General features: G+C 70.1%; 64 protein-coding genes, 1 tRNA gene and 1 pseudogene (1 of these 66 only partly in view). 8 read left to right on the top strand and 58 right to left on the bottom strand.

What is annotated here, in order from left to right; all coding sequences use genetic code 11:
• Window positions 1–86: 86 nt before the first annotated feature.
• Window positions 87–554 (bottom strand): GatB/YqeY domain-containing protein, encoded by a 468-nt coding sequence (locus ACWD3C_RS11440; protein ID WP_451142542.1) that lies wholly within the window; start codon window positions 552–554, stop codon window positions 87–89.
• 233 nt (window positions 555–787) lie between these two features.
• Here ACWD3C_RS11440 and ACWD3C_RS11435 point away from each other — a divergent pair, with 233 nt between their 5' ends.
• The 3 genes from ACWD3C_RS11435 to ACWD3C_RS11425 all read left to right on the top strand — a co-directional run bounded on the left by ACWD3C_RS11435 (window position 788) and on the right by ACWD3C_RS11425 (window position 2,723).
• Window positions 788–1,714 carry a metallophosphoesterase gene (locus ACWD3C_RS11435; RefSeq protein ID WP_451142540.1) on the top strand — a complete coding sequence of 309 codons (927 nt, stop codon included), beginning with the start codon at window positions 788–790 and terminating at the stop codon, window positions 1,712–1,714.
• Between the two features lie 75 nt (window positions 1,715–1,789).
• Window positions 1,790–2,620, top strand: a complete 831-nt coding sequence (locus ACWD3C_RS11430) for a Pr6Pr family membrane protein (RefSeq protein ID WP_451142538.1) — start codon at window positions 1,790–1,792, stop codon at window positions 2,618–2,620.
• Window positions 2,621–2,649: 29 nt separating this feature from the next.
• Window positions 2,650–2,723 (top strand) — tRNA-Pro (locus ACWD3C_RS11425).
• Between the two features lie 176 nt (window positions 2,724–2,899).
• Here ACWD3C_RS11425 and ACWD3C_RS11420 read toward each other — a convergent pair.
• A complete protein-coding gene (locus ACWD3C_RS11420; protein WP_451142536.1) occupies window positions 2,900–3,124 on the bottom strand; it encodes a hypothetical protein in 225 nt (74 codons plus the stop codon).
• 245 nt (window positions 3,125–3,369) lie between these two features.
• Here ACWD3C_RS11420 and ACWD3C_RS11415 point away from each other — a divergent pair, with 245 nt between their 5' ends.
• A complete protein-coding gene (locus tag ACWD3C_RS11415) occupies window positions 3,370–3,618 on the top strand; it encodes a helix-turn-helix domain-containing protein (RefSeq protein ID WP_451142534.1) in 249 nt (82 codons plus the stop codon).
• A 90-nt stretch (window positions 3,619–3,708) separates the two neighbouring features.
• Here the strand turns inward: ACWD3C_RS11415 and ACWD3C_RS11410 are convergent, their stop codons facing one another.
• The 5 genes from ACWD3C_RS11410 to ACWD3C_RS11390 form a co-directional block, all read right to left on the bottom strand.
• The gene (locus ACWD3C_RS11410; RefSeq protein WP_451142532.1) at window positions 3,709–3,933 is read right to left on the bottom strand and encodes a hypothetical protein; all 225 of its coding nucleotides are present in this window, start codon (window positions 3,931–3,933) and stop codon (window positions 3,709–3,711) included.
• A gap of 13 nt (window positions 3,934–3,946) precedes the next feature.
• Window positions 3,947–4,351, bottom strand: a complete 405-nt coding sequence (locus tag ACWD3C_RS11405; protein ID WP_451142530.1) for a hypothetical protein — start codon at window positions 4,349–4,351, stop codon at window positions 3,947–3,949.
• On the bottom strand, window positions 4,348–4,815 hold the full coding sequence (locus ACWD3C_RS11400; protein WP_451142528.1) for a hypothetical protein: 468 nt from the start codon (window positions 4,813–4,815) through the stop codon (window positions 4,348–4,350). Before ACWD3C_RS11400 ends, ACWD3C_RS11405 begins: the two co-directional genes overlap by 4 nt.
• Window positions 4,816–4,901: 86 nt before the next feature.
• Window positions 4,902–5,750: a helix-turn-helix domain-containing protein gene (locus ACWD3C_RS11395; protein WP_451142527.1), complete on the bottom strand. Its 849-nt coding sequence runs from the start codon at window positions 5,748–5,750 to the stop codon at window positions 4,902–4,904.
• Window positions 5,747–6,487: a DUF6879 family protein gene (locus tag ACWD3C_RS11390; protein ID WP_451142525.1), complete on the bottom strand. Its 741-nt coding sequence runs from the start codon at window positions 6,485–6,487 to the stop codon at window positions 5,747–5,749. The genes ACWD3C_RS11395 and ACWD3C_RS11390 overlap by 4 nt, the downstream gene beginning before the upstream one ends.
• 152 nt (window positions 6,488–6,639) lie before the next feature.
• On the opposite strand from ACWD3C_RS11390, the gene ACWD3C_RS11385 reads away from it, so the two are divergent.
• A complete protein-coding gene (locus ACWD3C_RS11385; protein WP_451142523.1) occupies window positions 6,640–6,822 on the top strand; it encodes a hypothetical protein in 183 nt (60 codons plus the stop codon).
• 813 nt (window positions 6,823–7,635) lie between these two features.
• Window positions 7,636–8,424, top strand: coding sequence for a hypothetical protein (locus ACWD3C_RS11380; protein WP_451142521.1), 789 nt, complete (start codon window positions 7,636–7,638; stop codon window positions 8,422–8,424).
• Window positions 8,425–9,055: 631 nt separating this feature from the next.
• On the opposite strand, the gene ACWD3C_RS11375 is transcribed toward ACWD3C_RS11380, so the two are convergent.
• From ACWD3C_RS11375 to ACWD3C_RS11220, 32 genes and pseudogenes are all read right to left on the bottom strand, one after another.
• Window positions 9,056–9,343, bottom strand: coding sequence for a hypothetical protein (locus ACWD3C_RS11375; RefSeq protein WP_451142519.1), 288 nt, complete (start codon window positions 9,341–9,343; stop codon window positions 9,056–9,058).
• Window positions 9,340–9,672, bottom strand: a complete 333-nt coding sequence (locus ACWD3C_RS11370) for a hypothetical protein (protein WP_451142517.1) — start codon at window positions 9,670–9,672, stop codon at window positions 9,340–9,342. The genes ACWD3C_RS11375 and ACWD3C_RS11370 overlap by 4 nt, the downstream gene beginning before the upstream one ends.
• Before the next feature lie 357 nt (window positions 9,673–10,029).
• Window positions 10,030–10,614: pseudogene (locus ACWD3C_RS11365) on the bottom strand (N-acetylmuramoyl-L-alanine amidase); the annotation flags it as partial.
• Window positions 10,614–10,856 carry a hypothetical protein gene (locus ACWD3C_RS11360; RefSeq protein WP_451142515.1) on the bottom strand — a complete coding sequence of 81 codons (243 nt, stop codon included), beginning with the start codon at window positions 10,854–10,856 and terminating at the stop codon, window positions 10,614–10,616. The pseudogene ACWD3C_RS11365 and the gene ACWD3C_RS11360, both read right to left, overlap by 1 nt.
• Window positions 10,853–11,131 carry a hypothetical protein gene (locus ACWD3C_RS11355; RefSeq protein WP_451142513.1) on the bottom strand — a complete coding sequence of 93 codons (279 nt, stop codon included), beginning with the start codon at window positions 11,129–11,131 and terminating at the stop codon, window positions 10,853–10,855. Before ACWD3C_RS11355 ends, ACWD3C_RS11360 begins: the two co-directional genes overlap by 4 nt.
• Window positions 11,132–11,197: 66 nt before the next feature.
• Window positions 11,198–12,823: an SGNH/GDSL hydrolase family protein gene (locus ACWD3C_RS11350; RefSeq protein WP_451142511.1), complete on the bottom strand. Its 1,626-nt coding sequence runs from the start codon at window positions 12,821–12,823 to the stop codon at window positions 11,198–11,200.
• 15 nt (window positions 12,824–12,838) lie between these two features.
• The gene (locus tag ACWD3C_RS11345; RefSeq protein WP_451142509.1) at window positions 12,839–13,756 is read right to left on the bottom strand and encodes a hypothetical protein; all 918 of its coding nucleotides are present in this window, start codon (window positions 13,754–13,756) and stop codon (window positions 12,839–12,841) included.
• Window positions 13,757–13,763: 7 nt separating this feature from the next.
• Window positions 13,764–14,918, bottom strand: coding sequence for a siphovirus ReqiPepy6 Gp37-like family protein (locus ACWD3C_RS11340; RefSeq protein ID WP_451142507.1), 1,155 nt, complete (start codon window positions 14,916–14,918; stop codon window positions 13,764–13,766).
• Window positions 14,919–14,939: 21 nt separating this feature from the next.
• Complete coding sequence (locus ACWD3C_RS11335) at window positions 14,940–16,196, bottom strand: phage tail protein (protein ID WP_451142505.1); 1,257 nt, start codon at window positions 16,194–16,196, stop codon at window positions 14,940–14,942.
• Complete coding sequence (locus ACWD3C_RS11330; protein ID WP_451142503.1) at window positions 16,197–18,911, bottom strand: hypothetical protein; 2,715 nt, start codon at window positions 18,909–18,911, stop codon at window positions 16,197–16,199.
• 149 nt (window positions 18,912–19,060) lie between these two features.
• Window positions 19,061–19,507, bottom strand: a complete 447-nt coding sequence (locus ACWD3C_RS11325; protein ID WP_451142501.1) for a hypothetical protein — start codon at window positions 19,505–19,507, stop codon at window positions 19,061–19,063.
• A 13-nt stretch (window positions 19,508–19,520) separates the two neighbouring features.
• Window positions 19,521–20,027, bottom strand: coding sequence for a hypothetical protein (locus tag ACWD3C_RS11320; protein ID WP_451142499.1), 507 nt, complete (start codon window positions 20,025–20,027; stop codon window positions 19,521–19,523).
• Window positions 20,028–20,048: 21 nt separating this feature from the next.
• Window positions 20,049–20,528, bottom strand: a complete 480-nt coding sequence (locus ACWD3C_RS11315; RefSeq protein ID WP_451142497.1) for a phage tail tube protein — start codon at window positions 20,526–20,528, stop codon at window positions 20,049–20,051.
• Window positions 20,528–20,722, bottom strand: a complete 195-nt coding sequence (locus tag ACWD3C_RS11310) for a hypothetical protein (RefSeq protein WP_451142495.1) — start codon at window positions 20,720–20,722, stop codon at window positions 20,528–20,530. The genes ACWD3C_RS11315 and ACWD3C_RS11310 overlap by 1 nt, the downstream gene beginning before the upstream one ends.
• Window positions 20,719–21,051 (bottom strand): hypothetical protein, encoded by a 333-nt coding sequence (locus ACWD3C_RS11305; RefSeq protein WP_451142493.1) that lies wholly within the window; start codon window positions 21,049–21,051, stop codon window positions 20,719–20,721. Before ACWD3C_RS11305 ends, ACWD3C_RS11310 begins: the two co-directional genes overlap by 4 nt.
• An 11-nt stretch (window positions 21,052–21,062) precedes the next feature.
• A complete protein-coding gene (locus tag ACWD3C_RS11300) occupies window positions 21,063–21,515 on the bottom strand; it encodes a hypothetical protein (RefSeq protein WP_451142491.1) in 453 nt (150 codons plus the stop codon).
• Entirely contained in the window at window positions 21,516–22,334 is an 819-nt protein-coding gene (locus tag ACWD3C_RS11295; RefSeq protein ID WP_451142489.1) for a hypothetical protein, read from the bottom strand. It abuts the gene before it with no gap.
• 13 nt (window positions 22,335–22,347) lie between these two features.
• On the bottom strand, window positions 22,348–22,761 hold the full coding sequence (locus ACWD3C_RS11290) for a hypothetical protein (protein ID WP_451142487.1): 414 nt from the start codon (window positions 22,759–22,761) through the stop codon (window positions 22,348–22,350).
• Entirely contained in the window at window positions 22,758–23,126 is a 369-nt protein-coding gene (locus ACWD3C_RS11285; protein WP_451142485.1) for a hypothetical protein, read from the bottom strand. Before ACWD3C_RS11285 ends, ACWD3C_RS11290 begins: the two co-directional genes overlap by 4 nt.
• Window positions 23,127–23,193: 67 nt before the next feature.
• Window positions 23,194–24,681 carry a phage major capsid protein gene (locus ACWD3C_RS11280; RefSeq protein ID WP_451142483.1) on the bottom strand — a complete coding sequence of 496 codons (1,488 nt, stop codon included), beginning with the start codon at window positions 24,679–24,681 and terminating at the stop codon, window positions 23,194–23,196.
• Window positions 24,681–25,736: an HK97 family phage prohead protease gene (locus ACWD3C_RS11275; RefSeq protein ID WP_451142481.1), complete on the bottom strand. Its 1,056-nt coding sequence runs from the start codon at window positions 25,734–25,736 to the stop codon at window positions 24,681–24,683. Before ACWD3C_RS11275 ends, ACWD3C_RS11280 begins: the two co-directional genes overlap by 1 nt.
• Window positions 25,736–27,121, bottom strand: coding sequence for a phage portal protein (locus tag ACWD3C_RS11270; RefSeq protein ID WP_451142479.1), 1,386 nt, complete (start codon window positions 27,119–27,121; stop codon window positions 25,736–25,738). Before ACWD3C_RS11270 ends, ACWD3C_RS11275 begins: the two co-directional genes overlap by 1 nt.
• The gene (locus ACWD3C_RS11265) at window positions 27,118–27,306 is read right to left on the bottom strand and encodes a hypothetical protein (protein ID WP_451142477.1); all 189 of its coding nucleotides are present in this window, start codon (window positions 27,304–27,306) and stop codon (window positions 27,118–27,120) included. Before ACWD3C_RS11265 ends, ACWD3C_RS11270 begins: the two co-directional genes overlap by 4 nt.
• Window positions 27,288–28,883, bottom strand: a complete 1,596-nt coding sequence (locus tag ACWD3C_RS11260; protein ID WP_451142475.1) for a terminase — start codon at window positions 28,881–28,883, stop codon at window positions 27,288–27,290. The genes ACWD3C_RS11265 and ACWD3C_RS11260 overlap by 19 nt, the downstream gene beginning before the upstream one ends.
• Window positions 28,852–29,121 carry a hypothetical protein gene (locus tag ACWD3C_RS11255; protein WP_451142473.1) on the bottom strand — a complete coding sequence of 90 codons (270 nt, stop codon included), beginning with the start codon at window positions 29,119–29,121 and terminating at the stop codon, window positions 28,852–28,854. Before ACWD3C_RS11255 ends, ACWD3C_RS11260 begins: the two co-directional genes overlap by 32 nt.
• Window positions 29,122–29,471: 350 nt before the next feature.
• Window positions 29,472–29,915, bottom strand: a complete 444-nt coding sequence (locus tag ACWD3C_RS11250) for a hypothetical protein (RefSeq protein ID WP_451142471.1) — start codon at window positions 29,913–29,915, stop codon at window positions 29,472–29,474.
• A gap of 37 nt (window positions 29,916–29,952) precedes the next feature.
• Window positions 29,953–30,204, bottom strand: a complete 252-nt coding sequence (locus tag ACWD3C_RS11245; protein WP_451142469.1) for a hypothetical protein — start codon at window positions 30,202–30,204, stop codon at window positions 29,953–29,955.
• 130 nt (window positions 30,205–30,334) lie between these two features.
• Window positions 30,335–30,529 carry a hypothetical protein gene (locus tag ACWD3C_RS11240; protein ID WP_451142467.1) on the bottom strand — a complete coding sequence of 65 codons (195 nt, stop codon included), beginning with the start codon at window positions 30,527–30,529 and terminating at the stop codon, window positions 30,335–30,337.
• A gap of 4 nt (window positions 30,530–30,533) precedes the next feature.
• Window positions 30,534–30,788, bottom strand: a complete 255-nt coding sequence (locus tag ACWD3C_RS11235) for a hypothetical protein (RefSeq protein ID WP_451142465.1) — start codon at window positions 30,786–30,788, stop codon at window positions 30,534–30,536.
• A 15-nt stretch (window positions 30,789–30,803) separates the two neighbouring features.
• Window positions 30,804–31,343, bottom strand: coding sequence for a hypothetical protein (locus tag ACWD3C_RS11230; protein ID WP_451142463.1), 540 nt, complete (start codon window positions 31,341–31,343; stop codon window positions 30,804–30,806).
• 1 nt (window position 31,344) lies between these two features.
• Window positions 31,345–31,635: an HNH endonuclease gene (locus tag ACWD3C_RS11225; protein ID WP_451142461.1), complete on the bottom strand. Its 291-nt coding sequence runs from the start codon at window positions 31,633–31,635 to the stop codon at window positions 31,345–31,347.
• 191 nt (window positions 31,636–31,826) lie between these two features.
• A complete protein-coding gene (locus ACWD3C_RS11220) occupies window positions 31,827–32,081 on the bottom strand; it encodes a hypothetical protein (protein ID WP_451142459.1) in 255 nt (84 codons plus the stop codon).
• Window positions 32,082–32,238: 157 nt separating this feature from the next.
• On the opposite strand from ACWD3C_RS11220, the gene ACWD3C_RS11215 reads away from it, so the two are divergent.
• Window positions 32,239–32,712 (top strand): hypothetical protein, encoded by a 474-nt coding sequence (locus tag ACWD3C_RS11215; RefSeq protein WP_451142457.1) that lies wholly within the window; start codon window positions 32,239–32,241, stop codon window positions 32,710–32,712.
• A gap of 248 nt (window positions 32,713–32,960) precedes the next feature.
• Here ACWD3C_RS11215 and ACWD3C_RS11210 read toward each other — a convergent pair whose 3' ends face one another.
• The 7 genes from ACWD3C_RS11210 to ACWD3C_RS11180 all read right to left on the bottom strand — a co-directional run bounded on the left by ACWD3C_RS11210 (window position 32,961) and on the right by ACWD3C_RS11180 (window position 37,462).
• Complete coding sequence (locus ACWD3C_RS11210; RefSeq protein ID WP_451142455.1) at window positions 32,961–35,084, bottom strand: cell division protein FtsK; 2,124 nt, start codon at window positions 35,082–35,084, stop codon at window positions 32,961–32,963.
• An 86-nt stretch (window positions 35,085–35,170) separates the two neighbouring features.
• Window positions 35,171–35,347: a DUF6257 family protein gene (locus ACWD3C_RS11205; protein ID WP_451142453.1), complete on the bottom strand. Its 177-nt coding sequence runs from the start codon at window positions 35,345–35,347 to the stop codon at window positions 35,171–35,173.
• 3 nt (window positions 35,348–35,350) lie between these two features.
• Entirely contained in the window at window positions 35,351–35,644 is a 294-nt protein-coding gene (locus tag ACWD3C_RS11200) for a hypothetical protein (RefSeq protein WP_451142451.1), read from the bottom strand.
• A gap of 87 nt (window positions 35,645–35,731) precedes the next feature.
• Window positions 35,732–36,049, bottom strand: coding sequence for a hypothetical protein (locus ACWD3C_RS11195; RefSeq protein WP_451142449.1), 318 nt, complete (start codon window positions 36,047–36,049; stop codon window positions 35,732–35,734).
• Window positions 36,046–36,219 carry a hypothetical protein gene (locus tag ACWD3C_RS11190; protein WP_451142447.1) on the bottom strand — a complete coding sequence of 58 codons (174 nt, stop codon included), beginning with the start codon at window positions 36,217–36,219 and terminating at the stop codon, window positions 36,046–36,048. Before ACWD3C_RS11190 ends, ACWD3C_RS11195 begins: the two co-directional genes overlap by 4 nt.
• Window positions 36,216–37,043 (bottom strand): hypothetical protein, encoded by an 828-nt coding sequence (locus ACWD3C_RS11185; RefSeq protein ID WP_451142445.1) that lies wholly within the window; start codon window positions 37,041–37,043, stop codon window positions 36,216–36,218. The genes ACWD3C_RS11190 and ACWD3C_RS11185 overlap by 4 nt, the downstream gene beginning before the upstream one ends.
• A complete protein-coding gene (locus ACWD3C_RS11180) occupies window positions 37,040–37,462 on the bottom strand; it encodes a hypothetical protein (RefSeq protein ID WP_451142443.1) in 423 nt (140 codons plus the stop codon). Before ACWD3C_RS11180 ends, ACWD3C_RS11185 begins: the two co-directional genes overlap by 4 nt.
• A gap of 254 nt (window positions 37,463–37,716) precedes the next feature.
• Here ACWD3C_RS11180 and ACWD3C_RS11175 point away from each other — a divergent pair, with 254 nt between their 5' ends.
• Window positions 37,717–38,001, top strand: coding sequence for a hypothetical protein (locus tag ACWD3C_RS11175; protein WP_451142441.1), 285 nt, complete (start codon window positions 37,717–37,719; stop codon window positions 37,999–38,001).
• A 67-nt stretch (window positions 38,002–38,068) separates the two neighbouring features.
• Here the strand turns inward: ACWD3C_RS11175 and ACWD3C_RS11170 are convergent, their stop codons facing one another.
• The 12 genes from ACWD3C_RS11170 to ACWD3C_RS11115 form a co-directional block, all read right to left on the bottom strand.
• Window positions 38,069–38,731 (bottom strand): hypothetical protein, encoded by a 663-nt coding sequence (locus ACWD3C_RS11170; protein ID WP_451142439.1) that lies wholly within the window; start codon window positions 38,729–38,731, stop codon window positions 38,069–38,071.
• A complete protein-coding gene (locus tag ACWD3C_RS11165; RefSeq protein WP_451142437.1) occupies window positions 38,728–38,958 on the bottom strand; it encodes a hypothetical protein in 231 nt (76 codons plus the stop codon). The genes ACWD3C_RS11170 and ACWD3C_RS11165 overlap by 4 nt, the downstream gene beginning before the upstream one ends.
• Window positions 38,959–38,962: 4 nt before the next feature.
• Window positions 38,963–40,036 (bottom strand): hypothetical protein, encoded by a 1,074-nt coding sequence (locus tag ACWD3C_RS11160; RefSeq protein WP_451142435.1) that lies wholly within the window; start codon window positions 40,034–40,036, stop codon window positions 38,963–38,965.
• Window positions 40,037–40,039: 3 nt separating this feature from the next.
• The gene (locus ACWD3C_RS11155) at window positions 40,040–40,402 is read right to left on the bottom strand and encodes a hypothetical protein (protein ID WP_451142433.1); all 363 of its coding nucleotides are present in this window, start codon (window positions 40,400–40,402) and stop codon (window positions 40,040–40,042) included.
• Window positions 40,399–41,100: a hypothetical protein gene (locus ACWD3C_RS11150; RefSeq protein WP_451142431.1), complete on the bottom strand. Its 702-nt coding sequence runs from the start codon at window positions 41,098–41,100 to the stop codon at window positions 40,399–40,401. Before ACWD3C_RS11150 ends, ACWD3C_RS11155 begins: the two co-directional genes overlap by 4 nt.
• A 2-nt stretch (window positions 41,101–41,102) precedes the next feature.
• Window positions 41,103–41,594 (bottom strand): hypothetical protein, encoded by a 492-nt coding sequence (locus ACWD3C_RS11145; RefSeq protein ID WP_451142429.1) that lies wholly within the window; start codon window positions 41,592–41,594, stop codon window positions 41,103–41,105.
• Window positions 41,591–42,001 (bottom strand): hypothetical protein, encoded by a 411-nt coding sequence (locus tag ACWD3C_RS11140; RefSeq protein ID WP_451142427.1) that lies wholly within the window; start codon window positions 41,999–42,001, stop codon window positions 41,591–41,593. The genes ACWD3C_RS11145 and ACWD3C_RS11140 overlap by 4 nt, the downstream gene beginning before the upstream one ends.
• Window positions 41,998–42,210, bottom strand: a complete 213-nt coding sequence (locus tag ACWD3C_RS11135; protein WP_451142425.1) for a hypothetical protein — start codon at window positions 42,208–42,210, stop codon at window positions 41,998–42,000. Before ACWD3C_RS11135 ends, ACWD3C_RS11140 begins: the two co-directional genes overlap by 4 nt.
• A complete protein-coding gene (locus ACWD3C_RS11130) occupies window positions 42,207–42,572 on the bottom strand; it encodes a hypothetical protein (RefSeq protein WP_451142423.1) in 366 nt (121 codons plus the stop codon). The genes ACWD3C_RS11135 and ACWD3C_RS11130 overlap by 4 nt, the downstream gene beginning before the upstream one ends.
• Window positions 42,569–42,769: a hypothetical protein gene (locus ACWD3C_RS11125; protein WP_451142421.1), complete on the bottom strand. Its 201-nt coding sequence runs from the start codon at window positions 42,767–42,769 to the stop codon at window positions 42,569–42,571. Before ACWD3C_RS11125 ends, ACWD3C_RS11130 begins: the two co-directional genes overlap by 4 nt.
• Window positions 42,766–43,191, bottom strand: coding sequence for a hypothetical protein (locus tag ACWD3C_RS11120; RefSeq protein ID WP_451142419.1), 426 nt, complete (start codon window positions 43,189–43,191; stop codon window positions 42,766–42,768). The genes ACWD3C_RS11125 and ACWD3C_RS11120 overlap by 4 nt, the downstream gene beginning before the upstream one ends.
• 88 nt (window positions 43,192–43,279) lie before the next feature.
• On the bottom strand, window positions 43,280–44,247 hold the 3' portion of the coding sequence (locus ACWD3C_RS11115; protein ID WP_451142417.1) for a hypothetical protein. 106 nt of this gene lie beyond the right edge of the window; the window shows 968 of its 1,074 coding nt (coding positions 107–1,074); its start codon lies off the right edge, out of view; the stop codon is at window positions 43,280–43,282.

The following is a 44,247-nucleotide window of genomic DNA, read 5'->3' as shown; positions in this document are numbered from 1 at the left end:
GGGGGGGGGGGGGGGGGGGGGGGGCGCCCGGGGGGCCCCCGGCCCCCCCCCCACCGCCGTACCGCGTGAAGGGTGCTCGGGGTTGTTCAGCCGCCCGCGAGGAGCTGCTTGACCACGGCGGCGACACGGCCGCCCTCGGCCTGACCGGCCACCTTCGGGTTGACGATCTTCATGACCTGGCCCATGGCACGCGGCCCCTCGGCCCCGGCCGCCCTGGCCTCTTCCACCGCCTGGGCGACGATCTGCTGGAGCTCCTCGTCGGACAGCTGCTTGGGCAGGTACGCGGCGAGGACCTCGCCCTCCGCCTTCTCCCGCTCGGCCTGCTCGGGACGGCCGCCCTGCGCGAAGGCGTCCGCGGCCTCACGCCGCTTCTTGGCCTCCTTGGCGATCACCTTCTGGACCTCGTCGTCGGAGAGGTCGCGCTTCTGCTTGCCCGAGACCTCCTCCTTGGTGATCGCGGCGAGCGTCAGCCGGAGCGTCGAGGAGCGGAGCTCGTCACGCTCCTTGATCGCGGCGTTGAGGTCTTCCTGCAGCTTCGACTTGAGCGTGGTCATGGGGTCGATTGTCGCAGGTGTGGCGCGGCGACCGCCCGTCGATTTCGCCGGGTGGGGGCGGAGGTGAGGGCGGCGGGGCGGGGTGAGCGGGACAGGGTGAGCGGGACAGGGTTGTCCACAGGAGAGCTGTTGTCCACAGGAGGACTTGGCAGTCGTACGCGTTGCGCCCATGGTTGTCCACGGTTGTCCACAGGCGGGGACGCGGGGGTGGCGAGGTCTGACACGATGGGCGTATGCGAGCGCGATACGGAGTACCTCTGGGGATGGCGGCGGCCGGCGCCGCCGGGCTGGTGTACGCGGCGGGGTTCGAGGCCCGTTCGTTCCGTCTGCGGCGGGTGACGGTGCCGGTGCTGCCACCGGGTATGCGGCCCCTGCGCATACTCCAGGTCTCCGACATCCACCTGGTCGGCGGGCAGCGCAAGAAGCAGCGGTGGCTGCGCTCGCTGGCCGGGCTGCGCCCCGACCTCGTCCTCAACACCGGGGACAACCTCTCCGACCCCGAGGGCGTCCCCGAGGTGCTGGACGCGTTGGGCCCGCTGATGGAGTTCCCGGGGGCGTACGTCTTCGGCTCGAACGACTACTACGGCCCACGCCCGCGCAACCCTGCCCGCTACCTGATGGAGAAGGCCCAGGGCCGCCACGGCCTGAACGGCAACGCCCCCGTGGTCGGCGCGGTCCACAACCCCTGGGAGGACCTGCGCGACGGCTTCGACGCGGCGGGCTGGCTCAACCTGACGAACACGCGCGGGACGCTCAAGGTCGACGGCGTGGAGGTGGAGCTGACCGGCCTGGACGACCCGCACATCAAACGCGACCGGTACGCGCACGTGGCCGGCGGCCCGTCGGAGTCGGCCGACTTCTCGATGGGCGTGGTGCACGCCCCGTACCTGCGGGTGCTGGACGCCTTCACGGCGGACGCCTACCCCTTGATCCTGGCCGGCCACACCCACGGCGGCCAGCTCTGCATCCCCTTCTACGGCGCCCTCGTCACCAACTGCGACTTGGACACGGACCGGGTGAAGGGCCTGTCCACCCACACGGCGGAGGGCCGGACCGCGTACCTCCACGTCTCGGCGGGCTGCGGCACCAACCGATACACGCCGGTACGGTTCGCCTGCCCGCCGGAGGCTTCTCTGCTGACGCTGGTGGCGCGGGAGTAGGGCTGGACTCGGCGGGGTAACCCGCACGGATCATCCCACCAAGCCCGTTTTGTCCCGGCGGCTTAGCGTGAGCGCATGACCGCACCGATACCCAGGGACATACCCGACCTGCCCGCGATCCCCGGCATCCCCGCGCTGATGCCGTCGGCCGTACCCGCGACAGCGGTGGTGGCACCGGCACGGCGCCCGGCAACGGCCGTCTTCCGCGCCCTGGTGGCACTGACGGCGGCCGCGGGCGTGGGCATCGACCTGCTCCTCGGCAGCCCGCTCCAGGTCCTGAGCCACTTCACGGCCCAGAGCAGCGTGCTGGTGGCGCTCGTCTTCACGTTCTCCGCCGCCCGGGCCTGGACGGCACGCCGCCCCCTGCCGCCCCTCGTGACGGGCGGCACCCTGCTCTACACCTCGATCGCGGCCCTGGTGTACCACGCGCTACTGGCCAACGCATCAACCCCGTTCTCCGCAACCGAAGCCACCGCCGCCCTCACCGGCTGGCACGCGGTGACGAACCAACTCCTGCAAACGGCGGTCCCCATCGCGGTCGCCCTGGACTGGCTGCTCCTGACCCGCCCGGGCCCCCTACGCCTGGCATACGCACCCACGTGGCTCCTCTACCCCCTCGCGTACCTGGCGTTCACCCTGACCCGCGCCGCCCTCCTGACCCCGGACTGGCCGACCCCGTACCTCTACCCCTTCCTCGACGTCGCCCGACACGGCTACAAGAGCGTCCTCGGCAACGCCCTCCTCCTCGGCCTCTCCATCTACGCCCTCACCCTCCTCCTCACCGCCCTCGACCACCTCCGCCCCGACCCGGTACGCCCCCACCACCACCGCCGAGACCGCCGCGACCGCCGCAGCCGCCTCCCCGAAAACCGGATTTCGTCTCCGGCCACCGGTGGGCTAAAGTAAACGACGTCGCCGCGACAAGCAGCGGCAATCGGGGTGTAGCGCAGCTTGGCAGCGCGCTTCGTTCGGGACGAAGAGGTCGTGGGTTCAAATCCCGCCACCCCGACAGAAAAGAAGAAAGAGAGAGGCCGTTTCCCCAGGTGGGAAGCGGCCTCTCTCTTCTTCGTCCTATCGCGAGGCATGGCTCTGCATGGCTCTTCCTGGGGCAGCATGGGGGCTCGTGCCCCAGATCTGCCCCAGCCCTGCCCCAGGCCCGGGGCGGCTACCCCGCAGCTCACCGCGTCACTCAGGCTGCCCGATGCCGCCGGGTACATACGGGCGATCGCGCCGGATCATGCGCGCCCGGCGCTGCTCCTCCTGCGCCAGGACGCAGCTGCCGCACAGGGTGAGGGCGATCACGCCCTCCTCGGCCTCATCGCCGCGGTACCCGACGACTGTGACGAAACGGTTCGGCGACTCGCACATGAAACAGTTCCCGACTTGCCAGTCATAGAAGGCGAGGATCACGGGCGGAGTGAGCCTGTAGGTGGCGGAGCGCGAGGCCTGGGTTTCGGGTAGCCAGTCAGGACGCTCGGGCGGCACAGGGGCGCCCGGGGCCGGCTTGCTGTCACTCACTACACACTCGCCTCTTTGTTCGATCCCCCCGGAGCTTAGGTGTACTGCCCACGCTGCTTCGGCCAATATCCATCATGCGGGAAATGCAGGCGAATTCGCCTACAGACTTCTGATCATGGAGTTAACAGCGTGGCAGGGTGCCATTGCCCTCCCCGCCTCCGGACCAGGACCAGTTACTCGCGCGGCGTATCGCCTTCGGCGCACGGCTTCGCGCGGCCCGGCGTGCGGCAGGCCTCACCCAGGAGCAGCTGGTGGAACGCGCGGGGATAGACCGGGCTGCCTACTCGGAAATCGAACGCGGGCAACGAGATGCGCGACTGTCCACACTGCTGCGACTCGAGAGCGTGCTCGGCGCGCGCTTGGACCTACTGCCCGAGGAGCGATAGGACCGTTCCGAACGAGCGGCCGCCTCCGGCGGGGAACCAGAGACGGCCGCTCCTTCCCGGTGCCGGCGCGAACGCGCCGGGGACCGGGGCCTATAAGGGCTCGGGGAACCTGACGGTCTGGTACGCCTCCCAGAGCAGGGCTCCCGGCGAGCACCGCTCGTCTCCCAGCCAGCAGCGCTCGCACGCTGAGGCGTGGTCGATCCAGGCACCATGCGCCCTCAGGATCTGGACGTACCGCCCGCTGTCGGCCACGAGTTGCCGGTGGCCGAAGGCACCGCTGAAGGTGTCGCGCAACTCCCACCGAACCGAGTTCACCCCGGTCTCCACGTCAGAGCCGGACGCCGATAGCGACCCGGTCGTTACCCGTGAGGGCCAGGATGGCGCGTTGAACGATCAGCATGCGGCGCTCGTCGAGGTCCGGCACCGCGGCAAGAGTGACCTGGCCGATGCCCACGATGGACAGCACCAGCCCCAGGAACGCGCGCTGGTGTTCGTCGAGGCCGAGCGTGTAGACGCGCCCCGACAGCCTCTCCCAGAGCGCCGTCACGCGACCGTCCTGCTCGACGACCAGCGTGCTCCGGACGTTGTCGCGGGCCAGGATCGACGCCTCGTCGACCAAGGCCTGCATCGCGATACGGTCCCGGCCCTCCCTCGCAGACTTCACCAGCTCGGCGCCGAGTCGCTGAAGGCCGTGGCCGGCCTCGTCGGACGGTGTGATCGGTGTCGTCGTCATGCTGGTATCTCCGGGGTCGGTCGATAGCCGCCGGGGCCGAACACGGCAGCGAGCAGAGTGGGATCGGTCAGGTGGCCGGAGCCGTCGGGACGCCAGAGCCAGAACCGGTTGTCGACGAACACGTCCATCGGCGGGCAGTCCAGGACCCAGCCCGCTGGCTGCACCTCCAGCTGCCGGACGTCCGCCAGTTCCTCGGCGGCATCAAGGGGCACCAGCCACCACGCCTGCCCCTGCTCTCCCTCGACGAGTACGGGACCGCGCTGCTTCTCGGGGATGCGCGAGGCCACGCTCATGGCGATGGTGAGGCCGCACTCGGCGACGAGCCAGTGCTCGCCTGAGGTGATCGGAGCGAGAGCGTGGTTGTTCCAGGCTTTGCGTACGAGGTCCGGGTGCGCGGAGCAGTCGGCGAGCCACGCGTTCCCAGCCTCGTACTTCTCAGCGAAATACGTCTCCGGTTGCGCCATGTCCGGCACGCTACGCAGCACGATTGCGCAGCCGCACAGCGATTGCGCGCGATTGCGCGAGGAGGCTCGGGAGTTGCCGTGATTGCTTAGGGAAGGTCCAGCGAAGCCCTCGCCCGGCCGATCAGACGACGCGCCGGCGCTCCGTACTCCGCGGACTCGGCCAGCCAGTCCCACGCCCGCTCGTACAGAGCGATGTCCTCCTCACCGGTGAGCCAGAGTTCCTCGCTGATCGTCTCGACGATGACCAACCGCTGGTCGTAGATCCAGAAGGCGTGCGGTGCCGTACGGCGCAACTGCGCGCCGAACGGGATGACGCCGAGCTCCACCCGGCGCTGGCCTACCAGGCCGTACAGGCGGTCCAGTTGCTCGGCCATCACATCCACCGGACACGACCGGTGGTACAGAGCCGCCTCACACACGAGGAACCGGAACAACTTGCCCGGCTCGTACAACGCCGCCTGACGGCGCATCCGCGTCTCCACCGCGGCCTCCGTGGTCGGCGCGATGCCACGGAACTCCGCGTTGGAATCGAAGATGACCCGGGCGTACTCCGGCGTCTGGAACAACCCCGGGATGCGCGACACCTCCAGACCGCGGATCGTCCTCGTGGCATCCGTCTGCCGGACGGCGATCTCCTGGCGGCCGCGGTGACCGCCGACCAGCTGCCGCCGCCACGAGCGATGGCGCTGCTTCATCTCCAGCCCGGCACGCAGGCCCTGCAGCTCGGCCTCGACGTCCGGCCGGCCGACGGCCCGCGCCCACGCGGTGAGGTCGGCGGCGCTGGGGGTCTGCTTGCCGTTCTGGAGCCGGGACACCTTCGACGTCTGCCAGTCCAGCCTGGCGGCCAAGTCCTTGCCTTCCAGGCCAGCCTCGGCGCGCAGCTCACGCAGCCGCGCGCCGAGTGCCTCTCTGGCGGTCTGGAAGTCTGTGCTCACACAGTGGAACGTACCCGCCTGGCGAACTCTTCGGTACGTACAGCGTGGTGCCAGGCGGCGTCACGGGCCTGGCATACTGCGAGTACCTCGGCCGGATCCTCGGTGACGTACACACCGAGGGTGGTGTCGTCCTCATCGAAGGCGAAGCGGGCCACGATCCTGGAGTCGATGAGCCAGAAGTCGTACTCCGGCAGCCGTAGTTCCTGCGCCCGGGTGCGGGCCAGGTTGCGGATGTCCTCCCCCGCGGCGACGTTGCTGGGTGCGCTGGCGAGGAGGAACTCCTGTCCCTGGGTGGGCGGCTCGTCGACGATGCGTACACGCTCGAACCGCTTCCCCATAGCGGTCTGCTCGGCGACGTTCTCCCGCCAGGCGTTGGCGGCCTCGGTGGCGATGTCCTCTCCGTCCAGCCAGCGCTGCCACTTGGGACTGTTGCGGTCGGAGGCGTAGCCGCGGCGGGTCTCCAGCCGCCAAGCGGTGTGCTTGAACTCGCGGAAGAGGTGGGAGACCGAGGAGAACGGCTGGAGCTCGGGTGCCTCGTTCCTGGGGGCGAAGCGGGTGAGCAGGCTGCGCGGTATGCGGACGAAGGTCTCTGACTCCTTCACGTCCCGCAGCTGCGCGAGGTGTTCCGGGGTGGTCTCGCGCTCGCCCTGGACGAGGATCTCGTCCGTGCCCTCGATCTCGTACAGGGTGGGGCAGTCGCCGTCGTCGCTGGTCGTGCCGAGGAACCTGAGCGTCATGTCGCCCTCCGTCTGCGCTGGTTGGAGATCCAGGATGCATAGAGTTGGCCGGATCTTCCTGCGGGTTGCAGCAGATTGCTTCGTCTGAGGAGAAGTCCAGGATTGCGCGCAACGGACCCGGCTTCGTCAGCCGCTGACCGTACGCTTCTTCCATGTCCCCACACCCCAGCTCTGGCTCCGTGCGGTCTGCTGCGGCCGTGAACGAGGAGATCCGTGCCCTGTGGCTACGCGCGGGCGGCCGGCTGACGGCCGAGCAGACAGCCGTGTACCGGCGACTGGTCGTGGAGTGGGCAGACGCCGTACGCGCCGAGGCCGGAGCCGTCGAGGCCGCGTAACGCCGAAGCCCCGCCACGGTGGCGGGGCCTCGGATGGCTCGAGCCGGTACGCCTTCCCGGTACTGCCGGCGCCAGACGCTCGAGCATTTATAGGGCGGGGCGGCAGGGTCCGCGTTCAGGCCATAGTGCGGCAGCCTCGCCGGATACCGCCCCGTAGGGCCGGACCGGCTCCCATCCCTGGACGCCCCTGTCATTTTCATGTGGGAGTCCTGCGGCGCGTACGCCTACGACGATCGTAGCCGAGCGCAGGGGAAGCCGAACGGACGACTCTCAGCAGAAGCCTCAGCACGGATATCAACAGTGCGGCATAGTGTGTGCACATCGTGGAGGGGGGCACGTTGTCACGACAGTCTTCGCCACTACTGACACAGCAGTCAGTAGGCCTACTGCTTTCGAAGACCTCCAAAGCAACCACAGTCGGGACGATCGCCTGGAAGTCCCAGCGATCTGTGACTGTGGGATGCGTCCAGGTCCGGACAGCTCTTCCGGACCTGGAGGAGGGGATCATCCGCATCCATATCCGCTGGCCAGCGCCTTCACAACCGCGCTATCAGTACATCATCGGTGGAGCCTCAGTACGCCGCCTGTGCGTCAACGATCCGCATCCCCCGTATGACGGAACCCACAAGCACATGATCAACCCGTTGGGCACTGAGGAAGACGCTTACCAGCCCACCGACATTCCCGCAGTGCCACTCGCACCCCGAGTCGCACCCGGAACCTACCGTGCCATCCTGGAAGCATTCGCGAGCGAGTGCGAAGTGAGCCTCGGTGAAGATTTCGTCTGGACTGAGCCGAGAAGGAGGCCGTGACATGGACCCGAACAGTGTCGTTGCAGCGCTCCTGAGCTCCATCAATGACAGGATCTTGATCCACGAATACGGTGACGGCCTCCTCGTGGACCTCCCCCTCACCTACAGCGACGGCGACAGTGTCCGCCTGCTCCTGGAGCCCTTGGGCACAGGCGTGCGGGTATCCGACCAAGCCTCCGCCTACGAACGACTGCTCCTCGCGGACGTCAACACGGAGACCGGGCGCGTCGCTGAGGCCATCGCGACCACAGTCCGAGTGGCCGGCCTCGCTAACGTGGGCAGTGAGGACGATGAAATCGCGACCTTCGGTCCGCTCGAAGACCTGGGCACGATGATGCTCGCCGTCGCACAGGCCAGCATCCGGGTTGAGCAGCTCCGCTGGCTCGCCGTCCGACGCTCTCCTGTCCGTTTCGCGGACAGGGTCGTCGAGCGCGTGCAGTCGGTAGCGAAGCGCGACTGGAGGGTCGAGCGAAACGCGTCCGTACGGTTGCGGTCCGGCCGGGAGCGGGCCGTGACCGTCGCTGTCGAGACAGCGACCGCTGCCGCGTATGTGCAGGCTCTCAGCGTCAAGGACAAGGACCAAGCGGCCGAGCACTGCTACTACCTGTTCAGCTGGGCTGACGTACCGACGCGAAGCCGGGTCGCCGCTCTGGACGGTAAGCGGTCAGATTGGCCGAGCGAGATCCTGAGCGAGCTTGGCAGCGTCGCCGATGTCGAGTTCTTCGGAAAGCAGGGTGCCGTGGAGTCGGCAATCCGAAGGGCGCTCCACGAAACTGCACCTACGCACTGAGTTTTGCGTTTAGTGCCGCTTCGGCTGACTCCCAGCACGGCGAAAGCGAAGGCCCCCGCCGCCGCCCCGAAGGGCAGCAGCGGGGGCCTTCGTTCAGGCGTTCCTCCAGCGCGGCTCACCGCGCCCCGTCCACGCGTCCGCGCCACGACAGCCCTCACACGTCCATGCCTCATGCGGAACCCGGCCGATCACCTGGTGGTCGCGCTTCACCACCGTCGCCGGAGCCCCACACGGGCAACCCGCCGCCCGGCTCCGGGCGTTCTCCCGCCGGAAACGAGCCTCCGCCGTACGGGCGCGAGGCAACCAGTGACTCATGGATGTGCGGTCCAGCCTCAGCAGCACTCGGTCAAGAAGCATGGCCCCATCGTGACACGACGAACGGCCCCCTCCCGACCCCCACGAAGGGGCCGAGAGGGGACCGTTCGTCACCCACCCAGGATGTGCACGAGGAACCAGGCCGCGAACGAGCACCACACCACACCGAACACGGCTGCACCCGCACGCGTACGCACCCGGAACCACACCCGCGTCCGCTCGCTGAGCGTGTCCCCGCCGCGGGCGTTGCGCAGCGCTTACACCTCGAATGCGGCGCCCGCCGCCAGCAGCCCGCCCCACACCCAGTCAGCGGCGCTCATTGGCCCACCGCCTGCCACACCGCCACCCCGAGCGCGCCGGCCGCTGTCACCGCGGTGACAGCCTGCACCGGCCAGCGGTTCCGCTTCAGCTCCTCCACCTCGCCACGCAGGTCCGCGATGTCCTGGTCGTGATCCTCGCGCAGCTGCTTGACGTCTTCCTCCGCCCGGTCCGTGCGCTGCAGCAGCACGTCGAGGCGTCCGTCCAGCCGCGCGAACCCGGCCTCCATCGTGCCGTTCAGCCGCTCCAGCCCCAGCGCCACGTCGTGCTGCTCCGGCGGCGTCACACGGCACCTCTGGCCGGGGACACCTGCCCGCGCGTCAGCAGCCCGAGCACAGCGAGGACTACCGCGTTCGTCGCACCCACCGTCTCCGGGCTGACCTGGAACCCGTACGCGGCCAGCAGCGCCGCACCCGCAGCGACCACGCCCGTGAACGCCGACGGCGCGATCGGCCTGGTCGCCACCGCCGCGATCGCCGCGAACACCGCGGAGATGACGGCGACGATGCCGCCCGCCTGCTCCGTGCTGAGGCCGACGTTGAACGTGACGACGAGGGACAGGGCCGCGCTGACAGCGGCGACAATGAGAGCCGGTTCTCTGTCGAGGATCTTCATGGGTCAGGACTCCTTCGTGAGTGCGGTGGCGAGCCGGTCGAGGGCGGCCTGTGCGCCGGCCTCGGCTGCGGCCTGGAGTTCGGCGGCGTCGAGTCCGCCGCCCTCGGCGAGGCGGGCGAGGACCGCGTCACGCGCGGCACCCCGCGCGGCCACCTCCTTCAGCGCGGCCTCCACGCGGGCCAGGCGCGCGGTGTTCCCCCAGCTGCGGCGCTCCATCGGGAGCTTGGCGGGGTCGTCGCTCAGGACGTTGTCAGCCATGTGCCCCCACACAGCCTTCGCGACCTTCTTCGCGTCCTCGTCGGTCAGAGCCATGTCGTCGTTCTCCTCACTGGTCTGGCCCCCACTCGGGGTGCCGGTAAGCCGGTCGGCGATCCGGGCCCGCATCGACTCCATGGCGAAACCGCGCGGGTCGACCTTCCCGGGCTGCCACTCCAGGTGGCCGATCACCGACCGCGCCGACCAGCCGTGGTGACGGCAGATCGCCGCCGACACTCGCTCGATCGCCTCCAACTGCGCGGGCGGCCACGGGTCGTTGCCGTCGCCGAGGTTCTCGCACTCGAAGCCGTAGAAGTGCCGGTTCCCGTCGGTCGTGGCCTCGTTGTCGGCGGGCAGGGCCCGCTCGGCGATGACGGCCTGGAGGACGTCGGGGTCGCCCGAGCCTGCATGGTTGGCGCGGCCGTAGCCGACGAGGTGGACACGGCCGTCCTTGGTGATGACGCCGTGGCACAACGGACCGGGCAGACCCGCGTATCCCTCGGTGCAGATCCTGACCGTGGCGGCGCTGCCCTTGGTGACGGTGTGGTGGATCATCACGCCGTGGACGGGACCCCACGGGCCCTTGTGGTTGCGGTTGTGGGTGGGCCAGTTGCCGACCTCGACAACGGTGACGCCCTCGGCGCGCAGCAGCTCGGCGAACGTCGCCGGGGTGGGTGGTGTGGCCATCACACACGCTCCGGTTCGTCGTTGCCGTCGTGGAACTGACGCGCAGCCCAGAAGCTCTCGCTGGTCTCGCCCCCGCGGCTCACGAAGGCGACGACAGACGCCCACGTGTCCGCATCCAGCGTCACGGTCTGGTGAGCGCCTGGCCCCAGGCTGTCCGGCGCGAGGATGCGCACCGAACCGTCGTCTTCTCGGCGGAAGTACCAGCCGTCGCGCGCATGGAAGCCGTTGGTGTCGAGGCTCATGACCTCACCGGCCAGGCCCACGTGCCGGGCTCGTCGCCCTCGTGGCGGGACGTTGCCCAGTGCGCGTCCGGGCCGTCGAGAAGCACCTTGAGGTTGCAGACGCCGTCGGGGTTGCCGGGGAAGGTGCGGACGATGACGGCCGGGTAGGCCTGCCCGGCGTCCACGAAGTTGCCGTGCACGCCGTCGTGGGCGCGCTGTTGGGTGATGTGTCGGGCGTCGTCCTCCGACAACTTGTAGAGGACGATCCGCCCGACGGACGGTTGCGGTTGCGACATGAGCCCTCCCAGGGCATGAAGAAAGCCCCGGCCAGCAGGCTCAGGGCGTACAAGAGTTGAGGCAGGTCAGGCGGGCATGAGGACCTTGAAGGCCTCGACGAACCGCCTCGCCAAGTAGGCGTGCCCCACATCGTTCGGGTGCACGTTGTCCGCGCCGATGTACACCGACTCGTTGGCGTCGGTGATCCACGCCCCTTGCGTGTCCAGCACCGTCCCCGCACCATCGCGGACCTCGCCGGTGATGGTGGAGATGAAGGGCAAGCCCGCAGTCAGCGCGGCGGCCTGGAGCGTGGCGTCGGTGTTCGTGAGCGTCGCGGTGGGAGAGCCGGTCGGTGACCAGCAGCCCATGACGTACACCTCACCACCCGGGATGACCTCGGCCTTCAGCGTGGCGAACAGGTCCTCGGCGGCGGTCTGGATCGTCGGCTGACTGCCGCCTGAGTCGTTGTAGCCGCCCCACACGATCAGCCGGTCGAACGAGTACGGCGTGATGTCCCCGGCCACCCGGTTCTCGAACGTGGTGTACGAGCCGGGGGTGATGTAGCCGGTGCCGCCGCGGCTCTGGTTCCACGCGTCCGTGCATCCGAGCATCCGGGCCGCCCGGTACACCCACGTACCGATGCCCGCGCCCGTGTTCTCGCTGCTGCCGTCCGAGATGCTGTCGCCGAGGATGCCGAGCCTGCCGCCGCGCGAGGTGACCTTCCAGGCGGTCGCGCCAGGCTCCAGGAAGACACCGCCGAACGGCATCGTCGTGAAGTCGAAGCGGATCCGCCTGGGGACGGCGCTGGCGAAGGTGAACTTCAGGACGTGCCGGGAGCCGGCCGAGCTGGCGCCGGTGAGCTGAGCAAGGTCGGTGAGCTTGCGGCCGTCGATGGTGAGCCGGTACTTCGTCGCCGACGAGATGTACTTGAAGAGGATCTCGAACTCGGCCGCGTCAGTCCCGAACTCGACGCTCCAGTTGGACTGCCCGCTGGAGTAGGTGTTGGGATAACGGCTGGTCGGCAGGTACAGCTCTGTGTCGGGAAAGACCGCGCCGAACTGGAACGACCCCGCGCCGAGGTAGAGGAACGGGCCCGTGTCCGGCTCCAGCAGCGCCTGCGCGCTGGGGATGCTCGATGTCGACTGCGGTCCGGACAGGGTGATCGTCGGCGACTCGTCTGACACCGCGTCCGCGTCCACGACGTCCGGGATGTCGCGGCGCCGCCACCCGGCACCCCACCGCATCTTCGTGGTCTGGAGCGAGTCTCCGATCAGCGTCATGCCGTCGCTGGCTACCCCGACCCGGTCGACCGTGGCGACCCCGGTCCCGGCGAGCAGGTCCCCGGCGGCACTGACCGCGTCCGTGGTCAACGCCGATGCCTCCAGGGCGTCGAGGTCCATCTCCACCGTGGACAGGTCCTCGCCCACATCGGTGGCCACCGTCCGCCGCCTCGGCCCTGCGCCGCCGTTGGCATCCAGGTACATCGACCGCACCCCGTCGGGGCCGAAGAACTCCGGCAGGGCGCCCTCGGTGTTGCTGGTCAGGGTGGTGATGGGCGTGGTCCCGTCGATCTCCACGAGATCGGTGTACTCGGAGCCGCCGTCCGCCTGGTTCCATGCGGTCACGGTCGTGCTGGGCTCCAGCGTGGCGGCGTCGTCGACGCCCACGCTGATGACGTAGTCGGCGACGCCGCCGAATCGATGCCTGGCCACAAGTACTCAGTCCCTTCAGAACCGCAGGTAGGTCATGGTGAGGCTGAGGGTGTGGCCGGGGCTGACGGTGTCAGACGCCTTCGATACCCACATCTGCCCGTCGGTCCGGACCTCCACGCGGCAGGTCTCGCGGGTCGTGAAGACACCAGTGAAGTAGTGGATGCGCGTCAGCGGGCGCAGCGTTGACGGGACGACGGCCAGCAGCGATTCGGAGGCCGAGAACAGCGGGGTCAAGATCCGCTTCTTGGAGATCCGCAACGTCACCACGTTGCCCATCCGGCGCCCCACCGCGCCGCCCAGGTTCTCCCACTGGTTGTGCCCCGCGGACAGCGCGATGTCGCCGGTGTCCTCCCACAGCAGCTCCCACGCACTGCCCGTCCACAGCCGGAGAATCCCGGTGTTCGTCTCCAGGATCTGGTCCCCACGCCTCGGGCTCAGCGGGCGGGTCGACGACGTGCACGGCCGGATGCGGCCGCCGACGTACTGCTCCTCGCGGGTCACCGTCACGGACGTAGCGGAGTCGACGACGGTGACCCGGGCGAGGGGGATCTCCCACACACCGGTGGTGCCCGCGTCCTTTGTCAGGGACGGGGCGCCGGCGCCGGGGGTGCCCTCGATGACGACGGCGCGTACGTCCCACGTGGACCGGTCGAGCTGGAGCACCACCCGGTCGGTACGCGTCGACCCGCTGGAGTTGGAGGTGATGGTGAGGGTGTCGGCGACCGCGCCCGAGTGCCAGGCGTGCCCGCGCACCGACGCGTAGACGTCGGAGCGTACGGTCACCTGCAGGCCGGTTCCTGCCGAGCAGACCGCGGTGTCCGCCGGGGAGCCGTCCACCCCGTCATCCGAGAACCGGGCGGCGATCTTCTCGTATTCGGCGTCGGTGACGTTCCTGCTGTTGTGGTTTGGTGACGGCCAGGAGTCCTGAGCCATGAGCTGTCTACCTCGCTTCCAGTCGGCCGAGCCTGCGGCCTAGTTCGCGGACCAGCCGCACCATCTGCGGATCGGATGTGGCCTCCGGCGACCCGACCAGCGAAGTGACGTACTCACCCGCAGTGGGGGTGGCCTGCAAGTGGATCGAGCGCACGACGTCGGCGACCTCCACCCCCGTGGGCAGGGCGATGGTCACGCGGTCGCCGAGGCCAAAGTCGACGCCGGCGCGCAGGCCTTCGGTGTCGACGGTGACCGTGGCCAGCTCGACCGGGGCCGCGCCGCCCGCGAGGGCCTCGTTGCCGTCCTGCGTCAGCTCCCCGTTGGTGTCGTCGTCGGCGGTGCCGTTGACGAGCTGCTCCACCCGCCACCACGCGGACGCCGCTGCGGTGTCGGCGACCTCGACGTAAGCGCGCGGCGTGGCCTGGTCGGAGCCGGTGACCAGGGCGTGCGTGACCGTCGGCGCGGACTGCTTGTAGGTGACCGCGCGCAAGTTCCCCAAGCCCTCGCTGAAGCGCGCGGTGCTGGTGAGGTCGGCGGGCTGGTACACCTCGAACTCGATCTGCGTCGCGGTCTGTCGTGTGCGGAAGCCGAGGCCGCCGCCATCGATGGCCACCCTGCGGCACGTGGCCAGCAGGCCTTCGAAGCGGGTGTTCACCGACGTGGTGGTGCCCACCCCGGCCACGCCCCCGAGGGCGAAGTTCGGGATGCGGCGGGCCGCGATTGCGGCGGGCCCGCAGTTGAGGTTGACCAGCGTGCGGAGGATCGTCTCCGCGTTCGTGGAGGTGAGCTGGTAGGCGGTGTCCGGCTGCGCCGACCATGCCGCCGCCGGGTCGGGCCAGGTGACGTATCCGGCCGGCCTCGCCAAGTCGTCGCTGATGTTCACCGTGACCTTGCCTGGCGGGCGTTCGCCCTCGCTGCTGACACCCCAGGAGAAATCCTGAGGGATCTCCAGAGGGCCGGCCATCCAGATGGCGCCGTCGCGGATGACCACGAGGCGGTTGCCGGGCTGGAGCTGGTCCATGACGTACGGGTGCGCGACCAACTCGACGGACCCGCTACCGGGTTCGTTGAAGCGGATCGTGACGTCGAGGCTGGTCCAGTCGGCGAGGGGACGGCCCTGCACGGTCAGGGCCTGGTCGGTGACGAGGAGCTGGATCGCCAACGCCCCACCCCCTTCCGGTTGTCAGGCGGTTTCGTAGCGCGGGTTGAACGTCAGGTCGACCGCGCTGCCCGCGGCGGCGCCGTCGAGCTGGAACGTGACCTCGTTGTCGCCGGGGTCCAGGGGCCACAGGACTGCGCCGGGCCAGTCGACGGCACCGATCCAGTTGGTGGTTGACCCCTGCGTGGTGGTGTTGATGGTGACGGTGCCGCCGGTCAGCCCGGTCGGGGTGACCGTGACCTCGGGCACGTCCACCCCGAGGTACTGCCCCGCGAAGGACAGCGTGATCGTGCCGGGCAGGGGCCCGCCGGTCACCGTGACCTCGCCCGCCTCGACGTTCGACATCGCCTCCAGCGCGGCCTGCACGGTGGCTGCGTCCGCGTCGTAGGCGATGGACGCCGTGGTCTGCCCGTCGAACGTGATCGTGATCGTGCCCGCGCTCGCCGCGCCGAGGTCGATGGTCTGCACCTCGGCCGTGAGCTTCCGTACCTGGGGCGGGTCGGTAGACACGATGACCTGCTCGGTCGCCAGCAGCGACCCCGACACCTCCGACGGATCGATCACGAACGCGTCGCCCGTGTCGGTCCGGGTGAACGTGATCAGACTCGCGGGGCCCGTGATCGTCCACGTCGGCCACACCAGCACATCCCCGGGGTTGTCGACCGTGGTCGCCCCGAGGACCTGCCCCGACGACACCGACGGGTACGGCTCCAGGTAGTCCTCCCCCACCCCCTGCTCCCGGTGCACCACCACCGCCTTGGCGTCCTGCCAGTACGGGTCCTCACACCACAGGGTCACGACCGCGCTGTCCCAGGTGATACCGCTCGCCACCTGCCCGCGCCCGTCCCACCCGTCCTCGTAGTACACGGCGATCGTGCGCCTGCCGCCGTCCGGCCGCGCCACCTCCAACGTCCCCGGAACCCGCACCCCGCCCGGCCCACGTCGCAGGGTGCGAGTGAACGCCTTCGCCAGCGCCCGCCAGTTCGCCGTGAACGTCGTGTGATCAGTCCCCTTGACCAGGACCGGCCACACGATCGTGCGGGGCTCCGGCTGCACATGCCTGAGCCGGGCCCCACCCCGCGGATGCGGATCGGACGTCAGCGTGTACGGCGCCGCCCCCAGCCCGGACACGCCCTCGGCGAGCGCGTACCACTCGCCTGCGAGATCGGTCATCGGCCACCGCGTGCCGGACGGGTCGATGTACGTGATGCTCGCGTAGCCGATCTCCGGCACCTCGACAGCAGGCGGGGTACCTTCCTGCGCCGGTGTGATCAGGGGCATCTACCGGGGCCTCCCCACACGCTGCCGCGCCTCTTCCTGCCGCTGCAACAGCCGCAGGTCCTCCACGCTGATCACCGACTGGCGGGGATACACGTTGTACGTCACCCGCTGCCGCTCACCGGTGGCCGCCGAGGATGCTGCCGGTGCGGCGGGCATGCCGGCCGACGGAGCCGCCCGGCCCGTGGGCAGGCGCCCCTCGTTGAGCGCGGACAGGAACTCCAGCCCGTACCGCCGCACGGCGGCCGCGCGGACCACGAACTCGTTGTGAGACGCCATGATCAAGTTCGAATCCGACGTCTCCGTACCGGCGCCCTGGATCAGGCCGCCCGCCGCCTTGCGCTGCAGCGGGCCGGGAATGTGCGACCGCTCGTACTGCGTCCTCACGTAGGTGGTGGCCGTCGTGCCGTCGATGTTGGCCAGGCGGCGGCGTGCCTCGGCGATCGCGTCCTTCAGCTGCTGGATCTCACCGCGAATGTGCGTCTTCTTCTCGTCCGGCGCGTTCCGCAGCCGCTCCTTGGCGTCGGCCAACTTCCCTTTCAGGTCCTGCAGGTCGCCCTTGAGATAGGCGGTCTTGTCCGGCGTGTCGAGGATCTGATCGGCAAGGGCCTTGGCCTGCTTCTCGTTGAGGCCCATCTGCCTGGCGTTCCTGATGAGCTGCTTCCGGCCCCGCTCATAGGTCCCGCGGACCTCGTCCCACGAGGCCCCCGACTCCCGCGCGGCCGCCGTCGCCGCATCGGTCCTCGCCGCCAGGTCCCGCAGCGCGGACTCCGCGTCACGTCCCTTCTGCGTGGTCAGATCGAGCTTGCCGCCGCTCGCCTCCCACACGTCGGCGTACTCCTTCGCCGCCTCAGCCGTGTCGTCGACGGCCTGCTCGAAGGCGTTCTGCGCCCCCAGCGCAGCACGGTTGACGTCGTTGAGCGCCTGGATGGACTGGCGTAGTCCGTCGGCGGACTGCTTCTGCTCGTCCAGCTTCTCCTGGACCTCCTGGGCCTGCTGCCCGAACAGGCCCATCGACTCAGCCGCGAGCTGCTGTTCGAACCGCTGAGCGGCAAGGGCGTCGTCGTAGTCGTTGGTGAACTTCTTCAGCCGGTCCAGGTCGCCGCCGCCGGCGATCCACGCCTTGCGCAGGATCTCGTACTGCGCTGCCGCCTGTTCCGGCTTGCCGCCCTTGACCAGGTTCGCCATGGACTTGTCCCAGGCGTCGACGTTCTCCCGCGCCGTGGAGATACCGGGCCCGGTCGCGATGCCGACCCACGTGCCGAAGTCGGAGGTGAGCTGGGCGAGCTTGTTGTCCGAGGCGCCCTTCGACACGATCGCGATCGACTTCGACATCTCGTCGAGGTTCGTCTTCAGCACGCCGGTCAACTCACCGGTCTGCACCAGCGTGTTCAGTGACGTCGACAGCGCGTCGATCTCGACGGCGGGCTTGTTGTCGGACAGCTCGTGCAGGACCAGGACGAGGGCACCGATCCCGGCGACCGCGGCTCCGATCCGGGCCTGCGCGGGCAGCGTGGCGATCGCAGCCCGCACCCTGGCCAGCCCGCTACCGGCCCCGGTGGACGCGGCCCTCACGGCGGCAACCTGGGTACTCAGGGCACCGAGCGCGGCCCCGGCCGCGCCGATGCCCACCGTGGCCAGGCGTACCGCCTTGATAGCGATGGCCAGTTGCAGCAGCGTCGCGATCGCATCCGGGGGAACGGCAGCGACGATGCCGGACAGGACGTTGATGACGTCGAGCATGCTGACGCCGATCTCGGAACCGGCCTCCAGCACGTGCAGGAGCGCGTCAGCGACGTTCTCCAGCGTGTCCCACACCACGGGCCCGTTCTCGCGGGCGTAGTCCATGAACCGCTCGAAACCGCTGTCGTCGAGCTCGCCGGAATCGAGCTTGGCCAGGAACACCGTCAGCTCGTCGACCGCGTGATCCAGCGTACGGTCGGCGAAGTCGGTGACCTTGTCATTCAGCCGGTCGAAGCCCGGCGTCTGGATACCGCCGCCGACCAGGGTGATCAGCCGGTCGAACTGCGCCGACGCGCCCTCGACCAGGCCGGTCGTCTCCGGCAGCAGAGCATTCGCGACAGCGACGCCCTTATTGAACGGGCCCATCACATCGTCGGCGAGGCTGTCGGACCACTCCTGGTAGTTGTCCTTCAGCAGCCCGACAGCGACCGCGGCCTCCCGCGTGGGCGGCGGCAGCTTCTCCAGCTGCCGCTGGTACTCCAGCTGCGCCTTGACCGCTTCCTGCGAGGCCGCACCGGAGGCGTCGACGGCGTCCTCGTACTTCTGCTGCGCCTCGACGGCCTCACTGATCGCGCTGATCTGCGGGCCGAGCGCCAGCGCGTAGGCGCCCGCGGCCAGGGTCACCGCACCGAACTGAGCCGCCAGCGTCGCCGCGGTCCCGGCAAGGGCAGCCGTCACCGGGATCGCCGCCGGAGCCAGCGAGATCAGGTTCGCCTTCAGGGACTCGCCCAGCTTGCGCCCCGAGTCCGACAGCGCGTTGAACCGGGTGCGGACCTGAGCCGTCCGGTCGTCGAGGCGCCTCTGCGCGTCGGCCGTCGTCAGGAGCTGGCCCTGCAGGTCGCGCAGCTGTCCGTCGGCGTCCGCAGTGATGCCGGACATCCGCAGCCGCAGCCGGTCCGCACTGTCGGCCGTGCCGTTCATGACGCGGGACAGCTCATCGCGACCGGCGAGGGTGAACGTCAGACGCTCGGTCACCAGCTCACCCCCCTCTACTACTTCTCACCGCGTGGCGATGTGCCGGTTGATCCATGCGACCGCGGATTCAAGTTCGCCGGCGGACAGGTAGCGGATCTCCCAGGGGCGGATGTGCAGGTAGTGCGCGAGCAGCCACCGGTACTCGACGATCAGGCCGCGGAGTCCTGGCGGCCCGGAGCCAAGTGGCCTTTTCCCAGCGCGTCGAGCGCAGCGTCGATGTCGCCCGCAGCATCGGCGAGCCTACGCAGATGCGGCAGCATCGCGTCGATCGCGGAGTCCTGATTCTTCGCCAGGGCCTCGGTCATGATGCTGGTCAGCACATCGTCGATCTCGGCCCGCTCGATACTCGCCTTCAGCCGGCGCCGCCACCCGGGCACATCGAACGAGCCGAACTCCAACTCCGGCTTGTCCCTCTTACGGAACGCCCACAACACCGCGCGCATCGCGGTGGGGTCCTGGCCGCGCAGCCGGTCCTCGATAGCCCGCCACGGCACATCGCCCATGGCCTCCTCGATGGCGGCCGACTCGATCGCCGACAGGTCCTCGGTCGACACCCGCTCCACGGTGCCGCCATCCTGCGTGTACGAAATGATCATCCGTTGTCTCTTCTCATTGAAGGTCCCGGCGCACGTCGTCCAGGACCCGCTCGACTTCAGCCCGCATCCGCGGCATACCGGCCTGGACGGTGCGTGACCACCAGCCGGTCGGCCGCGCCCACTGGGTCACCCACCGGCGCCGGTTACCGAACACCGGATGCCGCACCCGCCCGTTCTCGATCACCCACGGCATGTTCCGCAGATCCACCGGGAGCCGGGAGCGGTCCATCCACACCCGCGCGCCCGGGCTGCCGCCCTGACGGACACTGATCCGTACGCCCCCGGCGAGGGTGGCCCGCAGCGGCCGTGTCGTCGGCGACGGGCCGCCGCGCGTCGTGCGGCCAGGACCGGGCAGCTGCACGCCGCGGATCGCCTGCTGCAGGTCCTTCTGCAGGGGCTCGGCCGCGCGCCGCAGGCGGCGGGATGTGTTCTGGCGTAGCCTCGGGCCGCCCGCGCGCCGTAGCCGACGGGAGAGTTCCACCAGCTGGCCGGTGCCCAGGATCTGTACCGAACTCGGCATAACCAGCCCCTCCTTCAGATTTCAGGCGGGGATGGTGACGTTCTCGGCGGGCTCGGACGTGATGGCGAACTGGGCCATGATCTGCGCCGCCGTGTCGAGTTCCCTCACTTTGGCCTGTGAGGTGACCGTCACCGGGAACACATCCATCGTCTGCCCGGACACGTCGCCCTCGTCCATCCACACGATGAACCCCGCAGCGTCCCGCGTGAGCAGGGTCCGCACATCGTTGCCGTCCTTCGACGCCCAGAACGTCAGCGACGAGTCCGCCGCGGTGATCTCACCGCCCACGACCGGCGTGAACCGCGAGCCGAGCGCCGGGGTGGGCACCGTCCCGGACGTGGTCTGCCAGCCAGCCATGGCGCCGGTCTCGCCCTCCAGCGCCGTGCCCGCGTCCAGCTCACCGCGCAACGGCGCGGACTTGTCCGCAATGCTCGGCACCCACAGCACCTTCGTCGTACCGCGCCGGTAGTAGCGGGTGGACGCGTTGATCGGAGTCGCCATCAGCTCTCATCTCCCTTCGGGGACTGCCGACGGCGCCTCGCCGCGGCCTTCATCGTCTTCGTCTGCGACGTGGTGTGCGGCTGGTCCTCGACGATCTGCCAGCCCGCCGCCTGGTGGTGAGGCACCGACACCTCATCGACCTCGATCCGCTGGTCGGCGGGCAGGCTCGGGTGCGTCATCGTCACGCGGGTCACGAGACGGGCACCCGGAGAACCGCCACGGTCACCGACGTGACCGCGTCGTAGGTGATCGAGGCCCGGCCCGTGGACGCATTGCGGTAGTCGCTGGTGACGCGGATCGCCTCCTCCGCGCCCGCGGCCACCACCACGTCCCGGTCGTCGATCCCCAGACCGTTCACGGTGCCGGGCGTCACCAGCGTCACCGTGTGCGGGCTGGCGTCGTCGTTGCGGACCATCAGCAGCACACCGGGCCCGGTCTCGCAGTCGTCGCCGCCGCCCGCCGCCGCGGTGTACGGCACAGCGGCGCCGGCCAGTGGCACCACCGTCGTCGTCAGTGCAGCCATATCCGTTCTCCTTAGGTGAAGGCGTGGCCGGCCACCGTGAGCAACAGCACCGCCTGTACGCCCTGGTCGGTCTGTTCCTGTGTGAGCTGGCTCGCTTCGATCGCGGCCTCGAGCTCCGGCAGGCCGAGGTTCGGCGCCGTGCGCAGCCAGGTCTCTACGACGCGGCCGATCTCATAGGCGCGCGCACGGGCGGCCCGTACGTCGGTGTCCCCGCGTGACGCGATCGCCGCCACGGTGATCTGGAACTGTTCCTCGCGGCGGGTGCCCAGTCCGGCCCAGCCGCCCACGGTCTGCGCCGCCTGGAAGTCCCCGGCCGGGTCGCCGTCGAAGCCGATGATCAGCCAGTCCTGTGCGCTGTCCTCGGTCACCTCCGGGCCGTCCGACACGGCCACGCCGTCCAGGTCGCCATCGGCTTGTCCCAGCGCCACCAGGGCGTCGATCACTTCGGGTACACGCGATCCCATCTATGCCACTCCTGGGGGAAGTCGGTCCGGCGCCAGCAGTTCCACGGCCCGGTTGGGGACGGCATAGCCGAGGCCGGGGATCGGCTCGGTCACGCTGTAGTCGTCGCCGCCTCCGGCCAGTCCGCCACGGCGGCCGGCGCGCTGCGTGCGCCAGAGGTGTTCGAGGATGATCCGCGCCCCGGCGGTGATGTTCTCCCGGATACTCGCGCGCCCGGCCGTGTAGGTGGCGCGCAGAGGACCGCACAGCCAGCCGCCGTCCTTACGGCGGACGATGCCGGTATCGCCGTCCAGATCGAGGTCGGCGACCGCGTACGAGGTACCGCTGTCCAGGACGGCCGCCACCGTGGTCAGCGACAGGGCCGGGACCTGGCGCAGCGCGAGCACCCTGGTACGGCCGACGTCGTGGTCCTCGGTCACGGACCGGGCGATGACCGGGCCGGTGTAGAACTCCACCGCCCGCGTCGTTGCGTTGTTCCAGAACCGGAGCTCGTCGTCATCCCGCGTGCCGGTGATGTTGACGTGCTTCTTGGCGTCGGCCAGCGACAGGATCGCCGGGGGCGCCGCCTCCTGGACGTCGAAGACGTCCGTGTACGCGTGCGCCGGGCTGGTCCACCCCCAGCGCACCGTGTGACGGCCGGGCATGGTCGTGACGTAGTCCGCCTGGTAGAGGCCCGTCGAAGTCTCCGTGACGGCCGGTGTAGCGGTCGTATCGTCCGGCAGCGTGACCGTCACGACGGCCGTCGCCGCGGTGGCCAGCGTGCCGCCCGGGTCCCGGCACTCTGCGGTCAGGCGCGCGGTCGCGCCGAGGTCGAACGGCACCAGTCACCGCCGGTCATGCGCGGGCCGGAGGCATGTGCCTCGGCCAGCCCAGCAGGATCACCGCGTCGTAGAAGCCACCGGTGACCGGGGAGCCGGTGACGTTGACGACCGCACGCAGGTACCGCTGGTGCCCGGTGTAGCCGATGTCGTACGACTGCGCGTCGTTCGCCGAGGTGATGGCGGGCTCGCTGCCCTGGAGGAACTCGTCCGTGACCGGCGTCCAGTTGGAGTCGTCCGGGGAGTCCTCCACGACGACGGTGTGCGTGCCGTCCGTGACCACACCGACGTTGACGACGACCATCGCGGAGCGGAAGCCGCCCTCGTCCGTCATCCGGTCCACCGTCGTACCGGTCACGGTCGCGGTCCGCTCGGCGGCCGGAGCGATCGTCGGCACGGCCAGGGCCGTGTTGTACAGGCTGCGCCTCATGCTGCGCCCGTCCCTTCCGTGCTGCCTGGCTCCGTCGTCTGCGGGCCGGACTGACCGTCCTGCCCCTGTCCGCCGGGGGCGCGTTCTGTCTTCTGCGTGGGGGGCTTCCCGGCACTGGTCTTGGCGGCCGGCTTGCCCTTGGGGGTCCGCTTGACCGTTCGGGTCAGCGACCGGCGGGCGCCTGGCTCCGCCGTCGCCTCCTCCACCCGCGTGCGGTCCTGCACGTAGGTTTCCACGTCCTCGAACAGGTGCTCGCGGCCCTTCAGGACCGGGTCGTCGTCGTTGACGAGCGCGCCCGCCCTCATCACCCGGGGCACTCCGCCCACGGTCGCCGCGAACGACGACCTGCACCGCTTGATCGCCACAGCGCAACTCCTCTCTCGTACGGGAGGCCCGGAAGCAGGTTGCTTCCGGGCCTCACCAGTGGTCGTATCAGGCGGCCGTCGCGATGTTGAGGAGCCGCATGCCGGCGTCGTTCACGCTGTCGGCGCCCACCCGGTAGTACGCGTACCAGCCGCGCTGGCCGGTCGGCCTGCGGTTGGTGCCGACGAGGTGCGGGATGAACTCGACGGTCATCCCGATCCGGTCGGCGATCACGTAGTTGCTGAGGTCGCCGTAGACGAGGACGTAGTTGTCGGCGGTGGCGGACGGGTCGAACGTGCCGTCCATGTCCTCCGACTCCAGCGCCGGGTAGCCGAGCAGCTCGTTGGGCTGCCCGTTGCCGATGCGCTCCCACAGATCCGCGCCGCCCTGCGTGTCGAACTGGCGCACCAGGTTGTAGATGCGCTTGTTCGCCACCCACGACGCCATACGCCGGTACCGGGCAGGGAGGGACTCCTCCATCTTGTAGATGTCGGCCGACGCGAACGTCTCCGCCGTGGTCGGCGATACCTCGCTGGCGGTGCCGGCCAGTGCGGTGATGAGGCCGGTCGGCTGGCCGGAGCCGGAGCCCGTCGCGAACGCGGCGGCCTCCAGGATGTCCTTGCCCTCCGCCAGGAGCCGGCCGACCTCGGTGGTGACGTTGGCCTCGTCCATCAGGGCCTCGATGCTGATCGGCACGAAGCCGTCCGCCTTGTGCACCGGCACGGTCGGCTGGTCGAAGGCGGGGGCGTTGTCCCCGGCCTCCGAGCCTTCCGCCGCCCACCGCCACGAGACCGCACCAGCGGACACGCCGTTCCAGACGTCGCCGGTCGCGACGACCGTGCGTGCGGCCATGCGGATGTCGGACTTCGAGCCGTCCGACGTCAGGATGATCGTCGGGTCCAGCTGGAACGGCACCAGGTAGCCGCCCTGGGTGTCCGTCAGGGACATGGCCCGCTCCAGGGCCCGCTGCTCCTCCACCGAGATCAGGTGGGAGTGGCCGCGCGCCATCTTCGACCACGCCCGCAGGTACTCCGGCGAGGACGTCGCCAGGCACAGCTTGGCGATCGTCCCCTGTTCGTCGTCCCAGCGCTCCAGGATGTCCGTCGCGGTGGAGCGGATGGCGTCGTTGCAGCCCCGCATCTTCTCGATCGCGGACCGGGCGCGGGCACCCAGCTCGGCCGCGATGTCCTCCTTGGACCGGCCGAACGTGCGCACCTCGGACAGGTCCCACGGGTTGCGGAACCGGGCGTCCTCCACGCTGTCAGGGTGCAGGATCGGGTCGGTGTCGTAGCCGTCCCGCGAAGTCGTGGGCGTTCCGCCTTCGATGCCCACGGCGGTCGGGCGGCGTTCGGTGGTCTTGGTCGCCGAACGCACCCGCTCCAGAGCCGACTTGCGCTCCAGCTGCTTGCGGTGGGAGTCGACCTCGGCGAACTCGCGGGTGAGCTCGTCGAAGCTCTGCTCGTCCTCGCCGGTCAGTTCCGGCTTCTCGCCGAGCCGCTCCAGCTCGGCCTGGATGTCCCTGAGACGGATCACCGCCTGAGAGTGGGAAAGTTCCATCAGTCCTCGTCCTTGTCGATGGGCAGGCGGTCCTTCATCAGCGCCGCGATCTCACGGATGCTGCTTCGAAGCCGCTCTGAACTGGGGGTTTCCGGTGTGGACGGGTGCCCATCGGCGGGCGGCGCGTCAGTGCTGCTCGGGGTCGGCGGGTGCCCTGGGGCGGGCGGCGCGCCGGTCGTACGGGTCGGGGCCGGGTGCCCTGCGGCGGGCGGCGCGGCCTGGTGGTCGGCGAGCTTCTCGCGCGCCGTGGCGACGATCTGCTCAAGGCTCATGCCGGGCGTGACGGGCAGCACCAAGTGCCGCTCGTCCTGCCCGGGTTCCTGCCGCTCGTACAGCAGGGCGATGGCGACCTCGCGGCGAAGCTGCGGGTCCTCGGGGACCTGCGGTGCGAGCGAGGCGGCGTCACGTGCCAGGGAGGCCCGCAGACGCTGCGTCATGTCGTCGTCGTGCGCGAGGTCGTTGGCGACGTCGCGGGCCCGTACGGACACGCTGGTGCCCGCGTAGGCGGGGAAGACGACCGGGCCGAGCTCGCGGCATTTCAGCTCGATCAGCTCGCGCTTGAGCGGGCCGCGGTCGCCGGGCCGCCACAGCAGCTCGAGGACTTCCTCCTGCTTGACCAGCTTGCCCTGGGCGTCGCGCCACTCCTCGCGCACGACTTCGAACCGGAAGGACATGCCGTTGATCGACTTCTCGGCGATCGCGTCGCGGATCGGCTGCATCAGCCAGTTGTCCGTGATGCGGGCCTCGACGTAGAGGCCCTGGTCGTCCTCGCGCAGGTCGCTGAACGCACCGATCGGGATCGACCCGATCAGGGGGTGCCGGCCGTGGTCGAACTGAAGGACCGGCGTCTGCTCGCGCAGCGTCTTACGGAAGGCGCCCTTGCGGATCGTCTCCGTGAAGTGCCCCTCCCACGAGTTGATCTCAGTCTCCTGGCCGAACACCGCGGCGTACCCGGCCAGCGTCCGGCCGTCGCCTTCGGTATCGCCGTCGGCGCGCAGAAGCTGGAACGGCGCCGACCGCTGTAGGTCGCGGGCGACGGATTGCATGACGGGCATCAGGCCCCTCCCTCGATGGGTCGAAGTGCGTTCTCCAGCTCGGCGACCAGGGCGCGCACGCGGTCCTGCGTCGGTGGCCCGCTGCCGGCGGGCTGCAGCTGCACGGAGAACAAGCCGGTGTGGACCAGCAGGGACCAGTCCTGGGACGTCACGGCTGCCATGACGGACGCCGGGGTGTACCCGGCGTCGACGAGCGTGCGGATCGTGCGGGACTGCACACCCTGGATCTCGGCGGCATCCCGGGCGTCCTCGCGCAGGAACGGGACGTCACGGGCGTCGTACCAGAGCCGTACCGCCCCCGACGCCCCGCCGCCAGGCGGCCGCACGAGGGTGCTGAAGCTGCCGGCGGCGTTCTGCCACAGCGGGTGGATCGTGCCGTCCGCGAACCGCCTTCGGGCCTGCCCGTAGTTGGAGTAGGTGGCGGCCTTCAGTCCCTCGGACAGACCGACGATGACCGGAGGCACCCCGGCCGCCGCGGCGATACGGGTCTCACCGGCGCCCTGTACGGCACTGAAGTCGATCTCCTTGAAGTCCTTGCCCACCACGGTGACGTCCGCGCCGCCGCCCAGGTACAGCGTCTTGTACGCGTTGTCGACGCCCTTGTGGCTGGCCTCCATCTTCGCCTTGAACTTCGCGAACGCGTCCGGGCTCACCTCACGGGCCAGCCGTACGACGAGGTTCGGTGTCGCGGCGTTCTCGAAGAACCTGCGCTTGTGCCGGGCCATCAGGTTGTCGTTCTGTGACTCTCTGATCACCGGCGTGAGCCAGGACATGCCCCGGTAGTTCGCCAGCGGGTCGGGGATCGGAGCGAAGTGGGCGACCTCGTCCGCCAGCAGCGGCACCGGCTCCTCGCCAGGCTCCTGGTAGATGTAGCCGAGCTTGCGCCAGCCCAGCAGCCCGCCCCGGTGCTCGCGCCGCTCGAGGACGATGTACACCCAGTCCGGACGCATCCGCACCATCTCGTCCCCGACTCGCGTCCAGTACGCGTTCCCGGCCAGGTCGGCGTCCTGGATGTCTCTGGAGAGCAGGTCCTGCGTCGTCCCGCCCGGCCACGGCGCCTCGAGGATCCGCAGATCCTCCGTCCCGAACATCTCGCTGGGGGTGCCGTTGTTCAGGCGCTGCCACGTGAACCGCGGCGCCGAGAACACCATCTGACGGGCCACCATGCACGCCCAGATCACCGGATTCGTCGCGAACAACTGCGCATACCCGGGAAGATCCGACGGCGCTTTCTCCGCGGCCTGCCCGGGCTGCGTCTGGGTGATCCCCAGCTGGCTCCAGCCGCTGTATCCGAAAACCTCCTGCAGCGCCATCGCGTAGTCGTCGATCGTGCTGATCGCCCGCGTCTCCGTACGGCCTCGAGCGGCCCGCCACAGACTCGTCACGGCCCACCCCCCTCACCCCGGTCGACGTCCGTCAACAGCAGGCAGTACACCGCCAGCAGCACCCCGCCCACGACCAGGCCCACGGCGAGCCCGAGACCGAGACCAGCGCCCGCGGACACCATCACCCCGCCCGCCAGCACACCCGCCCGCGCCCGGCGTGCCGGCGTCATCCGTACTCGGCCCACGGCTCCACTTCCTCCTCCGGCTCCTCGATCTCCGCGAACAGCCCCCACCTCGCCTCCGTGACCCCCACCAGCGGGGTGATATCGACCCCGACGCCCCGCCTGGCCCACGCCCACGCCTCGCCGAGATCCCGCTTCTTGGCGCCGGCCAGCGCGGTGGCCAACGGCGCCTGGTTCAGGTGCACGATCCGCCCGGCCACCACCGCGTCGTAGAACTGGCCGGTGGCCTGCACGACGTCCCGGGTCCTCATCTGCACCACCGGAACGACCAGGCCGTCTTCCTCGCCCCAGGAGGCCTCCTCGCCCCCGCCGGCGCCCTCCTGGCGCCCCTCCTCGTCCTCGTCTTCGTCCCGCTCGCTGAGCGCGTCCTCAAGGTCTCCGATGAGCGAACCGGCCGGGCTGCCCGGGTCCATCACGATGCACCGCGGCGACCACTTCCTGGTCAGCTCCTTGGCGCGCGGCACGACCCAGTCCGTGCCAGGCCGGTTGTCGACCACCTCCACGTGGACGGCGCCGCCCCCAGCCCGGCCCGCCACGCAGATCGACGCGTGCGACCGCTCCGGCGTCACATCGATCGCGAACGCCACCGGGTCCTCCGGCTGACTGTCGCCGTCCGTGAGGGCCTCCCACACCTCCCGGCCGATGACCGACCAGGACTCGCCCTCCTCCACCGGGTACTCACCCACACCCAGCCGCTCCCGCGCATACCCGGCCACGCTCAGCGTCGTCCGCTCGTTACGGACCTTCGGCAGCGACAGCCGGTAGCCGATACCAGGGTTCGACTTCAGCGCCGCCTCATCGCTCGCCGCGTCGTCGTGGTCCGTACAGCCCTGCCGGCACTCCTTCACGTGCGGGTTGATCGACCACTCCATGTACGCCAGCGACGCATCCGGCACACCGCTCTCCAGCGCCGCCTCGGCCCGGCGGCGCAGACGGCCCAGCTGCACGCTCGGCGCGCCGATGCCGGCCGAACCGAGGTACCAGATCTGCGGGTCCTCCACGGCCGCCATCGTCGGCAGCAGCGCGTCCATCGCCTCGTCGCCGAGGATCATCGCCTCGTCGAGGATGTTGCAGTCGCCGGTGAAGCCGCGGCCGGAGCCCTTGGAGCGGGCGATGAACCGCAGCATCCGCCCGTCGTGCAGCTCGACGGCTTCCTCACCGACCGTCTGCCGGAACGTCTTGACGCGTTTGAGCAGGTCAGGGCATCGGCGGATCAGGCGCTCGATCCGTTTGAACGCGGACTTCGCGGTCTTGAACTCGTGCGCCGAGTGGAGGATCAGTTCCTCTTCGCCGACGAACAGGCCCCACAGTTCCCGGGCCTCGATGATCGCGCCCTTGCCGTTCTGCCGGGGGACGTTGACGCACACCTCGAAGGCGGCCCACCCGCCTTCGTCGTCCTCGGCCATCGCCTGGTTGAGGACGAACTGCTGCCACGGGTCCAGCTTCAGCCCGGCTTTGCGGGCCAGGTCGATGGCCTCCTGCCCGGCCGTCGACAGCACGGTGTCCGGCACGGTGAAGATCCGCGGCTCCTGGGCGCCGTACACCGGCTCATCCGGACCGGCGCTTACGCGCCTCCTCACGGCGCTTGCTTCGCTGACGAGTGATGTCATCGACGACGTCCCCCTCCTCCCCGACCGGGGCCATCACCCGCAGCTCGCGCATCACGGCGCGCAGTTCACGGGCCGCGACCGCCTTCGCGGTGGGAGCTTTGGCCGAGGCGTCGACCGCGCGGGCGAGGCTGAGGGCGAGGGCGGTCATACCGGGGGCGAGGTCTTCGACCTTGAGCTGAGCGATCTCGGTCTTGATCGCTGCGGACACGGCACCCAAGATCACCACCGCCCGTCACACACAGTCATGTCACGCAGAGTGACATTCGCTATTTCGCTGAAGCGCGCTTCGCGTGAAAAACCGGCCGCGCAAAAAATCGGGCGACAAGGGCTTTTGGGTCGCCCGCCTCTCACCCGTCACGATGGCCCAAGGCCCCCCTCCCCCAGGCACAAGGAAGGGGCATCGCCGCAGCTCAGCGTGAAGTTCGCGATGAGTGACCGACGCGATCACCTTGGGTGCTCACGCCGTGCGTTCGCCGTGGTGCTGGCCGTGCCGACCGGCCGGGGGACCGGGGCGGGCCGGCACCCTGGCCTGCCACCCGGAGTGGGGTGCACGCTGGGTCACCAGGGGCGGGAGGCCTGGCGTCCTGCTGGCCGGCCGTGCTGGCGTCTGGCGTGCTGGCGGTACCAGCGGGTGGCGACCGCGGTCATGGCCGGGTCCCGCATGTCCCGTACGCGCTGCATGACGATGTCCTGGCCTGGGTCGACGGTGACGACCTCGGCGTCCAGGCGCTGGTAGCGGGCGCGTGCTTTGGGGCTGGGCATGGTGTGGATGAGGTAGACGTCCACGGTGTCGCGGTGCTTGACGGCCTCGTCGATGGCGGCGAAGCGGGCGCGGTGGGCGACTTTCAGGAGGGTGGGGTCGTGTTGCCAGCTGGGGGCGCCGGGGCCTGCGAGGGCGACGGCGATGCGGTCGAGGTCGATGACGATGTCGGTGGGCCGGGCGCGGGCGTTGATCCAGCTGGACTTGCCCGCGGCCGGCGGGCCGGTGACGACATACAGCACGGCGCGTCACCACCTCTACGGCCGCGGGCGCAGTTGCTCAGTTGCCGAAGGGAGGCCGGCCGCTGCCCTGGATGGTCATGTCGGGGGAGCCGCCCTTCGCGATGAAGTCTCCGTCGCGATCGCCGATGCGCAGCTTGGTGTCGTCGGCCTCGAAGATGGCCCACGCTGCCGCTCCGTCGGGTACGTCGAGGGAGCCGTACCACTCCCTGGAAGTATCGGTGAGCTGGGCTGTTACCTCGTACTCGGTGCCGTCTGCGATGACCGTGGCCGGTCCGTCATATGTCGTCATGTGCCCATGGTGGCTGATGGGACTGACAGTGTGAGGCATGGCTTACTCACAGTTGCCAGCCCTCTTCGTAGCCGGGGTGCATGGCGTACGGCTGGGCGATGCCGCGCAGTAGGTTGTCCAGCATGATCGGTCACGCGACCAGTGGTTCGTGTGTGAGTAGCTGGTGGCCGCGCTGTTGGTACCACTCGGTGAGCGCGGCGCTCACCACGTCCTGCATCTCCCCGATCACGTCGTCGGCGTACATCTGCTCGCCGTCCTTCAGGGGCAGGTTGTCGGGGCTGTGAACGGTGCACGCGATCTCGATGTGGCGGGCCTCTTTGGACACTGGGTCACCACCTTCGGGGGTGTGGTGCGGGGCGTCCGACGCAGGTGGGGTTGTGCTCGCCGAGGAGGCGGCAGGCGATGCGCCGTGGCGCTGTGTAGGCGAACTCGCGGGGTTCGTGGAGTGCGTAGCCGATCCACCAGGCGAGGCCGGTGCGCGCCATCCAGGCGGAGTTCCGCGGGGTGAGGACGCGGAGGCGGCCGCGTGCCGTGGCGGTCTTGAAGCGCTCGGCGATCCTGGCCTGATCCCGTTCGTACGTCATGGTTGCCAGCTCCTCTCAGCGGGGTTCCTTGACGTAGGTGTAGGGGGCTGACACGCCTGCGCTGTGGTGGTCGGCTGCGTGGAGTGCGGCGGTGAGGCGCTCGCGTGGTTTGAGGCCGAGGTGGGCTGTGGCGTGGAGGGCGCCGAGGGCGAGTTCGTCGCCGCAGCCGACGGCGGCGTATTGGTCGGCGGGTTCGCTGACTTGGTAGTCGCTGTCGACGGTGAAGAGGTGGCCGTGGATGCCGACGAGGAAGGTGCCGGCTTGTTCCTGCTCGGAGTCCTTGCGGGCCCAGCCGCCGTCCTTGAGGCAGGTGCGGACGGCGTTGACGAACTTGGTGGCCATGAAACGGTCGAGGTTGCCTTCGGGGTGTGGGGGTTCGAAGGCGTGGCGGAGGAGTTGGCCCATGCGGAACGAGGTGGTGAAGCCGAAGGTGTAGGGGCCGTTGGTGAAGACCTTGGGGTCTCGGCGGATGGTGAGTTGGTATCCGCTGATGCCTGCGGAGTCTCCGGCGAGGTGGACGCGCTGCCGGTGGACCAGGCCGACGATGACGGTCAAGTCACCACCTCCGGGAGGCTCGTTGGGGTGTGCTGGTGGTGGTGGTGCGGTTGCCGCGTTGCGAGTTGCAGCGGCGGTGTGCGCTGCGGGCGTTGGCGGGGTCGAGGAGGTTGCCGCCACGCGAGAGTGGTTGGGCGTGGTCGAGGGTGAAGGCCCAGGCGCTGCGCTGTGCGGCGTAGCCGGTGAGGTTGTAGTCGATGTCGTGGCCGCAGATCCAGCAGGGCAGGCCAAGGGCGCGCTGGTCTTTGCAGAGGCGGCGGTAGGGGCGTCCGTTGCGGGGGTTGGCGGCCATGTCGCCTCCCCGTGGGTGGCGCCCGCTGCCTGGGTGTGCTGGGCCGCGTGACTGGGTGTCAGGGGCCAGCCTGAGCGGCCTGCCGGGCGGCGGGCGCCGGGCATAGCGAAAGCCCCGGCGTCTGGTCTTCCGGGGCCTTTGTCATGCGGTGTGTGGTGTCCGTTTTTGGACATGGGTGTGCGTGGAGATCGTTACACCCGTCTGACCTGCGCGTCAAGCGGATCGCGTTGTTGGCGCAGGGTGGTGAGGAGGCCTGAGTGTTCGGCGCGGGTGGCGTGGAGGGCTGCGACCTCGTTGGCGTCGTAGAGGGGACGTCGTGGGGTGCCGCCGACGTGGGTGAGTTTGCCGCGGTGGACGAGGAGGCGGAGGTTCTCGCGGGTCACGCCGAGGAGCGTGGCGGTCTGTGCGGCTGTGAGGCGGCCTCGGGGCGGGTGGTTGAGCTCCATGGTGCCTATGGTGCGTCAGGGGCGGCTGTGGGCGTAGGGCTTCTTCGGTGGCCGTCTGTGGGCGGCTGGCGGCCGCGGTCGTGCTCTGGTTGGTTTCTCCGCTTTGTTGGTCCTTGGTGGCCTACTCTCGCCGGACACAGGAAGAGGGGGGTACCTCATGCACCACACGCGCATCTCCATCGCGTTCGCGGCCGTACTCATGCTCGGGGTCGGCGCGTGCACATCCAGCGGTGGCGACAGCACGTCAGCCGCCAGCACCACGTCCAGCAGTAGTCCCAAGCTGACTACTGAGTGGGTTCCCAAGCTCAGAGACGCCAACAGTCCTCAGAGCGCCATCTGTAACCAGGTTGGTGACGCGGCTTGCGCCGAGCACCTCACGGACATCGCCGTCGTCGCTGGTGACCTCGAGGAGGCGATTGATGAGGCCGGGGTCAGGGGGACGTATCTGCGGTCCGTGGCGGAGATCGAGAAGATCGATGCTGCGGCCGATGCGTACGTCGACCATGAGTGTCTTGATGATCCGAATGCGGGTATCGATGGGTCGCCGTGCCCTGACGACGCGTACGCGATCATGATCCGTGGCGCGGTTTTGGAGTTGGCTCTGCTGGCAGACGAGTTGGACGCGGGCTAACGCGAAGGCCCCGCCGTGACGGAGGATGCGCGGCGGGGGACTTCGGTGCCCGGCGGTCCCGGCGTGAGCCTCCAGTGTGGCAGGGAGGGAGGCTGGCCGGGGGATGCCGGACCGGCCGTTTCCCGTCTCCTGCGGGCCTGTGCCAGCTGCCTCCCTCGCCTCCCTGAGTGATCATCTGTGCAGGTCATGCCGGGGGATGCGGTGCGGGGAGGCGGTCAGGGAGAACTCCCCGAGATCCCGGCGCCTCCCTACTCGTCGTCGATGCCTTCGGCGTCCTCGGCGAGGCGCTCGAGGACGGCGTCCTGGACGCGGTCGCGGGAGACGACCTGGACGCCGTTGCTCTTGTACGGGGCAGCCCCGTACGGCTCTAGGGCCTGCTTCAGGTCGGCGAACGTCCAGTCGCGGTACACATCCGGCTTCCGTTCGACGAGGCCCTGCAGGACCTCCTGGGTACGCATGCGGGTCTCCTTGCCGAGGACGGCGCAGATGTCGGCGAGGTGGTCGGCCGGCTCGAACGACGGCTCTGCCGCGGGTCCGGTGCCCTCGTACAAGGCCATGGCGCGCTCGACGACCGGGGTGACCTCGTCGATGCCCTTCTCCGGGTCCCGGGCGACGTAGTAGGAGCGGATCACCTCGAACATTTTGGCGGTGAAGCCGACGGTGACGGCGGTGCCGATGTCCTCGCCGGGGATGAGTGTGGTGGCGGTGATGCCGGCCTTGTGCTTGCCGGAGCCGAGGAGGCCGTCGTTGGCGACGTGGTCGCCGACGGCGAACGCGACACGGTGGCTGGTGTTGCGGGTGACGTCGCGCGGGATGCTGTCGGCGGTGGGTGAGACGGTGACCCAGATGAGGGTGATGCCGACCTTGCGGGCCTTCTTCATCACCTTCACCGCGAGCTCTGCGGCCTCCTTGCCGTAGTCCTTGTGCATGAACAGCTCGTGGCACTCGTCGAAGACGACGACCTTGGGCCGCATCCGCGGGTCTTTCAGGGCGAGTTCGCGGGTGAGCTTGACGCTGTCGCCGCCGTACTCCTCCAGCAGCTTGCCCCGCTCGGTGACGTCCTCGCGCAGGCCGCGCAGCGCGTTGAGGGCGGCCTTCATCTGCTCGTCCTCGTCGCCCTTGACCAGTACCCGCATGCGGGGCTTGAGGGGGTCGTAGTCGACGTTGTACGCCATGACGTACGCCTCGACGTCGACAAGTGGGTCGAGGATCGCGCCCAGCAGTAGAGCGATGACGAGGGAGCTCTTGCCGGAGCCCATGATGCCGCCGACCATCCAGTTCGCGGCCATGAGCTTGCCGGTGATCTGCTCGCCGCGCTGGGAGACGGCGACGGGGACACCCTTGAAGTAGTCGGTGGTGCCCTCGGCGAGGAGCGGCCAGGGGGGGACTTTCCCGGACAGGGAGCCCTGGTCGGCGACCCACAGGTCGAGGACGCCGGGGAGTTTGCTGGGCTCGGTCGGCCACACCTCGACGGGCTTACGGAGCAGGTTGTGGGCGAGGACGTTCTTCTTCCCGGCGATCATCTCGACGGTGACGCCCTGGGGGAGCTGCAGCTGGGTGTGGTAGCCGTTCCCGGAGCGGACGGTGGGCTGGACCCAGCGGGGCTGCCAGCCTTCCTTGATGGCCTTGTTGAGGGGGGCGATGCCGAGGTTGCCGAGGGCGCGCATGATGGCGTTCTCGTCGGGAACGACGTCGCGGTCCTCGGCGTCTGCAGGGAGGGCCCAGACGGGTGCGGTCTTCTGGTGGCGGCCGACCGCCCACACCGCGGCGAGCGCGAGGCCCGGCAGGGACAGGAGGACCGGCTCCCACACCACGCCGGCGATGAACGCCAGCCACGCCACCAGGTCGATGACGGCGCCGAGGGGGGTGAGGACGTCGCTGGGGTCGCGGTTGGCGTAGGCGAGCATGCCGCCGATGAGGAGGAGTACGGACACGGCCGAGCCGAGGGCGGAGGCGATGGCCTTCGGCGCGTTCACGGCCATCTGGAGGAGCTCCATGCGGCGGCGGTGGCGGGCAAAGCGGTAGGCGTAGGCGCGCTGTTCCCACTGCCGTACGAGCTCCTCGTTGCCGCCGGCTTCGGCGATCCGCATCATCCGCTCGTGGCGGGCTGTGGTACGGGCCTCCCAGGCGCGGCGGGTGAGGACGCGGGTGCCGCCGATGATGTAGGCGCTGTGCCGTACGGCGGCCCGGTAGACGGGGTCGGTACGGGTCTCGACGACGGCTTGGCGCAGTGCGGCGAGACGGATGCGGCAGCCGCGTTTCGGGGCCTCGGCGGGCTTCGGGGCGGCCTCGGGTGACGGCGTCTCGGGGACGGCGGCCGCTGTGGGCGTGTCGAGGGCCGCCTCCTTGTGGAGCCGGACGACGTTGCTCATGCTGAGGGGTTCCTTGCTCCTTGCTGGGGCTTGGGGCCCGGGGACGGCCCGACGCTTGGCGGTGACCGGCCGTCCCCGGGGCGGGGCTACTGCTTCTGCTTGCGGCGCATCGCTGCGCGTTCGATGCGCTCGATACGCCGCTTCAGGTCGCTGATGTCGACGCTGTCACCGGCCGCGCCGCGCTTGGCCATGCGGGCTACGAGGACACCGATGCGGGCTTTCTCGCCGAGGGTGAAGTCGCCGAAGCGAAGGTCGTCGGCCATGGGTCAGTTCCCCTCGTTGGTCTCGGGGGTGGCCGCGGCGGCGAGGCAGGCGGCAATGACTACGACAGACGGGGTGTCGGAGGGGAAGTCGGGGTTCGCGCCGTTGGGGCAGGTGAGTCCGGAGTCGCCGGACTCGTTGATCAAGGCCCAGACGGCGCCGGACGGGTGGCGCAGGATGTTGAGCGGCATGTCGGCGTCGCCGGTCCAGCCTGCGGCTTCCAGGGCTTCGAGGACGTCGAGGCGGCCGTGCCAGTCGCCCGGATCGGGCTGGCTAATGGTCAGATGCAGGTCGGGCATCAGTTCTCCTCTGTGGTTTGTGGGCCGGGCTGTCCGGCCCCACCGCACCCCCACGGGCTGGTGCCGTGGGGGTGCGGAAGGGGCGGGTCAGCGGCCCTTCTGGTAGTCCCGGTACATGCCGCGCAGCACCAGGACGCAGATCGTCAGGGCGACTGCGACGAGGCCGAGGACGGCGGCGAGGATCGCGAACCCGAACACCACCAGGGCGACGGCCACGGCCGCGATGGTGAAGGCGACGAGGGCGAGGCAGCCGCCCGCGATGTACGTGCCGACCGGGTACACCCGGAGCGGCTGGAGCGGCTGTGTGGGGTGCTGTCCCACGGAGGCCGGTACGGGCGGCGCCGCGTACATGGGGTTCCCGGCGAGGTCGTAGCCGATCTGTGGCCGCTGTGCGGGCTCGGTCATGCCGTCCGCCTTCCCGGCCGGGGCAGGTACGGGCGGGCGGCCAGGCCGAGGACGAACGCGATCAGGACGGGCTGGGGGGCCACGGCCGTCACGACGGCGACCACGAGGGCCCGCAGCGTGGGGAAGACGGCGAGGAGCCCGAGGAGGGCGCCGAGGAGGAGCCACTTCATGACCGCACCCCCCGCAGTTCCCGCGCGGCGAGCAGCACACGACGCCCGTACCGGTCCCCACGCTCGATCGCCTGTCCGGCGGCCTTGCCGGACAGCTCTGGGGTGACCGTGAGCAGTTCCGCGACGGTGCGGATCTGCTCGGGGCGCACGCGGTGCTGACGTGCGAGAACGTCAACCGCGCTGGGCTCCAGTCCCGGCCCGGAATCCGGTTCCGCCGCAGGTTCCGGCAGGGCGGGCAGCAGCTGCTTGTACGGCTTCGAGGTGAAGGGCTCGGGGACGTAAGCCGGTACCTGGACACGGGTCGGCTTGGGGGCGTGTTGCCCGGTGACCTCGGCCGGTTCCGTCTCGGGCTGTTCGTCGGCGGCCGGGGGTGTCGCGGCGAGGTGGAGCAGGTGTCCGACGACGGCGGGCGGAACCAGCGAGGTGACGGCGATCAGCGCGGGCTGGTCGGCGTCGAGGTGGCCGGTGCCGATCCAGTGGGAGACGACCTGCGCGGCCATCGCCAGGCCGAGTGCGAGGCACGCGCCGACGATCGCGGACCAGCGGCCGCGGTCTCCGGGCCGTCGGGTGGAGGCGACGGCGGCGGCGATACCGGCGTACGCGGAGAGGACGACCGGCATGCCGTAGGCGAAGGGGTCGCCCCAGCCGGCCGAGCGGGCGAGGTGGTATTCGCCGGGCGCGCACATGAGGAGGGCGACGCCGAGGACGATGGGGCGTCCGCCGGCGGTGAGGCCGCGCACCCACAGCGGGGCGGCCGGGCGGCGGCCGGGCGAGGTGGCGGGGCGGCGGAACCAGCGGGTGACGTTGCGGCGGACGCGCTTCACTGGCCGCCCCCGTACCGCTGAGGGTCGCAGATCACGCAGACGTGTTCGGTGCCCCCGTCCCCGCAGATGTCGACGCAGCGGCGGCACCACGGGCTGTCGTTGTGGCGGGCGCGGCCGTCGAACGCCGTGTCGGCCGGGTTGAAGGGGGTGCCGCAGCGGCGGCACTTGTTCTTCTCCCGCTCGGCTGCCTCGGTGTCCTCCTGGGCGAGCTGCTGGCGCAGGTAGTCGAGGTTCCAGCCGAGGCGGTCCGGGCCGTCGGTGAGGGTCTCGCGGACCAGGACGCGGACGAGGCTGGCACGGCGGAGGATGCGGGTGTCGTAGGCGTCGAGGTCGCGCGGCAGGGTGAGTGCCTCGACGACGGTCTCCAGGAGCGCGCGGAGGTCGCGGGCCTCGCTGCTGGGGGTGGGCTTCTTCGTCATCCCAGCTCCCTCGCAGCGGCGCACAGGCGGAGGGCGTACTCGCCGCGCGTGATGGGGGTGCCGGGGAGGGCTACGTCGACGGGTTCGGGCTGGGTAAGGTCAGGCACGGACCTGCTCCTTCTGATCGCTGAGGACGGGTCCACCCCTCGGCCCGGAGGTGCAACTCCGCATGGGCCGAGGGGTTTTCCGTTGGTGCCAGTTCGAGAGTAGCGAACTTCCTTGTATTAAAACAAGGAAGTTGGAAGGATGGGGGTATGCCCGACTCCCCGCCCGAGGAAGTCGACGAGACGGGAGGCCCGGACTTGATCTCGTTCGCCGACATGCCCGCGCGCCTTGAGGCCGCGGGGCTGAAGAGGATCAGCGCGCAGCGGTGCCGGCAGCTCGCCGAGGAAGACCCGGCGTGGCCAGTACCTCTTGAGCAGGCGAAGAAAGTTGGGCGCATGCGGCTGTTCGACTGGCGAGTCATCGAGCCGTACTTCCGTGCACGCGTGTCGCGGCAGGGGCAGCGTACGGACCTCACACAAGAGCCCGAGGAGTAGCTCGTACGTGCAGCGGTGCCCGGTCTCAGTGGAGTTGAGGCCGGGCACCGTGCTGTCCGCCCTGACCTTATGCCGCGGCTTGCTCAGCATCGGAAGGCTTCGTGGTCTGGCGGCCGGGTTGGTGGCGGGCGAGGGCGAGCCAGGTGTCCGGGGGGTAGGGGCACAGGCACCACTCGCACTTCACGGGGCGGTCCATGTAGGCCCACAGTTTGGCGCCGCAGACGATGCCGGAGGTGTCGACGGCGATGCAGTAGCCGAGGAAGGGGGGCCTCTCGTGGTCGTGGCCGGGCTGGATCACGCCGTACACGCGGGCGGTGAGCTGACGGATCTCCTCGGCGAAGGTCGGGCCCATGTACCAGCGGGCGATCCAGTCGAGGTTCCTGTCCAGGGCGTGGGCCGCGATCGTCACGCGGTGCTCGAAGCTCGCGGCGAGGGCGGGCAGGGTGAAGCCTCGGGCTTCGTGGACGGCTGCGCGCCAGTCCTCCAGGACGCCGACGATGCCGCCGGCTGCACGGAGGTCGAGGACCTCCTCGCGTACGGGGAGGGGGGCTTCGGTGAGGGGGGTGCGGCCGTAGGCCGTGGTGGTGGTGCTGCCGGGGGCGAGCCATGCTTCGAGGGCGGTCCACATGCGGGGCAGGCGTTGGAGGCGGTCGTGGGTGGTGCGGGTGCAGGCGGGGCAGAGGAAGCCGCCGTGCTCAATGGTGCGGGTGTTGCACAGGGTGCAGATCACGTGTGCTCCCCCTCTTCTTGCTGGTGGTGCGGGGTGGGGTCGTGCTGGTCGGGCCAGGTGATGTGGCCGCCTCCGTAGCCGCGGAGCAGGTCAGCGATCGTGGGGGCGCTGGTGGTGAGGCCGTAGTCGGGGTCGTCGACGGCGACCGCCTGGCCGTCCGGCTCCACCCAGCCGTCCAGGACGGCCTGGTGGGGCAGGTGGAGACGGAACGGCCGGCCGACGGGCATGGGACTACTGCTCCTTGGGCTCGTCGGGGGCAGACGCGGCGGTGTCGGGCTTCTGCCGCAGAGAGCGGAAGGGCCGGTCGACCAGGAGCCGGGTGACGTCCTGCGCGTCCAGGCGCGCCCCGGCGAGGGCGGTGAGAACGGCCGTTGCCGCGTCTTCCATGGAGATCCAGGCGTTCGGTTCCTGGCCTGTCTTCCGCCATTCGTTGGCGAGGTCGTGCACGCGGGTGATGGGGCCGTCGTCGAGGACGTCCATGGCTACGCGCTGGGCACGGTCCAGTTGGTTGTGCAGGTCGTCGAGTTGGCCGCTGGTGATCGTGTCGGCACTCGGGCGGGACTTGGTCGCGTCCGTCGTCGTGGTGTCTTCTGGGGTGTCCTGACCGCTGAGGGCCTTGTGGAGGATGCGGGCCCAGTGCCTGGCGCCGGTGATGTTCTCCATGTCGGCGACCACGTCTTCGACGCGGGCCAGCCGTACCCACGCCTTGCTCTCCTCGGACAGGCGGCGGCGGTGGTTCTCCATGAAGCACTGGCTGGCGTCGACGCAGTCCCGCATGATGCGGGCCGCGTGCTCGAGGCGCTGCTCGGGGGTGAGCCGGTTCCAGGTGTAGAGCCACTGGCCGGGGGTGTGCTCGATGTACGGGTCGGTGACGGGTTCCTCACCCGCCCGGAGTCGGGCGAGTTCCGCCTCGGCCTCGGCCGTGCGGTCTTCCCGCGCGTCGAGCGCCGCCTGGATCACTCTCTGCAGGCGCTGTGCCTGCTCCTTCGTCAACGGGGCGGAGAGGCGGACGTCCAGCGTGACGGGCGGGGCTGGGGGTGGTGTGCCGAGGTAGGTGTCGGCGCAGGTGCGGCAGTGGAGGGGTTTGCCGTGGTCGTCGTCTGTCTCGTCAGCGGGCTGGAGTTCGAGGTGCTCGACGGTGAAGTCCTGGGGCAGTACGGCTGTCTCGCCGGGGCCCGTGCGCAGGACGAGTGAGGGGGTGTCGGCGAGACCGGTGAGCTGGCCGGTCCAGGCGACGTGGGCGTCGGGGTTGTGGACCCTGACCCATTCGCCGATGAGGTTCTGCAGGTTGGCCGTGTCGGTCATGGGTCAGCGGTCCTTAGGCTCGTCGAGGTCGGCGCGGTTGCTTACAGCGAGCGCGGCCCGGATGGTGTCGCGGAGCTCGCAGCCTGCGCAGGCGAGGTTCGCGGCGAGCTGGTCGTGTCGGGCGACGCTGCCGTGGAGGGCGGACAGGTGCGCCTCGGTCCGCTTGAGCAGGTCGACGAGTTGGGCGCGTTCGGGGTACGCGCCGTCGACCGCGGCGAGCTGCTCCTCGGCGCGGGTGGCGCGGCGTTCCAGGGCGTCCTTCTGCCGGCCGGCCTCGGCCTGCAGATCGGTGAGGCGCTGTTCCAGGCCGAGGAGGTGGTCGAGTTGGTCGCTGGTGATCGTGTCGACGGTCGGACGGTCGGTCACTTCGCGCTCCGTCCGCCGTGCGGGATTGCTGCCAGTTCCCGCGCCCGTGCGAGGTTGGCGTCAGTGAAGCCGAAGGGCCGGAACAGGTTGCAGCGGGCGCACTTTCCGTAGATGTCGTGGTCCAGTGCCGGCCGGGCGCAGACGCAGGTGGAGTGGGCATGCTTGATCGCCGAGCAGTCCCGGTGATACAGGCCGCGCTCGCCCTGCCACCAGCGGGCGCGTGGGCCGTTCCACTGGTGGGAGATATCGGCCCGGTCGCCCTTGACGGAGCGTCCGCCGCACCATGCGCAGCGGGTGAGGAAGCTGCGCCGGAGCTGCTGGTAGGGGTGGAGCTGGAGCCGCCAGTGGTGCACGTGCCACTGCCAGCCGCGCGTGCGCCTCCACGTGCCGTCGCGTCGCTGGACGCGCTTGCTGCACACCGTCAGGCCGTCGCGTCCGCCCGGCTCGCGGTGCCACACGGTGATCAGGGCGGGCCAGTGGTAGTCCCGGCCGTTCAGGCGCCAGAACGAGCTGTAGCTGGAGGGCCGCCACCAGGGGAACGCACCGTCGCGGTGGGGCGGGTCCTCGCCACAGCGGGGAGTGCAGGTGTGGTGGAGGCGCATGCGCCAGCGCACGGACAGTCGGTCTGCTGCTGGGAGGGGTGAGCGTCCCGGCCAGGGACGGCGGATCTCAAAGGCGACGGTGAGCGGGTCATGCATGGTCAGTCCTCCTGCGGGGTGGTTGGTTTGTGGCCCCACCGCTGTTCGACTTGGTCCTCGGTGATGGGGATCTCCCGGTACGGCTTGCCGGGGAGCGCTTCGCCGGTGCGGTGGGCCCACCAGCCGGCGCACACCATCAGCCCGAGCGGCAGCCCGCGGAACATGGCGACGGGGGTGTAGGTGCCGGACGCGGAGACGGGGACGCCCTGGTGGCAGAAGAACGGCTCCTCGTCGGGGAGCTGGGCGCCGTTGGCCTCGAGCTCCGGGGAGCCGGGCCGGTAGGCGCAGTCGGCGCACGGGGCGCGCATCACGCCTGGCGGACGTGGCGCGCGTTCGGCTTCGCCGCAGGGCTGGTCGGTGAGGCCGATGCCGGCGCAGTGGTAGCAGCGCTCGACGTGGCGGCCCTCGTCGTCGAGGGTCAGACCGCCGGCGCAGAAGGGGCACTTGAACGGCGTGATGTACAGGTCGCCGCTCGACGAGGGCTTGTCGCTCATTCCTCTTCTCCGTTCAGTGCGTTGAGGGTGGCGTCGACGCCTGCGCACGCGGCGGGCCAGGCCGGGCAGGAGCAGTAGGCGTGCCCGTTGTTGTGCCACTTGCAGGCCGCGGTGTGGCCGACGGTCTCGTCGGCGAGCTGTCGGGCAGCGTCGTACAGGCGGGTCGCGGCGTTGCTCTGCCACGTGGATGGTTTCGGTCCGGTGCCGAGCTGGCGGCGCAGCAGGATGCCGAGGTTGGAGGCGGTCCGGGCGGGACGTTCGACCCAGCGGGTCCATGGGGTCCAGCGGGGGTCGTCGGGGTAGGGGACGTCGAGGGTGGGTTTGACGACGATGCATGCCTTGCCGATCGCGCGCAGGGCGTCGGCTGCTTCGGTGAGCTGCTGTTCGGTGGAGGGCTTCTCGCTCATGCCGGGGTCCTGGGGTTGTGGTCGTCGGGGATGTCGAGGTCGGCGATGAGGGCGTCGAAGCGGGCGCGTTCGTCGGCGAGGAACGCGGCGTCGTCTTGCTCGCGGGTGGCGCCGACGACGACCGGGCGGACGTGGGCGGTGGAGCGGCCGAGGTACCAGCCGAGGGCGACGCAGAGGGCAGCGGCGGGGCAGAGAGCGAGCCACATCACGGGCGGTCACCGCCGTTGGTCTGGCGGGCCACGGCGAGGGCTTCGGTCAGGTCCAAGCGCCGCCGGGGCGGCCGGGTGGCGTTCATGTCCGCCTGCCTGGCTGCCCAGTCCAGCCAGTCGGCGAGCGAGGCGCCGACGCCCGGGTGCATGGCGGCGGCGTAGTCGGCGTTGAGTGGCCCGTTGCGGCGGTTGTTGAAGGCGGCGAGGGTCTTGCCGCCGCCGACGAGCCGCTGGTCGTGGTCGTCGCCCCAGCGGGTGTTGGGGTCCTCGCTGTGCCAGGGCCCTTCGGTGGCGTCGGCCGCGATGCTGCGCAACCTCTGGGCTGCGGTGCGGAGTTCTTCGGCGGGGTTGGTGGTGGTCATGGCGTCACCTGGATGTCGGCGAGGTGCATGCCCGCGGCGAGCTGCCGGTGGAGCTCCTGCAGGCGTGTCGTGGCTTTGCTGTCGCGGCGGTTGAGGGCGCGGCGTGTGGGGCCGGGGAGGTTGCCCCAGCACTGGTCGCACAGGTAGTGGCGGGGCTGGCGTGCGCGGGCCCGGCAGGCGGGGCAGGGAGTCTTCACGGGGTGGGCTCCTCGGTGTGCTTGCAGGGCCAGGGCTCGGCGTGGGTGACGACCTCGTAGGCGTCCTCGAACCCGGGGCTGAACTGCGAGTGGATGGCGCACACGGTCTCCTCGCGGACCTCGCCGCAGTAGTCCGCGTCGGTGGCGATGTCGTGGTCGCAGTCGCGCAGCAGGCAGTAGCCCTCTCCGGCGACGACCTGCATGGGGCGGCAGGCGGGCGGGGGTGCGGTGGGCGCGCAGGTGGGGCATTCGCGGCGGACGTCGGGGAGGGGGCGTCCGGCGATGGCGGCGGTCATCTCGGCCTCGGTGATGTCGCCGACGAGTTCGCCGCAGCCGTTGCAGGCCCGCTTGGTTGTGACGATGGTCGTCTTCCGGCCGTCAGCGTCGGTGGTGACTTGGTCGGGGGTGTGGGTGCGGGTCAACGGTTCCTCCAGGGCGGGAAGTGGAGCCACAGGCCGGTGGGCAATCCGGCGGTGGCGATGACGAGGAGCACGTAGGCGACGACGCCGATCACTGCCGCGGCTCCTCGGCGGGCGTCTCGACGGTGATGCCGGGACACCACACGTCCGGCCGGTCGTGCCACGGGTGGGCGTCGTGGTAGTCGTCGTGACCACACGGGCGCGTCCCGCAGGGCTGCGCCTCGTCGGCTGGCAGCGGTCCGGCGCCGCCCTCACGCAACAGGCGGCTCAGTGTGTCGCGCAACGTCTGCGCGGACTGGAGCGGCAGAACCAGATCACCGACCGGGGCGAACTCCGCGAGGTTGACGCCCCTGCTGATCGGAACCGTGACACGACCGTCGCTGAAGGATGCGCCTGCGGGCCCTTCCCAGAACAGCAGCCGGGGCCCATCGTCGGGTTCGGACTCGACAACGGCGGCCTTCGGTTCGGTGGCGGCTCGGCGTAGCAGCTCGTCCAACATCCCAGCCGTCCCCGGATAGCCCTTCGCGAGGATGCCGTTGCGGAGCATCTCGGTCGGGAACTCCACCTCGCAGGTGACGCCGCAGAACGCGTGTTCGCCCTCGGCGTGGGCGAGTTCCGTCTCGTGCTGGTCGCACAGGTCGCCGTCCGGGTCACAGCCGTTCGGCTCGCTGCACGGCGTGCGCGCCTCGGGCTGCTGCGCCTCGTCGGCCATGCGGCGCAGCAGGTTGTGTGCGTCGATCGTGCCGAGCTCCCACGCCTGCCGGTGGCTGTCGAAGCTGTCGGTGGCGCGTAGCTCGTCGAAGTCGAGGGCGAACACGACCTCGGCGACTTCGCGGAGGACAGCGGCCCGGTCCACAGGCGACGGCAGCACAGCCAGCACCGCATCGGCCTGCGCCAGGAAGGTCTCCCGGTCCATCGCGAGGGCCTGCTGCCAGATCTGCTTGTGCGGCCACTCGTGGCAGTACAGCGCCTCGGCGATGCGGTCGCGCAGCGCGGCCCGGCCGGCGGGCGCAGACGGCACGGCACGGAGGCGGCGCACCTCGGCGACGAGCGAGGCGA

Source organism: Streptomyces sp. NPDC002845, assembly GCF_053591955.1.
Note: the sequence above shows the minus strand (reverse complement) of the source record. Positions and strands in the feature narration are given on the sequence as shown.

What these genes read in the sequence shown, in the direction of transcription:
- ACWD3C_RS11390 (WP_451142525.1), bottom strand. Translation starts at nt 6,487, where the DNA reads ATGACGCTCAGGTTCCTCGGCACGACCAGCGACGACGGCGACTGCCCC.
- ACWD3C_RS11225 (WP_451142461.1), bottom strand. Translation starts at nt 31,635, where the DNA reads ATGGCCGCCAACCCCCGCAACGGACGCCCCTACCGCCGCCTCTGCAAA.
- ACWD3C_RS11165 (WP_451142437.1), bottom strand. Translation starts at nt 38,958, where the DNA reads ATGCCCGTCGGCCGGCCGTTCCGTCTCCACCTGCCCCACCAGGCCGTC.
- ACWD3C_RS11435 (WP_451142540.1), top strand. Translation starts at nt 788, where the DNA reads ATGCGAGCGCGATACGGAGTACCTCTGGGGATGGCGGCGGCCGGCGCC.
- ACWD3C_RS11175 (WP_451142441.1), top strand. Translation starts at nt 37,717, where the DNA reads ATGCCCGACTCCCCGCCCGAGGAAGTCGACGAGACGGGAGGCCCGGAC.
- ACWD3C_RS11190 (WP_451142447.1), bottom strand. Translation starts at nt 36,219, where the DNA reads ATGAAGTGGCTCCTCCTCGGCGCCCTCCTCGGGCTCCTCGCCGTCTTC.
- ACWD3C_RS11220 (WP_451142459.1), bottom strand. Translation starts at nt 32,081, where the DNA reads ATGGAGCTCAACCACCCGCCCCGAGGCCGCCTCACAGCCGCACAGACC.
- ACWD3C_RS11320 (WP_451142499.1), bottom strand. Translation starts at nt 20,027, where the DNA reads ATGCCGAGTTCGGTACAGATCCTGGGCACCGGCCAGCTGGTGGAACTC.
- ACWD3C_RS11200 (WP_451142451.1), bottom strand. Translation starts at nt 35,644, where the DNA reads ATGCCCGACCTGCATCTGACCATTAGCCAGCCCGATCCGGGCGACTGG.
- ACWD3C_RS11360 (WP_451142515.1), bottom strand. Translation starts at nt 10,856, where the DNA reads ATGAGCCTCGACACCAACGGCTTCCATGCGCGCGACGGCTGGTACTTC.
- ACWD3C_RS11195 (WP_451142449.1), bottom strand. Translation starts at nt 36,049, where the DNA reads ATGACCGAGCCCGCACAGCGGCCACAGATCGGCTACGACCTCGCCGGG.
- ACWD3C_RS11140 (WP_451142427.1), bottom strand. Translation starts at nt 42,001, where the DNA reads ATGAGCGAGAAGCCCTCCACCGAACAGCAGCTCACCGAAGCAGCCGAC.
- ACWD3C_RS11400 (WP_451142528.1), bottom strand. Translation starts at nt 4,815, where the DNA reads ATGGCGCAACCGGAGACGTATTTCGCTGAGAAGTACGAGGCTGGGAAC.
- ACWD3C_RS11235 (WP_451142465.1), bottom strand. Translation starts at nt 30,788, where the DNA reads ATGACGTACGAACGGGATCAGGCCAGGATCGCCGAGCGCTTCAAGACC.
- ACWD3C_RS11355 (WP_451142513.1), bottom strand. Translation starts at nt 11,131, where the DNA reads ATGTCGCAACCGCAACCGTCCGTCGGGCGGATCGTCCTCTACAAGTTG.
- ACWD3C_RS11405 (WP_451142530.1), bottom strand. Translation starts at nt 4,351, where the DNA reads ATGACGACGACACCGATCACACCGTCCGACGAGGCCGGCCACGGCCTT.
- ACWD3C_RS11205 (WP_451142453.1), bottom strand. Translation starts at nt 35,347, where the DNA reads ATGGCCGACGACCTTCGCTTCGGCGACTTCACCCTCGGCGAGAAAGCC.
- ACWD3C_RS11335 (WP_451142505.1), bottom strand. Translation starts at nt 16,196, where the DNA reads ATGCCCCTGATCACACCGGCGCAGGAAGGTACCCCGCCTGCTGTCGAG.
- ACWD3C_RS11280 (WP_451142483.1), bottom strand. Translation starts at nt 24,681, where the DNA reads ATGGAACTTTCCCACTCTCAGGCGGTGATCCGTCTCAGGGACATCCAG.
- ACWD3C_RS11180 (WP_451142443.1), bottom strand. Translation starts at nt 37,462, where the DNA reads ATGACGAAGAAGCCCACCCCCAGCAGCGAGGCCCGCGACCTCCGCGCG.
- ACWD3C_RS11370 (WP_451142517.1), bottom strand. Translation starts at nt 9,672, where the DNA reads ATGAAGATCCTCGACAGAGAACCGGCTCTCATTGTCGCCGCTGTCAGC.
- ACWD3C_RS11300 (WP_451142491.1), bottom strand. Translation starts at nt 21,515, where the DNA reads ATGGGATCGCGTGTACCCGAAGTGATCGACGCCCTGGTGGCGCTGGGA.
- ACWD3C_RS11160 (WP_451142435.1), bottom strand. Translation starts at nt 40,036, where the DNA reads ATGACCGACACGGCCAACCTGCAGAACCTCATCGGCGAATGGGTCAGG.
- ACWD3C_RS11150 (WP_451142431.1), bottom strand. Translation starts at nt 41,100, where the DNA reads ATGCATGACCCGCTCACCGTCGCCTTTGAGATCCGCCGTCCCTGGCCG.
- ACWD3C_RS11275 (WP_451142481.1), bottom strand. Translation starts at nt 25,736, where the DNA reads ATGCCCGTCATGCAATCCGTCGCCCGCGACCTACAGCGGTCGGCGCCG.
- ACWD3C_RS11325 (WP_451142501.1), bottom strand. Translation starts at nt 19,507, where the DNA reads ATGATCATTTCGTACACGCAGGATGGCGGCACCGTGGAGCGGGTGTCG.
- ACWD3C_RS11315 (WP_451142497.1), bottom strand. Translation starts at nt 20,528, where the DNA reads ATGGCGACTCCGATCAACGCGTCCACCCGCTACTACCGGCGCGGTACG.
- ACWD3C_RS11215 (WP_451142457.1), top strand. Translation starts at nt 32,239, where the DNA reads ATGCACCACACGCGCATCTCCATCGCGTTCGCGGCCGTACTCATGCTC.
- ACWD3C_RS11345 (WP_451142509.1), bottom strand. Translation starts at nt 13,756, where the DNA reads ATGGCTCAGGACTCCTGGCCGTCACCAAACCACAACAGCAGGAACGTC.
- ACWD3C_RS11130 (WP_451142423.1), bottom strand. Translation starts at nt 42,572, where the DNA reads ATGACCACCACCAACCCCGCCGAAGAACTCCGCACCGCAGCCCAGAGG.
- ACWD3C_RS11145 (WP_451142429.1), bottom strand. Translation starts at nt 41,594, where the DNA reads ATGAGCGACAAGCCCTCGTCGAGCGGCGACCTGTACATCACGCCGTTC.
- ACWD3C_RS11440 (WP_451142542.1), bottom strand. Translation starts at nt 554, where the DNA reads ATGACCACGCTCAAGTCGAAGCTGCAGGAAGACCTCAACGCCGCGATC.
- ACWD3C_RS11380 (WP_451142521.1), top strand. Translation starts at nt 7,636, where the DNA reads ATGGACCCGAACAGTGTCGTTGCAGCGCTCCTGAGCTCCATCAATGAC.
- ACWD3C_RS11305 (WP_451142493.1), bottom strand. Translation starts at nt 21,051, where the DNA reads ATGGCTGCACTGACGACGACGGTGGTGCCACTGGCCGGCGCCGCTGTG.
- ACWD3C_RS11210 (WP_451142455.1), bottom strand. Translation starts at nt 35,084, where the DNA reads ATGAGCAACGTCGTCCGGCTCCACAAGGAGGCGGCCCTCGACACGCCC.
- ACWD3C_RS11245 (WP_451142469.1), bottom strand. Translation starts at nt 30,204, where the DNA reads ATGACGACATATGACGGACCGGCCACGGTCATCGCAGACGGCACCGAG.
- ACWD3C_RS11385 (WP_451142523.1), top strand. Translation starts at nt 6,640, where the DNA reads ATGTCCCCACACCCCAGCTCTGGCTCCGTGCGGTCTGCTGCGGCCGTG.
- ACWD3C_RS11290 (WP_451142487.1), bottom strand. Translation starts at nt 22,761, where the DNA reads ATGAGGCGCAGCCTGTACAACACGGCCCTGGCCGTGCCGACGATCGCT.
- ACWD3C_RS11430 (WP_451142538.1), top strand. Translation starts at nt 1,790, where the DNA reads ATGACCGCACCGATACCCAGGGACATACCCGACCTGCCCGCGATCCCC.